The organism is Kitasatospora sp. NPDC001261, from assembly GCF_042896795.1.
GTDB lineage: Bacteria > Actinomycetota > Actinomycetes > Streptomycetales > Streptomycetaceae > Kitasatospora.
On sequence record NZ_JBIAXP010000033.1, the window covers coordinates 1 to 57,400 of the forward strand.

The 57,400-nt window shown below is 73.7% G+C and carries 46 protein-coding genes and 2 tRNA genes (1 of these 48 cut by a window edge); 10 read left to right on the forward strand and 38 right to left on the reverse strand.

Translation table 11 applies throughout. The features are described 5' to 3' along the window. Window positions 1-139: 139 nt before the first annotated feature. The 6 genes from ACFY4B_RS34735 to ACFY4B_RS34760 all read right to left on the reverse strand — a co-directional run bounded on the left by ACFY4B_RS34735 (window position 140) and on the right by ACFY4B_RS34760 (window position 8,027). Complete coding sequence (locus tag ACFY4B_RS34735) at window positions 140-1,504, reverse strand: hypothetical protein (RefSeq protein ID WP_380741124.1); 1,365 nt, start codon at window positions 1,502-1,504, stop codon at window positions 140-142. A gap of 265 nt (window positions 1,505-1,769) precedes the next feature. Beyond that, window positions 1,770-4,448 (reverse strand): SUKH-4 family immunity protein, encoded by a 2,679-nt coding sequence (locus tag ACFY4B_RS34740; RefSeq protein WP_387974609.1) that lies wholly within the window; start codon window positions 4,446-4,448, stop codon window positions 1,770-1,772. Then, on the reverse strand, window positions 4,442-4,564 hold the full coding sequence (locus tag ACFY4B_RS34745) for a hypothetical protein (RefSeq protein WP_255357480.1): 123 nt from the start codon (window positions 4,562-4,564) through the stop codon (window positions 4,442-4,444). Before ACFY4B_RS34745 ends, ACFY4B_RS34740 begins: the two co-directional genes overlap by 7 nt. A gap of 5 nt (window positions 4,565-4,569) precedes the next feature. Beyond that, window positions 4,570-5,571, reverse strand: a complete 1,002-nt coding sequence (locus tag ACFY4B_RS34750) for an SMI1/KNR4 family protein (RefSeq protein WP_387974612.1) — start codon at window positions 5,569-5,571, stop codon at window positions 4,570-4,572. Window positions 5,572-5,709: 138 nt separating this feature from the next. After that, window positions 5,710-6,870, reverse strand: coding sequence for a DegT/DnrJ/EryC1/StrS family aminotransferase (locus ACFY4B_RS34755; protein ID WP_387974615.1), 1,161 nt, complete (start codon window positions 6,868-6,870; stop codon window positions 5,710-5,712). After that, a complete protein-coding gene (locus ACFY4B_RS34760; RefSeq protein ID WP_387974618.1) occupies window positions 6,867-8,027 on the reverse strand; it encodes a Gfo/Idh/MocA family protein in 1,161 nt (386 codons plus the stop codon). The genes ACFY4B_RS34755 and ACFY4B_RS34760 overlap by 4 nt, the downstream gene beginning before the upstream one ends. A gap of 388 nt (window positions 8,028-8,415) precedes the next feature. On the opposite strand from ACFY4B_RS34760, the gene ACFY4B_RS34765 reads away from it, so the two are divergent. Together ACFY4B_RS34765 and ACFY4B_RS34770 are read left to right on the forward strand one after the other, a co-directional pair. After that, entirely contained in the window at window positions 8,416-8,877 is a 462-nt protein-coding gene (locus ACFY4B_RS34765; protein WP_387974621.1) for a YwqJ-related putative deaminase, read from the forward strand. A 76-nt stretch (window positions 8,878-8,953) separates the two neighbouring features. Further along, window positions 8,954-9,481 carry an SUKH-3 domain-containing protein gene (locus ACFY4B_RS34770; RefSeq protein WP_049653631.1) on the forward strand — a complete coding sequence of 176 codons (528 nt, stop codon included), beginning with the start codon at window positions 8,954-8,956 and terminating at the stop codon, window positions 9,479-9,481. Between the two features lie 67 nt (window positions 9,482-9,548). Here the strand turns inward: ACFY4B_RS34770 and ACFY4B_RS34775 are convergent, their stop codons facing one another. Next, window positions 9,549-10,817, reverse strand: coding sequence for a sensor histidine kinase (locus ACFY4B_RS34775; RefSeq protein WP_049653628.1), 1,269 nt, complete (start codon window positions 10,815-10,817; stop codon window positions 9,549-9,551). A gap of 259 nt (window positions 10,818-11,076) precedes the next feature. Here ACFY4B_RS34775 and ppc point away from each other — a divergent pair, with 259 nt between their 5' ends. Beyond that, window positions 11,077-13,881, forward strand: coding sequence for a phosphoenolpyruvate carboxylase (gene ppc, locus ACFY4B_RS34780; protein WP_049653627.1), 2,805 nt, complete (start codon window positions 11,077-11,079; stop codon window positions 13,879-13,881). A gap of 67 nt (window positions 13,882-13,948) precedes the next feature. On the opposite strand, the gene ACFY4B_RS34785 is transcribed toward ppc, so the two are convergent. The 6 genes from ACFY4B_RS34785 to ACFY4B_RS34810 all read right to left on the reverse strand — a co-directional run bounded on the left by ACFY4B_RS34785 (window position 13,949) and on the right by ACFY4B_RS34810 (window position 18,818). Beyond that, window positions 13,949-14,176: a hypothetical protein gene (locus ACFY4B_RS34785; RefSeq protein WP_387974624.1), complete on the reverse strand. Its 228-nt coding sequence runs from the start codon at window positions 14,174-14,176 to the stop codon at window positions 13,949-13,951. A gap of 241 nt (window positions 14,177-14,417) precedes the next feature. Further along, window positions 14,418-14,996 (reverse strand): aminoacyl-tRNA hydrolase, encoded by a 579-nt coding sequence (gene pth, locus ACFY4B_RS34790; protein WP_074001289.1) that lies wholly within the window; start codon window positions 14,994-14,996, stop codon window positions 14,418-14,420. Window positions 14,997-15,104: 108 nt separating this feature from the next. After that, the gene (locus ACFY4B_RS34795; RefSeq protein ID WP_049653621.1) at window positions 15,105-15,692 is read right to left on the reverse strand and encodes a 50S ribosomal protein L25/general stress protein Ctc; all 588 of its coding nucleotides are present in this window, start codon (window positions 15,690-15,692) and stop codon (window positions 15,105-15,107) included. Between the two features lie 278 nt (window positions 15,693-15,970). Then, the gene (locus tag ACFY4B_RS34800) at window positions 15,971-16,948 is read right to left on the reverse strand and encodes a ribose-phosphate diphosphokinase (RefSeq protein WP_049653615.1); all 978 of its coding nucleotides are present in this window, start codon (window positions 16,946-16,948) and stop codon (window positions 15,971-15,973) included. Between the two features lie 201 nt (window positions 16,949-17,149). Continuing rightward, window positions 17,150-18,604 (reverse strand): bifunctional UDP-N-acetylglucosamine diphosphorylase/glucosamine-1-phosphate N-acetyltransferase GlmU, encoded by a 1,455-nt coding sequence (gene glmU, locus ACFY4B_RS34805; protein ID WP_049653614.1) that lies wholly within the window; start codon window positions 18,602-18,604, stop codon window positions 17,150-17,152. A 143-nt stretch (window positions 18,605-18,747) separates the two neighbouring features. After that, window positions 18,748-18,818 (reverse strand) — tRNA-Gln (locus ACFY4B_RS34810). A gap of 248 nt (window positions 18,819-19,066) precedes the next feature. On the opposite strand from ACFY4B_RS34810, the gene ACFY4B_RS34815 reads away from it, so the two are divergent. Together ACFY4B_RS34815 and ACFY4B_RS34820 are read left to right on the forward strand one after the other, a co-directional pair. After that, window positions 19,067-20,146 carry a fatty acid desaturase gene (locus ACFY4B_RS34815; protein WP_079271852.1) on the forward strand — a complete coding sequence of 360 codons (1,080 nt, stop codon included), beginning with the start codon at window positions 19,067-19,069 and terminating at the stop codon, window positions 20,144-20,146. Between the two features lie 212 nt (window positions 20,147-20,358). Further along, the gene (locus ACFY4B_RS34820) at window positions 20,359-20,961 is read left to right on the forward strand and encodes a TetR/AcrR family transcriptional regulator (RefSeq protein WP_063780418.1); all 603 of its coding nucleotides are present in this window, start codon (window positions 20,359-20,361) and stop codon (window positions 20,959-20,961) included. A gap of 27 nt (window positions 20,962-20,988) precedes the next feature. Here the strand turns inward: ACFY4B_RS34820 and ACFY4B_RS34825 are convergent, their stop codons facing one another. After that, window positions 20,989-21,789, reverse strand: a complete 801-nt coding sequence (locus ACFY4B_RS34825) for a methyltransferase domain-containing protein (RefSeq protein WP_387974628.1) — start codon at window positions 21,787-21,789, stop codon at window positions 20,989-20,991. 111 nt (window positions 21,790-21,900) lie between these two features. Between ACFY4B_RS34825 and ACFY4B_RS34830 the strand changes: the two genes are divergently transcribed. After that, window positions 21,901-22,398: a MarR family winged helix-turn-helix transcriptional regulator gene (locus ACFY4B_RS34830; protein ID WP_049660288.1), complete on the forward strand. Its 498-nt coding sequence runs from the start codon at window positions 21,901-21,903 to the stop codon at window positions 22,396-22,398. 38 nt (window positions 22,399-22,436) lie between these two features. Here ACFY4B_RS34830 and ACFY4B_RS34835 read toward each other — a convergent pair whose 3' ends face one another. The 5 genes from ACFY4B_RS34835 to ACFY4B_RS34855 all read right to left on the reverse strand — a co-directional run bounded on the left by ACFY4B_RS34835 (window position 22,437) and on the right by ACFY4B_RS34855 (window position 26,374). After that, window positions 22,437-23,438 carry a LuxR C-terminal-related transcriptional regulator gene (locus tag ACFY4B_RS34835; RefSeq protein WP_387974630.1) on the reverse strand — a complete coding sequence of 334 codons (1,002 nt, stop codon included), beginning with the start codon at window positions 23,436-23,438 and terminating at the stop codon, window positions 22,437-22,439. A 268-nt stretch (window positions 23,439-23,706) separates the two neighbouring features. Then, window positions 23,707-24,669, reverse strand: coding sequence for a UDP-glucose 4-epimerase GalE (gene galE / locus ACFY4B_RS34840; RefSeq protein WP_049653698.1), 963 nt, complete (start codon window positions 24,667-24,669; stop codon window positions 23,707-23,709). Window positions 24,670-24,810: 141 nt separating this feature from the next. Beyond that, window positions 24,811-25,479, reverse strand: coding sequence for a response regulator transcription factor (locus ACFY4B_RS34845; RefSeq protein ID WP_049653699.1), 669 nt, complete (start codon window positions 25,477-25,479; stop codon window positions 24,811-24,813). A 169-nt stretch (window positions 25,480-25,648) separates the two neighbouring features. Further along, window positions 25,649-25,724: transfer RNA gene (locus tag ACFY4B_RS34850), tRNA-Thr, on the reverse strand. Between the two features lie 143 nt (window positions 25,725-25,867). After that, window positions 25,868-26,374: a winged helix-turn-helix transcriptional regulator gene (locus tag ACFY4B_RS34855; protein WP_387974632.1), complete on the reverse strand. Its 507-nt coding sequence runs from the start codon at window positions 26,372-26,374 to the stop codon at window positions 25,868-25,870. Window positions 26,375-26,551: 177 nt separating this feature from the next. Between ACFY4B_RS34855 and ACFY4B_RS34860 the strand changes: the two genes are divergently transcribed. Then, window positions 26,552-27,148 (forward strand): flavodoxin family protein, encoded by a 597-nt coding sequence (locus tag ACFY4B_RS34860; RefSeq protein ID WP_049653702.1) that lies wholly within the window; start codon window positions 26,552-26,554, stop codon window positions 27,146-27,148. A gap of 12 nt (window positions 27,149-27,160) precedes the next feature. Here the strand turns inward: ACFY4B_RS34860 and ACFY4B_RS34865 are convergent, their stop codons facing one another. The 6 genes from ACFY4B_RS34865 to ACFY4B_RS34890 form a co-directional block, all read right to left on the reverse strand. Beyond that, window positions 27,161-28,567 carry an MFS transporter gene (locus ACFY4B_RS34865; protein WP_387974635.1) on the reverse strand — a complete coding sequence of 469 codons (1,407 nt, stop codon included), beginning with the start codon at window positions 28,565-28,567 and terminating at the stop codon, window positions 27,161-27,163. 179 nt (window positions 28,568-28,746) lie between these two features. After that, a complete protein-coding gene (locus ACFY4B_RS34870; RefSeq protein WP_387974637.1) occupies window positions 28,747-30,039 on the reverse strand; it encodes a S8 family serine peptidase in 1,293 nt (430 codons plus the stop codon). Window positions 30,040-30,111: 72 nt separating this feature from the next. Beyond that, on the reverse strand, window positions 30,112-31,383 hold the full coding sequence (locus ACFY4B_RS34875; RefSeq protein ID WP_387974640.1) for a S8 family serine peptidase: 1,272 nt from the start codon (window positions 31,381-31,383) through the stop codon (window positions 30,112-30,114). Between the two features lie 57 nt (window positions 31,384-31,440). Then, window positions 31,441-32,835 (reverse strand): S8 family serine peptidase, encoded by a 1,395-nt coding sequence (locus ACFY4B_RS34880; protein WP_117489287.1) that lies wholly within the window; start codon window positions 32,833-32,835, stop codon window positions 31,441-31,443. Between the two features lie 98 nt (window positions 32,836-32,933). Next, entirely contained in the window at window positions 32,934-34,565 is a 1,632-nt protein-coding gene (locus tag ACFY4B_RS34885) for a WXG100 family type VII secretion target (RefSeq protein ID WP_387974643.1), read from the reverse strand. A gap of 70 nt (window positions 34,566-34,635) precedes the next feature. Next, a complete protein-coding gene (locus ACFY4B_RS34890) occupies window positions 34,636-35,118 on the reverse strand; it encodes a hypothetical protein (RefSeq protein ID WP_387829869.1) in 483 nt (160 codons plus the stop codon). A 542-nt stretch (window positions 35,119-35,660) separates the two neighbouring features. Between ACFY4B_RS34890 and ACFY4B_RS34895 the strand changes: the two genes are divergently transcribed. Then, window positions 35,661-37,688 carry an FUSC family protein gene (locus ACFY4B_RS34895; RefSeq protein WP_387974646.1) on the forward strand — a complete coding sequence of 676 codons (2,028 nt, stop codon included), beginning with the start codon at window positions 35,661-35,663 and terminating at the stop codon, window positions 37,686-37,688. Between the two features lies 1 nt (window position 37,689). On the opposite strand, the gene ACFY4B_RS34900 is transcribed toward ACFY4B_RS34895, so the two are convergent. From ACFY4B_RS34900 to rsmI, 7 genes are all read right to left on the reverse strand, one after another. Continuing rightward, window positions 37,690-39,528 carry an ABC-F family ATP-binding cassette domain-containing protein gene (locus ACFY4B_RS34900; protein WP_387974648.1) on the reverse strand — a complete coding sequence of 613 codons (1,839 nt, stop codon included), beginning with the start codon at window positions 39,526-39,528 and terminating at the stop codon, window positions 37,690-37,692. A 120-nt stretch (window positions 39,529-39,648) separates the two neighbouring features. Continuing rightward, on the reverse strand, window positions 39,649-40,566 hold the full coding sequence (locus tag ACFY4B_RS34905; protein ID WP_117489278.1) for a 4-(cytidine 5'-diphospho)-2-C-methyl-D-erythritol kinase: 918 nt from the start codon (window positions 40,564-40,566) through the stop codon (window positions 39,649-39,651). Continuing rightward, window positions 40,563-41,627 carry a 16S rRNA (adenine(1518)-N(6)/adenine(1519)-N(6))-dimethyltransferase RsmA gene (gene rsmA / locus ACFY4B_RS34910; RefSeq protein ID WP_380775271.1) on the reverse strand — a complete coding sequence of 355 codons (1,065 nt, stop codon included), beginning with the start codon at window positions 41,625-41,627 and terminating at the stop codon, window positions 40,563-40,565. Before rsmA ends, ACFY4B_RS34905 begins: the two co-directional genes overlap by 4 nt. A gap of 89 nt (window positions 41,628-41,716) precedes the next feature. Continuing rightward, window positions 41,717-42,595, reverse strand: a complete 879-nt coding sequence (locus tag ACFY4B_RS34915; RefSeq protein WP_387974652.1) for a TatD family hydrolase — start codon at window positions 42,593-42,595, stop codon at window positions 41,717-41,719. 1 nt (window position 42,596) lies between these two features. After that, on the reverse strand, window positions 42,597-44,219 hold the full coding sequence (metG, locus tag ACFY4B_RS34920; RefSeq protein ID WP_049655605.1) for a methionine--tRNA ligase: 1,623 nt from the start codon (window positions 44,217-44,219) through the stop codon (window positions 42,597-42,599). A gap of 85 nt (window positions 44,220-44,304) precedes the next feature. After that, window positions 44,305-44,730: a hypothetical protein gene (locus ACFY4B_RS34925; RefSeq protein ID WP_387974655.1), complete on the reverse strand. Its 426-nt coding sequence runs from the start codon at window positions 44,728-44,730 to the stop codon at window positions 44,305-44,307. 235 nt (window positions 44,731-44,965) lie between these two features. Continuing rightward, complete coding sequence (gene rsmI, locus ACFY4B_RS34930; protein ID WP_074001274.1) at window positions 44,966-45,835, reverse strand: 16S rRNA (cytidine(1402)-2'-O)-methyltransferase; 870 nt, start codon at window positions 45,833-45,835, stop codon at window positions 44,966-44,968. Between the two features lie 106 nt (window positions 45,836-45,941). Between rsmI and ACFY4B_RS34935 the strand changes: the two genes are divergently transcribed. Continuing rightward, window positions 45,942-47,723 carry a dolichyl-phosphate-mannose--protein mannosyltransferase gene (locus tag ACFY4B_RS34935; protein ID WP_082345966.1) on the forward strand — a complete coding sequence of 594 codons (1,782 nt, stop codon included), beginning with the start codon at window positions 45,942-45,944 and terminating at the stop codon, window positions 47,721-47,723. A 186-nt stretch (window positions 47,724-47,909) separates the two neighbouring features. After that, entirely contained in the window at window positions 47,910-49,679 is a 1,770-nt protein-coding gene (locus tag ACFY4B_RS34940) for a penicillin-binding transpeptidase domain-containing protein (protein WP_074001273.1), read from the forward strand. A 52-nt stretch (window positions 49,680-49,731) separates the two neighbouring features. On the opposite strand, the gene ACFY4B_RS34945 is transcribed toward ACFY4B_RS34940, so the two are convergent. From ACFY4B_RS34945 to ACFY4B_RS34970, 6 genes are all read right to left on the reverse strand, one after another. Beyond that, window positions 49,732-51,168 carry a glycosyltransferase 87 family protein gene (locus tag ACFY4B_RS34945; RefSeq protein WP_387974658.1) on the reverse strand — a complete coding sequence of 479 codons (1,437 nt, stop codon included), beginning with the start codon at window positions 51,166-51,168 and terminating at the stop codon, window positions 49,732-49,734. Between the two features lie 128 nt (window positions 51,169-51,296). Further along, complete coding sequence (locus ACFY4B_RS34950) at window positions 51,297-52,856, reverse strand: amino acid permease (RefSeq protein ID WP_375876013.1); 1,560 nt, start codon at window positions 52,854-52,856, stop codon at window positions 51,297-51,299. 178 nt (window positions 52,857-53,034) lie between these two features. After that, window positions 53,035-54,543, reverse strand: a complete 1,509-nt coding sequence (locus ACFY4B_RS34955; protein ID WP_082346127.1) for a penicillin-binding transpeptidase domain-containing protein — start codon at window positions 54,541-54,543, stop codon at window positions 53,035-53,037. Beyond that, window positions 54,543-55,874: an FtsW/RodA/SpoVE family cell cycle protein gene (locus ACFY4B_RS34960; protein ID WP_387974663.1), complete on the reverse strand. Its 1,332-nt coding sequence runs from the start codon at window positions 55,872-55,874 to the stop codon at window positions 54,543-54,545. Before ACFY4B_RS34960 ends, ACFY4B_RS34955 begins: the two co-directional genes overlap by 1 nt. A gap of 186 nt (window positions 55,875-56,060) precedes the next feature. Continuing rightward, window positions 56,061-56,747 carry an ABC transporter gene (locus tag ACFY4B_RS34965; protein ID WP_375876012.1) on the reverse strand — a complete coding sequence of 229 codons (687 nt, stop codon included), beginning with the start codon at window positions 56,745-56,747 and terminating at the stop codon, window positions 56,061-56,063. After that, window positions 56,744-57,400, reverse strand: the 3' portion of a protein-coding gene (locus tag ACFY4B_RS34970; RefSeq protein WP_387974666.1) for an ATP-binding cassette domain-containing protein. The gene runs 195 nt beyond the window's last position; 657 of the gene's 852 nt are visible here — the last part of the coding sequence; the start codon falls outside the window, past its right edge — the gene reads right to left on this strand; its stop codon occupies window positions 56,744-56,746. Before ACFY4B_RS34970 ends, ACFY4B_RS34965 begins: the two co-directional genes overlap by 4 nt.

Below are 57,400 nucleotides of genomic sequence, written 5' to 3' on the forward strand. Positions count from 1 at the left end.
ACGCTCGGCTGGGAAACCCCAGCCGAGCGCCTGCATAAACTCGTCGCGGCCTGATCAAACCGACCACATGTTGCAACGACCCCTGGAAACCGCCGGTGGGGGCGGTCGGGGCCTTCGCGGCGCGCGGTCGGGCGCCCGGTCAGCGGCGGTTGTAGCTCACCGTGTGCGGGGTCGCGTAGTCGCTGCCGTCGTCCACGATGATGATCTTCGGGACGATCCGGGTCTCGTCCTCCGACGGCTTCCCGGCGCCCTTCTCCACCGCGGCCGTCCCGTCGGCGGTCCCGTCGACCGTCTCCTCGGCGGGCGGCGCGGCCGGCTTCGGCGGCACCGGGCCGGTCGCCACGGGCCCGCCGATGGCCCTGGTGGCACTGCTGCCGACCACCGGCGTCCGCAGCACGGTCGCCGCCCCCTCCCGGGCGGCGGGGGCCTTGGCCCCGGCCGGAGCCGCGGGGGCCAGGGCCTTGCGCAGGTTCGCCACCGGGATCTCCCCGGTGTCCGCCTCCGAGTCCACCGGCGCGGCGTCGACGACGGCGTCCGCGACGGCGTCCCGCGGCGCGGGGGTCGTGGCGGCCGCGCCGGAGGCCTGGACGGCCGCGGCGGCCGCGGCCGCCACCTCGGGCTCGATCTGGCCGACCGCCGCCCCGGTGAGCGAGGCCAGCGTGGCCTTGATGTGGTCCAGGTGCTGCTGCACCGTGTCCAGCCGGGTGTCGAACTCGCGCTGCTCGCGCTCGCTCTCCGCGTTGATCTTCTCGGCCTCCCGGCGGGCCTGCTCGATCAGCTGGTCGGCCTTGGCCTGGGCGTCCGTCTCCAGCTGCTTGATCCGGTTCAGCACGGTCTCCCGCTGCTGCTCCGCCTCCTTGACCCGGCGCTCAGCGGTCGCCGAGACCTCGGTGTCCTCGGCGTCGGCCTTGGCCTGGGCGGCGGCGAAGGTCTCGTCGGCCTTGCGGCGCCGGGTGGCCAGCTCGGCCTCGGCCTGCTCGCTGGCCTCGGCGGCGGCCACCCGCACCTTGGCGGCGTAGGCGGTGGCGGCGTCCCGGGCGGAACGGCTCTCCCGGTCGGCGTCGGACCGGATGCCCTCGGCCTCGGCCCGGGTCCGCTCCTCGGTGCGGCGGGCGGCCGCGTCGGCGTCGGTACGGGTCGTGGTGCCGTACTCCTTGGCGGCGCGGTCGGCGGCCTGGCCGGCCTCGTAGACCTCGTCCCGCAGGTCCTCGGCGAAGCGCTCGGCCTTCTCCCGGACGGCGCGCGCCTCGTTCTCGGCCATCGCGGCCAGTCCGGCGGCCTGCTCGCTGAGCACCTGGTAGTCGGGCTCCGGAGCGTCCTCGGCGGTCCGGCGGATGTCGGCCAGTCGGGCCTCCATCTGCCGGATGCCTGCGCCCAGGACGCTCAGCCGCTCCCACGCCTCGTCACGCTGCGCGGTGAGGGCGGCCAGGGCTCGGTCGACCTGCTCGGGCACGTAGCCACGGCGGGCCTGGGTGAAGCCGTACTGGGGGACGGCGTCGCTCATGGGCTCTTCCCCTCGTTTCGCGGGCTGCGGAGCCCATGATCGGACGGAACGGACGGATCCGGAACCGGTTCGGAGGCCGGGGCCGGATTCCGCCGTCGTACGGACCGGAATGTGTCGAGGACCGGACGAATAGACCCATCCTCTTGACCTATTTTGCGCAGATCCGGGCGAAACCCCAACGAGGCACGGCTGCGTCGGCATGCCGAAGGGGTCGTTCCGGACACCGGAACGACCCCTCCCACCTGCGAGGATCAGCGACGACCCGCTACAGCAGGCCGTCCCAGAACTGCTCCAGCAGCACGGCCCACCACGTGTCCGCGTTCTGCAGGGCCGCCGGGTCGATCGCGGCGAGCTGGGCCTGGAAGTCGGTCGTCCATCGACCGGCCTGGTCCGGCGTCAGCCCGTACCGGAGCCGCCACATCCGGCCCAGCAGGGCCAGCGAGCGGACGAACTCCGGTACACCGCTGTTGACGAACCGGGGCGGCTGGCCGGTTCCATCGATGTCCACGGCCACCACGTGCGCGGTGCCGTACTGGACGCACAGCTGGCGGCCGTAGTCGTTGCCCAGCACCAGGTAGCCGCCGAAGTCCGGGCCCGCGGCGAGGCCGCGCTCGGCGGCCAGCTCGGCGAGCGTCGGGATCGGACGGCCCTCCTGCGCCTGCGCCCAGAAGAACGGCCCGAAGTCGCGCGGCAGCCCGGCCCACATCAGGGTCTGGGACACCGGCTCGGGCACGCCCTGGCGGGAGACGGCGCGCTGCTCGTAGCGGAACAGGTTCTGCCCGAAGGCGGCCCCGGTCTCCTGGGCGAGCTGCTGCGGCGGGAGCGGCGGCAGCGCCTGGACCGTCCCCGGCGCGGGCGGCGGCACCCGGAACGGGCGGACCCGCTGGGCGCCGGACGCCAGCTGGTGCAGCTCGTCCAGGTGGTCGAGCAGCTCGGCCATCCCGGCCTGCCGGGACGCGTGGTCGCGGCCGTACGGGGCGGTGTGGGTGAGCCGGACGTTCGGCCAGGACGCGGCGATCATGCGGTTGCAGTAGCCGCCCGGCAGGTCGCAGGACTCCAGCTCGGTGTAGAGCTCCAGCACCTGCTCCGGCGGCACGTTGAGCCGGCGCAGGTCCTGGAGGATCTTCCACTCCGGGTGCGGGGTGCCGGGCTCGCTGCGGTGCAGCAGCTTCTGCTCCGAGCCGTCCGGGCCCCGGTAGCTGAGCGCGGCGAAGTACCCCGGGCCGACCGCGGGCACGCCCGGCGGCACCGGCGCGGGCGGCGGCGAACCGGGCACCACCGCCGGCGGGACGACCCCGGCGGCGCCGGGCGCGTTCGGGTAGCCGTAGCCGGCCGCGGGCGCGGCGGGGGCCGCCGGACCGCCGGGCGGCGGCGGGACGGCGGGGCCGCCGGAGGGCGGGGTGCCCGGGTCCGCCGGGGCGCCCAGCAGCGCCGGGTCGATCGCGCCCGCCAGCTGGGTCGCCTCGTACGACGGACCGGACGCGGCCGGGCCGGCGGCCGGCGCGCCCTGCGGGGCCGCCGGGGCCTCGCCGCCCCGCAGGCCCGCCGGGGGCGGGGGCGGCGGGGCGGAGGCGGCGCCACGACCACCGGGGTGGGCGGCGGGCGTGCCGGAGCCCGGGGTGTGCTTCAGCCCGGCGGGCGGAGGCGGCGGCGGACCCGAGCCCGCACCGCGACCCAGCCCGGCGGAGGCGGCGGGGCCGGGGGAACCGGCGGGGCCACCGCGCAGCGCGGCCGGCGGGGGCGGCGGCGGACCCGAACCCGCGCCACGGCCCAGCCCGCCCTGCGGCGCGGCGGCCTCCGGGGCGCCGGGAGCCGGGACACCGGGGGCCGGAGCGCCGGGCAGGCCCGCGAGGCCGGGCAGGCCGCCGGGCGGGGCCAGCATCGTCGGCGCGTGCTCCACCTGCGGACCACCGGCGGGCGGACCACCGGCGGGCGGGGCCACCGGGGCACCCGGCAGGCCCATCAGCCCGGGCATGGCGTCCGGCGAGGCGAGCAGCGTGGGCGCCGGCTCGGCGGCCGGGGCGGGCGCCGGCACTGGCGCCGGTCCCGGGGTCGGCGGCGCGACGGGCGGCGCCGGGGGCTGCGCGGCGGGCGGCTGGGCGGCGGGCGGCGGGACCGGGGGCATGCCGTAGCCGCCACCCGTCGGCGGCATCAGCATGGTCGCGGCCTCGGCACCCGCCGATGCGGCGGGCTCGGGCAGGTCCGAGCCGGTGGTCCGCAGCCCTTCCGACATCAGGACGGTCGCGGCCTCGCCCTCGACCGGCGGCCGGCCGGGCACCACAGGCGCGACGGGCGCCGAGGACGGAACGGGCGCGACCGGAGCCGCGACCGGCGGCACCGGCGCGACGGCCGGCTCGTCGTGCCCGGCCGGCGGCGCGAGCATGGTCGGCGCGTCCCCGGCGGGCCGGTCGGAGACCGGCGGCTCGGTCAGCACGGCCGGCCCGGGCCGCGGCGCCGCGGCGGGCGGCTCCTCGACGGGCGCGACAGCCGGAGCGGGCGCGGCAGCGGCGGCAACAGCGGCCGGAGCCGTCCCGAGCCGCTCCGCCTCCGCCGCGATCGCCGCGGCCCCCGCCTCCTGGAGCCACTGCGGCGGGCTGAGCAGGAACGAGGTCGCCTCCACCGGCCCGGGCGCGGGCTTCGCCGCCCCCGCCGGGTTGGCCGCCACCGGCCGCCCGTAGACCTCCTCGTACTGCCGGACCACCTCGTTGACGGGCAGCGCGGGCCAGAGCGTGCTGGCGCCGGAGTCCCGGGCGATCACCAGCCGCGCCTCCCCCGAGCCGCCGCCCGCACCGCCCGAGCCGTCGGCCGGGCCCGTGGGCGCCACCGCCCAGCAGACGAAGCCCAGGTCGAACTCCCGGACCCGCACCTCGCGCTGCTGCGAGCGCGGCACCCCGCCGTTGATCCACTCCTCGGCGAGCTCCTGCGCCTGCGCGTACGTCACCACGCCCGGTTCACCCCTGTCCGCATCCTCTTCGTCCCCCGTTCCACCGCGACCACCTCGGCCACCGACACCACCGCGACCACCGACACCACCGCGAGCACCACGAGCACCGCGCCCACGCGCCTCAGCCGACCGGGACGGCCCGGGCGAACCCGCCGTCCACCATCAGCTCCGCGACCGTCTCCAGCTCCGGCGGGCTGCCGGCCAGCCGGAGCAGGAAGGCGTCGAAGTCCTCGCCGCAGGGCAGCAGCAGCCGGGCGCAGCGGTCCTCCGGCGCCTCCGGGCCGCCGGCGTCGCGGGCGTCGTCGTACAGGTGGAACCAGACCGAGCCGGTCCGCTCGCCGCGCACCTTGAGCGCGACCAGGCCGCCCTGCGCGTAGGCGATGCCCAGGTAGTCCTTGGTGAGGTGGTCGCGCAGGCACTTGTTGGCGTACACGACGTCGTCGGTGCCGTACTCCTCGGTGAGCGTCAGGAACGGCTGGTCGAGCAGCAGTCCGAGCTCGGTGTCCAGCGCCACGCCGACCGGGGCGCGGCCGCCGCCCAGCTTGAGGAAGGTGCGGTAGGCGTCGGGCAGCCGGTAGCCGAGGCGCTCCTCGGCGCGCTGCACCAGGTCCTCGGGGACGCCGATCGGGTCGCCGCCGTCCCCGGCCAGCGAGAAGTGCACCGGACGGCGCTCCTGCAGCGGGCGGGTGCCGCGGCGGTTGTGGTCGGCGGCGGAGGTGGCCAGGCCGCCGTGGTGCCGCAGCAGCGCCTTGACCTCGACCGGGACGAGCTCCATCCGCCGCCAGCCGGGCGCGGCCCGGCCGACCGCGTGGTGCCAGGTCCAGCCGGGCGGGGTGGCGACGGCGGTCGGGAGGTCGGCCCAGAGCGGGTGGCCCTGGGTGTAGAGCGCGGCGTTGGCCGAGACGTAGTCGGTCAGCCGCAGTTCGTCCACGCCGAAGCCCGCCGGCGGGTCGGCCACCTCGGCCGCGGCGGCGGCGTACGGACCGAAGTCCGGGAAGCCGTACTCGTCCACCCTGACCCCGGCGGGGTGCCGCTCCGCGCGGACCGGGTCCGGGAACTGCACCACCTGACCTGCGTACGCCGCGTTCGGTGCGGCGGCGACGCCGGGCCGACCTGTCGTCATCTGGGAGCCCCCACTGGCTGCTGCAAAATACGGTGCTTGCTGGGCACCAGCCTAGGGCCTGCCCTCAACCCCCGGTCAGCCAGGCGGACGACGGGCCCCTGCCCCGGAGAGCCCGGAGCGCGGGCAGTGCCCCCGCCGTCACAGCCGCCCGCCCAGCGCCCGCGCCAGCGCCTCGGCCACCCGCAGCTGCCGGGCCTCGGTGAGGTGCGGGTGCAGCGGCAGGCTGAGCAGTTCGCGGGCGGCCCGCTCGGCGACCGGGAACGTCCCCTCGCGGTGGCCGAGGTGACGGAACGCGGGTTGCAGGTGGACCGGCACCGGGTAGTGCACCCCGGCGCCGATCCCGGCGGCGTGCAGCGCGGCCAGCACCGTGTCGCGGTCCCGGCCGGGGCCGATCCGCACCGGGTACAGGTGCCGGACGTGCTCGTTGCCGGGCGCGGTACGGGGCAGGGCGAGTCCGTCCAGCCCGCCCAGCAGCGCGTCGTAGCGGGCGGCGGCGGTCCGGCGGGCGGCGTTCCAGGCGGGCAGCCGGCGCAGTTTGGCGCGCAGCACGACGGCCTGCAGCGCGTCCAGCCGGGAGTTGCAGCCGAACCGTTCGTGCCGGTACCGGTCGCGGGCGCCGTGGTCGCCGGTCAGCCGGACGGCGTCGGCCAGGGCGTCGTCGTCGGTGAGCACCGCCCCGGCGTCGCCGTAGGCACCGAGGTTCTTGCCCGGGTAGAAGCTGGTGGCCGCGATCCGCCCGTACCAGGTGCGCCCGTGCTGCCGGGCGCCCTGGGACTGCGCCGCGTCCTCCACCACCGGACGGCCGTCGGCCGCCGCCAGCAGCGGGCCCATCGGGGCGAGTTGGCCGAAGAGGTGGACGGGCAGCAGCGCGACCGCGCCGGGCAGCGCGGCGGCGGCCCGTTCCGGGTCCATCAGCAGGTACTCCGGGTCGGCGTCGACGAGCACCGGGCGCAGCCCGGCCCGCAGCACCGCCTCGGCGGTGGCGACGAAGGTGTTGGCGGGCAGCACCACCCCGCCGCCGGGCGGCAGGTCCAGGGCGCGCAGGGCCAGTTCGAGCGCGTCGGTGCCGTTGGCGGCGCCCACGCAGTGCCGGACGCCGACGAAGGCCGCGTACTCCCGCTCGAAGGCGGCCACTTCGGGGCCCTTGACGAAGGCTCCGGAGGCGAGCACCCGGTCGAAGCCGGCCCGCACCTCCTGCGCCACCTCGGCGTGCGCCGCCGCCAGATCGACCAGCGGGACGCCCTCCCCAGCAGCACCGCTCCCCGGGCCGCTCCCGGAACCGTGCACCACCCCGCTCACCGCGCCTCCGCCCCGGCCCGGACCGCCGCGCCCACCGGCACGGTGACCCCGCCGAGTCCGAGGCTGAGCGAGGCCGCCTCCAGCAGCTGCAGCACCCGCACCCCGGCCCGGCCGTCGGTGAGCGGGGCCCGGCCCTCGGTGATGGCGGCGGCGAACTCGGCCATCACGTTGCGCAGCGCCTCCTGCTCGACCAGCGCCGGCGCGACCATCTCGCCGACCCGGTAGGAGATCAGCGCCCGGTGCCGGATCTCGTCGGTGAGCTGGTCGGGCGGGGTGAGGTCGACGCCCCGGTCGTGCACCGCCAGCCGGGCCTGCGGGTTGAGGTCGTCCCAGACCAGGGTGCGCCGCGAGCCGCCGATCAGGGTGGTGCGGACCTTGGTCGGGGAGAGCCAGTTGACGTGGCAGTGCGCGAGCGCGCCGTTGCTGAGCCGGACCGTCAGGTACGCGACGCAGGCGCGGCCGGCCCCGATCGGGTCGGCGCCCTGGGCGGACACCCCGACCGGTTCGACCCCGGGCGGCAGCACGAAGTCCAGGATCGACAGGTCGTGCGGGGCGAGGTCCCACAGCACGTCGACGTCCGGCTGCACCAGGCCGAGGTTGATCCGCACCGAGTCGAAGAACTGGACGTCCCCGATCTCCCCGCCGTGGACCAGCTCGCGGATCCGCCGCACCGCCGGGGTGTAGCAGAAGGTGTGGTCGCACATCAGCACCAGCCCGCGCCGCTCGGCCAGGTCGACCAGTTCCTCGGCCTCGGCGGCGGAGGTGGTGATCGGCTTCTCCACCAGGACGTGCTTGCCGGCCTCCAGCGCCGCCCGCACCAGCGCGTAGTGGGCGCCCGCCGGTGTGGCCACCGCGACCGCGCCGACCCGTTCGTCCGCCAGCACCCGCCGGTAGCTGGCGGTCGCCCCGACGGTGCTGTACTCCCCCAGCACCGCGCGGGCCTTGGCCTCGTCCAGGTCGCACAGCCAGTGCAGCCGCAGAGCCCGGGTCTGCTGCGCGTTGCGGACCAGCTTCGGGCCCCAGTAGCCGGCCCCGACCACGGCCAGCCCGACGGGGCGCGCGGGCACCGGCCGGGGCGGCTCGTCCGGTGCGGGTACGTGGCCGCCGGGTGCCTGGTTGGCGGCCTGCCAGTGGTCGTCCTGCGGTTCCGACGTCATCGCACGGGCCCCTTCGCTCAGCGCCGGGGTGGGCGGCAGGCCCTCCCCGGTGGCCTCAACGTCCGGCGCGGGCACGGGAGTCGGGCCCGCCCGGCGGTTGCTCCGCGCGGTCGGCCGCGTCCCCCTTTCGGCTCGCTGCCGGAACGGTACCGGCCGCGTACCGGCCTCCGGGGCCGTTTCGGTAAATCGGCGGACAAGTCGTGACGGACGCGTGCGCGTTCGGCCAGCATCGGGTGACCGCCGGGCCGGTCCGTGGCGCCACCGGCCGCCGCCGCACCCCGGTTGCGCGGTTGTCAGTGCCGTTTGACAGGCTTGCCCCTGAACAGGCTTGCCCCGGACGGGCCCGGTCACTCCGGCCGACACCGGGTTACCAGGAGGAGGACGACGGATGACCACCGGTGAGCCGGCGGGCCCGCCCGTGCTGCGCCACCACCGCGACAGCCTGCTGCCCGCCGTCGCCGCCGCGCTGTCGCTCAAGGGCGGCGAGGTGCACACCCTGGCGGGCGACAAGGACCCGCGCCGCCCGGTGCTGCACCACCTGGTCGCCGATTTCCTGGACGCCCTGCCGACGGAGGTCCGCGAGCGGTTCACCGGCCGCTGCCCGGAGGCCGTCCTGCTCTCCCAGCACCTGGCCGCGGTCGACGGCCGGCGCTCCAAGCGCGCCGCCCGCAAGCCGATGACGCTGCACGAGGCCCGCAAGGCGCTCAAGGGCTCCCGGATGACGACCGTCCGCATCCGCGAGGAGGGGGATCCGGCGCACGGCAGCCACGCCCCGCCCTGCCGCTCCTGCGCTCCGATGCTGGAGCACTTCACCGTGCGCAGCGTCGCCGTCGGCCCGCCCGCGCACTGACCGCCCGCGCACCGGCCGGCCGAGCCGCCGGCACGTCCCCCGTCCCCCAGCCCTGGAGCCCGCCCTGAACCCGCCCATCCCGCCCGCACCGGCCACCCTCTCCCCCGCCGGCGCCCGGACCCGCCCGCGCTTCCCCGCCGACGTCGCCGCCGAGCTCAAGGCGGCCGGCTGGCACCCCGGCCGCTGGCAGATCCGGCAGGCCGAGGAGTGGGCCGACGCCCTGGTCGGGTACGGCGCGCCCACCGGCGTGACGCACGCGGTGTTCCCGGCGGCGGTGGAGGCCTGGGCCGAGTTCGGCGGCCTCGCCTTCGACCTGTCCGGCCCGGGCCGCCAGCTGGCCCGCACCCCGTTCCTGATCGACCCGCTGTGCGGCCTGCACCAGCCGCGCACCCTGCTCGACCTCGGCCGGGCGCTGGGCACCCGGCTGGCCCCGCTCGGCGAGGAGGCGTACGGGCAGGCGCTGCTGGCCGTCGACGAGGAGGGCCGGGTCTACAGCCTGGACCACACCGGCGAGTGGTTCCTCGGGCACGGCATCGACCAGGCGGTCTCCGCCCTGGTCCTGGGCACGGCCCCGGAGCGGCTGCGGACCCCGGACGAGTACTGACGAGTACTGACGGGCACCGAGGCGTACGGAGGAGGAGCACCGGGAGCGCCGGAGCACCGGGCCCGGCTCAGCGCAGCCGCTCGGCCCGCACCGCCAGCCGGGACGGCAGCACCGCCTCGATCCGGAACCCGCCGTCCGCCTCCGGCCCGGAGGAGAAGGTGCCGCCCAGCGCGATCACCCGTTCCCGCATCCCGACCAGCCCGTTGCCCCCGCTGGGCAGCTTCGCCGCGCCCCGCTCCCCGCCCGGGCAGGCGTTCACCACGGCCACCCGCACCCCGTTCGGCGCGTACGAGAGCAGGACGGACACCTGGGCGCCGCCCGCGTGCTTGTGCGCGTTGGTCAGGCCCTCCTGGACGACCCGGTAGGCGGTCTGCTCGGCCTCGCCGGTGAACTCCTGCCGGCTGCCGCTGACCGTCAGGGTCACCGCCATCCCGGCCACCCGGGACTGGTCCACCAGCCGCGGCAGCCCGGCCAGCGAGTCCGGCTCCGGCTGCCGCTCGTCGTCCATCCGCAGCACCCCGAGGATCTCGCGCAGTTCGTTCAGCGCCTGCCGGCCGACCTCGCCCATCAGCTTGGCGCTCTGCGCCGCCTTCTCCGGGTCCTTGCCGACGATCCGCTCCAGCGCCCCGGCGTGCACCACCATCAGCGACACCCGGTGCGCCACCACGTCGTGCATCTCCCGGGCGATCCGGGTGCGCTCCTCCAGCCGGGCCCGGCGGGCGCGCTCCTGCGCCTGCTCGGCCAGCAGGTCCAGTTCGGTCTCCAGGCCGTGCGCGCGGTCCTTGAGCGACTCGATCAGCCGCCGCCGCGCGCCGACGTACAGTCCGGTCAGCACCGGGGCGACCGTCAGCCCGACCGCCACCAGCAGCGACAGCAGGATCTGACCCCACAGCGGCGGCGGGTCCACCGGCCCGTCCCCGGGCGTCATCAGCGACACCGCCATCACGGCGGCCGCCTCGGCGAAGGCCAGCGCGGACAGCGCGACCACCCGGCGGCGCCGCGAGGGCCACTCCCAGGTCGACGCCAGCGTGTACAGCGCCACCACCAGCAGCACCACGCCCAGCATTCCCGGCATCACCAGCAGCGTCACCAGCACCGGGACGGCCGGCCAGCGCCGGCGCACCACCAGGGAGCCGCCGGCCAGCGTGCCGAGCACGGCTATCCCGACCGCTCCCGCGGTGCTGACGTGGATCCGGGCGGAGAGGAAGGCGATCGTGCTGGCCGCGCACTCGACGGCGGCGAGCAACGCCAGCCCGATGTCCAGGAAAGCGCTGCGCGGCCGCTTCCACCACAAGAACGACCGGACCGGCACGCGCTCCCCAGGCGAGTTGCTCATGCCCCACAGCGTAAGCGGCAACCCCCTCCCCTCCCCACCGGGATCTCCCGGTACACCCCCCTAGGCCGTCAAGTGGTCCAGACCACAGGTGGTTTTCGGCAGCCCTGTCCGCCATCCGGCCACGTCGCGGACAGCACCCTCCCCGACACCTATGCTGGTCGCGTCGGACAGCGCGGTCCGCACGCGTCACACCCGCCACACGCGTGTGGACCTGTGACGATGAGCCGTTGCCGAACCCCACCACCACAGGGAGCCAGCCGTGACCGCTCCGGTCCCCACCCCGGCGGACAGCCCCACGCCCGTCGTCGCCGATCCCGACAACGCCGCCCTGCGTGCGGACATCCGCCGCCTCGGCGACCTGCTCGGCGAGACGCTGGTCCGCCAGGAGGGCCCCCAGCTGCTGGGCCTGGTCGAACAGGTCCGCCTGCTGAGCCGCACCGACGGCGAGGCCACCGCCGAACTCCTCTCCGACATCGACCTGGACACCGCCGCGAAGCTGGTCCGGGCGTTCTCCACCTACTTCCACCTCGCCAACGTCACCGAGCAGGTGCACCGCGGCCGCGAGTTCGCCACCCGCCGCGCCCGCGAGGGCTCGCTGCTCGCGCAGACCGCCGACCTGCTCGCCGAGGCCGACGCCAAGCACCTCCAGGACACCCTGGCCCACCTCGCCGTGCGCCCGGTCTTCACCGCGCACCCCACCGAGGCCGCCCGCCGCAGCGTCCTCAACAAGCTGCGCCGGATCGGCGAACTCCTCGACCGCATCCACCGCGACGAGGTCACCTCCGGCCTGGCCGCCGCCGACCAGGCCCGCACCAGCAGCGCCAAGCGCTCCGCCGACCGCCGCCTGGCCGAGGTCATCGACCTGCTCTGGCAGACCGACGAGCTGCGCATCGCCCGCCCCGAGCCCACCGACGAGGCCCGCAACGCCGTCTACTACCTGGACGAGCTCTACCGCGAGGCCGTCCCCGAGGTCCTGGAGGAGCTGCACGAGGAGCTCGCCCGGGTCGGCCTGAGCCTGCCCGACGGCGTGCGCCCGCTCACCTTCGGCACCTGGATCGGCGGCGACCGCGACGGCAACCCCAACGTCACCCCGCAGGTCACCTGGGACGTCCTCAACCTCCAGCACGAGTACGGCATCAAGGACGCGCTCGCCGCGATCGACGACCTGCGCAACACGCTCTCCACCTCCGAGCGGCTGGCCGGCGCCTCGGTCGAACTGCTCGCCTCGCTCAACACCGACCTGCACCTGCTCCCCGAACTCAGCCCGCGCTACAAGCGGATGAACGCCGAGGAGCCCTACCGCCTCAAGGCCACCTGCATCCGGCTCAAGCTGGAGAACACCCGCGAGCGGCTGGCCGGCGGCACCCCGCACGTCGAGGGCCGCGACTACCTCGGCACCCGCGAGCTGATCGCCGACCTGCGGCTGATCCAGGACTCGCTGCGCTCCCACCGCGGCGAGCTCATCGCCGACGGCCGCCTCGCCCGCGCCATCCGCACCGTCGAGGCCTTCGGCCTCCAGCTCGCCACCATGGACGTGCGCGAGCACGCCGAGGCCCACCACCACGCCCTCGGCCAGCTCTTCGACCGGCTCGGCGAGGAGGCCTGGCGCTACGCCGACATGCCCCGCGAGTACCGGCAGAAGCTGCTCGCCAAGGAGCTCCGCTCACGCCGCCCGCTCGCCCCCACCCCGGCCCCGCTGGACGAGGCCGGCACCAAGACCCTCGGCGTCTTCAACACCGTCCGCCAGGGCTTCGAGCGCTTCGGCGACGAGATCGTCGAGAGCTACATCATCTCGATGTGCCAGGGCGCCGACGACGTCTTCGCCGCCACCGTGCTGGCCCGCGAGGCCGGCCTGATCGACCTGCACGCCGGCATCGCCAAGATCGGCATCGTGCCGCTGCTGGAGACCACCGACGAGCTCCAGCAGGCCGACCGCATCCTCGACGAGATGCTCTCCGACCCGTCCTACCGCCTGCTCGTCTCGCTGCGCGGCGACGTCCAGGAGGTCATGCTCGGCTACTCCGACTCCTCCAAGTTCGGCGGCATCACCACCTCCCAGTGGGAGATCCACCGCGCCCAGCGCCGGCTGCGCGACGTCGCCCACCGCTACGGCATCCGGCTGCGCCTGTTCCACGGCCGCGGCGGCACCGTCGGCCGCGGCGGCGGCCCCTCGCACGAGGCCATCCTGGCCCAGCCCTGGGGCACCCTGGAGGGCGAGATCAAGGTCACCGAGCAGGGCGAGGTCATCTCCGACAAGTACCTGCTCCCCTCGCTGGCCCGGGAGAACCTGGAGCTGACCCTCTCCGCCACGCTCTCCGCCTCCGCGCTGCACACCGCCCCGCGCCAGGCCCCCGAGTCGCTGGCCCGCTGGGACGCCGCGATGGACCAGGTCTCCGAGGCCGCCCACACCGCCTACCGCGGCCTGGTCGAGCAGGAGGACCTGCCGAAGTACTTCTTCGCCTCCACCCCGGTCGACCAGCTCGCCTCGCTGCACCTGGGCTCCCGCCCGTCCCGCCGCCCCGACTCCGGCGCCGGCCTGGACGGCCTGCGGGCCATCCCGTGGGTGTTCGGCTGGACCCAGTCCCGGCAGATCGTCCCCGGCTGGTACGGCGTCGGCTCCGGCCTCGCCGCCGCCCGCGCGGCCGGCCTCGGCGACGTGCTGGACGAGATGTACGGCGAGTGGCACTTCTTCCGCAACTTCCTGTCCAACGTCGCCATGACGCTGGCCAAGACCGACCTGCGGATCGCCCGCCACTACGTCGAGCAGCTGGTGCCCGGCGAGCTGCACCACGTCTTCGACGAGATCAAGGCCGAGCACGCGCTCACCCTGCGCGAGGTGCTCCGGCTCACCGGCGAGAGCGAACTGCTGGAGCACAACCCGGTGTTGAAGCAGACCTTCGCCGTCCGCGACGCCTACCTCGACCCGATCTCCTACCTCCAGGTCGCGCTGCTGCGCCGCCAGCGCGAGGAGCTCTCGGCCGGGCGCCAGGACGACCCGCTGCGCGCCCGCGCGCTGCTGCTGACCGTCAACGGCATCGCCGCCGGCCTGCGCAACACCGGCTGACGGCCGGCCCGAGAACGGCCGAGGGCCGGTGTCCCGTCGGGGACACCGGCCCTCGGCCATGAGGTTCCTACTCCGCGGTCTCGCCCGCGCGCTTGCGCTTCAGCCACAGCGCCGCGCCGCCGGCCGCCACCACCAGGCCGCCGCCGACCGCCAGCAGCCCCGCGTCGGGGCCCATCGAGTCGCCGAGCACCGGGCCGAACTGCGCCGCCGCCGGCTCCGGGGAGACCGCCGGGTCCGACTCGGCGACCGGCTCCGCGTGCGCCACCGCACCGCCCGACAGCAGGATGCCGGCCACCCCCAGTGCACCGGCCGTACCGACCCGCCGGCCGAGCCGCCTCAGCTCGACCCCCCGGCTCCACCGCACTCGGCGGTCCGGACGCAATTCCCGCATCGAGAACTCCCCAGGACTCGTTCGCGTACCAGGCCGACGCTATCCGATCCCGCACAGGTTTCTCACACCGATTCAGGTTTGACGGGCCAAGCGTTGTACGACCGTTGCGTACCCCGCACAGGGTCCTGACGGACGGTCAGGAGGCTCAGGAGTTGTACGTCCCCTGGGCCCGCTCCAGCCCCTCGGACAGCAGCGCCTCCACCGCGTCCGCCGAGCGGTCCACGAACCATTCCAGCTCCTTGCGCTCGGTCGCGGAGAAGTCCTTCAGCACGAAGTCCGCGACCTCCATCCGGCCCGGCGGGCGGCCGATCCCGCAGCGCACCCGGTGGTAGTCCGGGCCCAGCGACTTGGTGATCGACTTCAGCCCGTTGTGGCCGTTGTCCCCGCCGCCCAGCTTCAGCCGCAGCGTCGCGTAGTCGATGTCCAGCTCGTCGTGGACGGCGACCAGCGCCGAGGCCGGCGCCTTGTAGAAGTCGCGCAGCGCCGTCACCGGCCCGCCGGAGAGGTTCATGAAGGACATCGGCTTGGCCAGCACCACCCGCCTGCCCGCCAGCCGCCCCTCGGCCACCTGCGCCCGGCTCTTGTGCGCCTTGAACCTGGCACCCATCCGCTGCGCCAGCAGGTCCACCACCATGAAGCCGATGTTGTGCCGGTTCCGGGCGTACTGCTCCCCGGGGTTGCCCAGCCCGACCACCAGCCACGGGCCCTCGTACTCGTCCGCCATGCCGTCCTTCCTCTCCTTCGCGCTCGTCGTCATCATCCCGGACACGCCGCTGCCCCGGGCGCTCCGACGGGAGCGACCGGGGCAGCGGTCCGACTAACGGGGCGAGGCTCAGGCCTCGGTGCCCTCGGCCTCGGCGGCCTCGTCCTCGGCCGGGGCGGCCTGGGCGCCGATGACCTGCAGCACGACGGCGTCGGCGTCGACGGCCAGGGTGACGCCGGCCGGCAGGACGATGTCCTTGGCGTGGATGGCCGCGCCGGCCTCCAGGCCCTCGACCGAGACGGTGACCGACTCGGGCAGGTGGGTGGCCTCGGCCTCGATCGGGAGCGCGTTCAGGACGTGCTCCAGCAGGTTGCCGCCGGCGGCCAGCTCGCCCTCGGTGTGGACCGGGATCTCGACGGTGACCTTCTCGCCGCGCTTGACCAGCAGCAGGTCGACGTGCTCGATGGTGCGCTTGATGGCCTCGCGCTGGACGGCCTTCGGCAGGACGTACTCGTCCTTGCCCTCGATCGGGACGACCAGCAGGGCGTTCGGGGTCTTCAGGGCCATCATCAGGTCGTGGCCGGGCAGGTTCAGGTGAACCGGGGCGTGGCCGTGGCCGTAGACGACACCGGGGACGAAGCCGGCGCGGCGGGCGCGACGGGCGGCACCCTTGCCGAACTCGGAACGGGTCTCAGCGGCAATACGGATCTCGGACACGACTGCACTCCTCGTGGAAATGGCGCGGGGGTGCAGGCAATGCGAAAACCGCCGGGACCACACCCTCAGTACGTTCGGGGGTCACTCGGCGGCAACGGCCTGCCGGTGGACGGGAGTCCGGCACCGGCAGCGCGTCGATCACGGAGCGGGCACCCGGCAAGCAGGCGCACGGCATCCCTCGCCGAGCAGTTTCACGAGTCTAACCGCACGAGCGGCCTCCCGCGAAATCGGCGGCGGCCCCGGTCCGACCGGACGGGGGCCGCCTGCACGGGCCTTCGTCAGTGCACGCCCTCGAAGAGGCTGGTCACGGAGCCCTCCTCGAAGACCTCGCGGATCGCGGCGGCGATCGACGGGGCGATGGACAGCGTGGTGATCTTGTCCAGCTGGATCGAGGCCGGGGTGGGCAGCGTGTTGGTGAACACGAACTCGCTCACCCGCGAGTTCTTCAGCCGGTCCGCGGCCGGGCCGGAGAGCACACCGTGGGTGGCGGCCACCACGACGTCCGCGGCGCCGTTGTCGAACAGCGCGTCGGCCGCGGCGCAGATGGTGCCGGCGGTGTCGATCATGTCGTCGACCAGCACGCAGACCCGGCCCTTGACGTCACCGACGACGTCGGCCGACAGGATGGTGTTGGCCTGGGTGATGTCGCGGCGCTTGTGGATGATCGCCAGCGGGGCGTCCAGCCGGTCGCACCACTGGTCGGCGACCTTCACGCGGCCGGCGTCCGGGGAGACGACCGTCAGCTTGTCGCGGTCGACCTTCCCGCCGATGTAGTCGGCCAGCAGCGGCAGCGCGAACAGGTGGTCCACCGGGCCGTCGAAGAAGCCCTGGATCTGCGCGGTGTGCAGGTCCACGGCCATCAGGCGGTCGGCGCCGGCCTGGCGCAGCAGGTCGGCGACCAGGCGGGCCGAGATGGGCTCGCGGCCGAGGTGCTTCTTGTCCTGGCGGGCGTACCCGTAGAACGGCAGGATCGCGGTGATGCTCTTGGCGGAGGCCCGCTTCAGAGCATCGATCATGATCAGCTGTTCCATGATCCACTGGTTGATGGGAGCCGTGTGGCTCTGCATCACGAAGCAGTCCGCGCCGCGCGCGGAGTCCAGGAAGCGGACGTAGATCTCGCCGTTGGCGAAGTCCAGGGCCTTGGTGGGGACCAGCTCGGTCCCGAGCGCCTCGGCCACCTCCTTCGCCAGCTCCGGGTGGGCACGGCCGGAGAAGAGCTTCAGCTTCTTCTCACCCGACGTCGTGATCCCGCTCACTGCACCGTCTCCTCGCGTTGCGAACGCTGAACCCTCGACCCGGTGGCGGGCAGGCAGGGCCCGCTCGCGGTACGGGTTGGGGAATTGTCGGTACGCCTGGACACGGGCGGTAAGCCCTGTGGCGCACGTATGTCCCCAAGGTTACGCGCCCGCGCAGAAACCGTCCGCCTCGGGACCGTCCCCCGGCCCCGGCCCGCCCGCTCAGGCCTGCTCGGCCCCGTCCGCCGCCGCCTTCGCGGCCTGCGCGGACACCGTCCCGGGGCGCTTGCGCTCGACCCAGCCCTCGATGTTGCGCTGCGTGGCCCGGTTCACACCGAGCGCCCCGGCCGGGACGTCATTGGTGATCACCGAGCCGGCGCCGGTGTAGGCGCCGTCACCGACGGTGACCGGGGCGATGAACATGTTGTCCGAGCCGGTGCGGCAGTGCGCGCCGATGACCGTGCGGTGCTTGTTCACGCCGTCGTAGTTCACGGTGACGGAGGCCGCGCCGATGTTGGTGCCCTCGCCGATCGTGGCGTCGCCGATGTAGGACAGGTGCGGCACCTTGGCGCCCTCGCCCAGCTCGGAGTTCTTCACCTCGACATAGGTGCCGACCTTCGCCTTGCGGCCCAGCCGGGCGCCCGGCCGCAGGTAGGCGTACGGGCCGGCGGTGGCCAGCTCGCCGATCTCGGCGCGGTCGGCCGTGGTGTTGCTCGCCCGGGCGCCGGCGCCGACCAGGGTGTCCTTGAGGGTCGAGTTCGGGCCGACCTCGCAGCCCTCGCCCAGGTGCGTGGCGCCCTGGAGCTGGGTGTTCGGCAGCACCACGGCGTCCGGCTCGTACGTGACCTGCACGTCGAACCAGGTGGTCGCCGGGTCCACCACGGTGACGCCCTCGCGCATCGCCCGCTCCAGCAGGCGGTCGTTCAGCAGCCGGCGGGCCTGCGCCAGCTGGACCCGGTCGTTGATGCCCAGGATGTCCCGGTGGTCCTCGGCCACCACGGCGCCGACCCGGTGGCCCGCCGTGCGCAGGATCTCCAGGGTGTCGGTCAGGTACTCCTCGCCCTGCGAGTTGTCCGTGGTGAGCTCGCCCAGCGCCGCGGTGAGCAGCTTGGCGTCGAAGGCGAAGACGCCGGAGTTGATCTCGGTGATCGCGCGCTGGGTGGCGCTGGCGTCGCGCTCCTCGACGATCGCGGCGACGGTGCCGTCCTCGTCCCGCAGGATGCGGCCGTAGCCGAAGGGCTCCGGGACGACGGCGGTCAGCACGGTGACGCCGTTCTGCTGGGCGGTGTGCGCGTCGGCCAGCCGGCGCAGCGTCTCCCCGGTCAGCAGCGGCGAGTCGCCGGCGGTGACGATCACGGTGCCGTCCAGCACGGCGCCGTCGGCGGCCAGCGACTCCAGCGCGGTGCGCACCGCGTGCCCGGTGCCGTTCTGCTCCGCCTGCACCGCGGTGCGGGTGGCCGGGTAGTGCTCCGTCAGGTGCGCCACGACCAGCTCGCGCTGGTGGCCGACCACGACGACCAGCTGGCCGGGCGTCAGTTCCCGGGCCGCCGAGACCGCGTGACCCACCAACGAGCGGCCGCACACCTCGTGCAGCACCTTGGGCAGCTTGTTCGACTTCATCCGGGTCCCGCCACCGGCGGCGAGCACGACAACGGCGGCAAGCGAATTGGCACCCATGCGGGGAGGCTCCTCGGTAGGTTCACAGAGAGGGCAGAGCAGGCCCGGCCCGGACCCAGGCCGGTCGCCATTCGCACAGTCCGCCGAGCAGCACCGACAATACCGGCGCCACGGATAACGCCCGAACCCGAGGCGTGCAGAGGCTCCGCCGCTAGGATTCGAACCCAGACAAAGGCCTCCAAAGGGCCCTGTGCTGCCATTACACCACGGCGGACAGTCGTGTCAGACCCTACCCGAGAGGGCCCTGCCGTGGGTATCGACTTGACCGATCCACGGCCCGGATTCCAGCCCCGGCGGCCGAACCCGTCGGCCCCCCGGTTCATCCATCCAGTCGGGTGAATTCACTCAAGCGCCGCGCGGCGGTGTGTTCCCCTGGACACGGAGCGCAACCTACGATGCCGTAGGTTACGCCAACGTAGCTCCGCTTCGCTCCCGTTCCGGGACGCCGCACAAGGGACGCCCATGACCATCCAGGCAGGCGAGGCGCGCGCGGGGAACGCCGCGTCCCGCACTCCGTCTCCCGACCCCGAACCCGCCGAACCCACCGACCCCGCCGCACCCGTGGAGACCGACGACGCCGTGGAGACCGCCGACCAGACCGCCGGGACCGGCGACTCCGACACCGCCGCCACCCGGCTGTCCGCCACCCGCGGCGGCGAGAAGCAGGGCCCGGCCGAGCGGATCGCGCTCTCCCTGTTCATCCTCGTGCCGTTCGCCGCCCTGGTCGCCGCCGTCCCGGTGGCCTGGGGCCGGGGGCTGGGCTGGACGGACCTCGCGATCACCGTCGGCATGTACTACCTCACCTGCCACGGCATCACCATCGGCTACCACCGCTACTTCACCCACGGCGCCTTCAAGGCCGGCCGCCCGATGCGCCTGGCGCTGGCGATCGCCGGGAGCCTCGCCGTCGAGGGCCCGCTGGTGCGCTGGGTGGCCGACCACCGCAAGCACCACCGGTTCAGCGACAAGGACGGCGACCCGCACTCGCCGTGGCGCTACGGGGAGAGCGTCCCGGCGCTGATGAAGGGCCTCTGGTGGGCCCACATGGGCTGGATGTTCGACGAGGAGCAGACCCCGCAGCTCACGTACGCCCCGGACCTGGTGCGTGACCCGGCCCTGCGGCGGATCTCCCGGCTGTTCTGGCTCTGGACCACCATCTCGCTGCTGCTGCCCGCGCTGATCGGCGGCCTGGTGAGCCTGTCCTGGGAGGGCGCGCTCTCCGCCTTCTTCTGGGGTTCGCTGGTCCGGGTGGCGCTGCTGCACCACGTCACCTGGTCGATCAACTCGATCTGCCACGCCGTCGGCCGGCGCCCGTTCCGCTCCCGGGACCGCTCCGGCAACGTCTGGTGGCTGGCCGTGCTCTCCTGCGGGGAGTCCTGGCACAACCTGCACCACGCCGACCCGACCTCGGCCCGGCACGGGGTGCTCCGCGGGCAGATCGACTCCTCGGCCCGGCTGATCCGCTGGTTCGAGCTGGCCGGCTGGGTCCGGGACGTCCGCTGGCCGGACGCGCAGCGGATCGCCGCCCGCCGCGCCGCATGAGGCGGCGCTTCCAGCATGATGTAGGGGTGAACGGGAGCAGCGCAGACAGCAGGGGCGGTCACCACGGCACGCGGACGGACGCGGCGCCCGCCACGGCGCAGGCCCGTCCGCGGGCCGCCGCACCGGCGGCCGGCACCGACGACGGAGGTCCGGACCGGGGCGCCGGCGGCGGCCCGGCCCCGACGGCCCGCCGCCGGGGCGGCCGGGTCCGGATGACCGGCAAGCAGCGGCGCGAACAGCTGCTGGAGATCGGCCGGACGGTCTTCGCCGAGCGCGGCTACGACGGCACCTCGGTGGAGGAGATCGCCGAGCGCGCCGGGGTGTCGAAGCCCGTGGTGTACGAGCACTTCGGCGGCAAGGAGGGGCTGTACGCGGTGGTCGTCGACCGCGAGATGCAGCTGCTGCTGGACATGGTCACCGGGGCCCTGACCGGCGGGCACTCGCGCGAGCTGCTGGAGCAGGCCGCCTTCGCGCTGATGGACTACATCGACACCTCGACGGACGGCTTCCGGATCCTGGTCCGGGACTCCCCGGTGGCCCAGTCGACCGGCACCTTCGCCTCGCTGATCAGCGACATCGCCACGCAGGTCGAGGACATCCTGGGCCTGGAGTTCAAGTCCCGCGGCTTCGACGCCCGGCTGGCCCCGATGTACTCGCAGATGCTGGTCGGGATGGTCGCGCTGACCGGGCAGTGGTGGCTGGAGGTCCGCAAGCCGGACAAGGCGACGGTGGCGGCGCACCTGGTGAACCTCGCCTGGCACGGGCTGGAGGGCCTGGAGCGGCACCCGCGGCTGGTCGGCGAGCGCAAGGGCTGACCGGCCGGGCCGCCCCCCGCGGCCTTCTCACCCCCGCGGCCGCCTGGTGCCCACGGCGAAGATCCGCCGGAACGGGAAGACCGTCCCGTGCGGCCCGGCCGGGTAGGCCTCGCGCAGCAGCCGCCCGTACTCGGCCAGGAAGGCCGCCCGGTCGGCCGGGTCGGTGAGCCGGGTGAGGACCGGGCGCAGCGCGGTGCCCTTGACCCACTCCAGCACCGGGTCCGGCCCCGGCAGCAGGGTGCGGTAGGTGGTCTCCCAGACGTCCGGCAGGCAGTCGGCGGCGACCAGGGCGTCGAGGTAGCGCTCGGGCGGGTGGACGCCGGCCCGGACGGCCTCCTCGCCGAGCAGGCCCCGCCAGCGGGCGCTGCGGCGCAGGTCGGCGAGCAGGCTGTGGCTGGGGGCGTCGAAGTTGCCGGGCACCTGGAAGGCGAGCACCCCACCAGGTTCGAGGGCCGCCGCCCAGCGCGGCAGCAGCGCCAGGTGCCCGTCCACCCACTGGAGGGTGGCGTTGGAGACGATCAGGTCGGGCCCGGCCGGGGCCGGGTCGTACTCGCGGGCGTCGGCGAGCAGGTACTCGGCCGTGGGCTCGCCCTCGGTACGGGCGGTGGCCAGCATCGGGGCGGAGTTGTCGACGCCGGTGAGGCGGGCGGTCGGCCAGCGCTCGCGCAGCGCGGCGGTGGAGTTGCCGGGGCCGCAGCCGATGTCCAGGATCACCTCGGCACCGGGGTGCGGGAGGGCGGGGACGCGGGCGAGCAGTTCGCGCAGCGGACGGTTGCGTTCGTCGGCGAAGCGCAGGTACTGCTCCGGGTCCCAGACGGGGGTGGTCATGGTTCACCTCACAGGTATCTCGATATCAAGATATCCAGCGTTAGCCTTGCTGGCACATTTCTCGATGTCAAGAGACTTCACATCGACACATCCACCGATACACTGATCGTCATGGAGGACGAGGTCGACAGGCTGGTCGCAGCGTGGCGCCGGGAGCGCCCCGACCTCGACGTGGAGCCGCTGGAGGTGCTCAGCCGGGTCAGCCGGCTCGCCCGGCACCTGGACCGCGCCCGCCGCACCGCCTTCGCCGAGCACGGGCTGGAGCCCTGGGAGTTCGACGTCCTGACCGCCCTGCGGCGGGCCGGCTCCCCGTACCAGCTCTCCCCCGGCCAGCTGCTCACCCAGACCCTGGTCACCTCCGGCACCATGACCAACCGGATCGACCGCCTCACCGGCAAGGGCCTGGTCAAGCGCCTGCCCGACCCGGACGACCGTCGCGGCGTGCTGGTCAGGCTCACCGACGACGGCCGCGACCGCGCCGACCAGGCGCTCGCCGGACTGCTCGCGCACGAACGCGAACTGCTCGCCCAGCTCACCTCCGGCCAGCAGACCGAACTCGCCGCGCTGCTGCGCGTGCTGGTCGCCCCGTTCGACAACATCCCCGGCTGACGGCTCCGGGCTGACGGCTCCGGGCCCGGGCTTGCGGGTCAGGGCCGTTCGACGGTGCCGACCACCGGGGACGGCGGGGGCGCGGCCGGCTCGGCCGGGCTGACCCCGGCCCGGCGGGCGACCGCGACGGCCGCCAGCGTGGAGTGCACCCCGAGCTTTCCCAGCACGTTCTGCATGTGCGTCCGGACGGTGTGCGGCGACAGGTAGAGCCGCTCCGCGACGGCCTGCCGGCCGAGGCCCGCGACCATGCAGCGCAGGATCTGCTTCTCCCGCGGCGTCAGGGTGTCCACCAGCCGCTCGCTCTCGGTGCGGTCCCGCCGGGCGGTGGTGAGCTCGCGGATCACCCCGGTGAGCAGCGCGGGCGGCAGGTGCGTCTCGTCCCGCAGCACGCCCCGGACCACCGCCAGCAGCCGGGCCAGTGAACTCTCCTTGGCCACCCAGCCGGTGGCGCCCGCGTGCAGGGCGCGGGCGGCGCGGTGCGGGTCGTCGGCGGTGGCCAGGACGACGGCGCGCAGCCCGGGGTGGGCGCGGCGGAGCCGGGCGAGCAGGGTGATGCCGTCCGGTGGCGGGGCGGCGGGTCTGAACTGATCGCCCCGCAGCGGGTCCACCGCGGCCCGCACCCCGGTCGGCAGCCCGCCCGACAGCGGAACCGGCACCCCCACCGGTACGGCCGGCCGGCGCGGCTGCGGCACGGGCGGGGCACCGCGGCCGCGCCGGGCCTCGTCGCCGTACTCCGCACCGGGCCGGCGGCGGGCCGGCACTCCGCCGCCCGCCTGCGCTCCCGGCACGCCCGCCTGGCCGCCAGTCCCGATCGCCCCGGCCGCACCGACCGTCCCGACCGGCTCGACGCCCAGGTCGGCGTCGATCAACGCCACGTCGTAGGACCGGCCCTCGCCGGCCGCCCGCTCCAAGGCCCGCTCGGCGGCGGCGGCACTGCCGGCCGCCCCCACCTCCACGTCCGGCTCGGCGGCCAGCGCCGCGGCCAGTGCCTCGGCGAAGATCCGGTGGTCGTCGACCACCAGGACGCGAATCCGCCCCATCGTCCCTCCCCCTGCTCGCACCGCCCGAGCCCGGGGGCGGGGACCGGCCCGGCATCCGCGTTCCGGACCCGCCGTTCCGCCCGCCCACCGGTGGCCGGTGAGGCCGAATGGGCGCCGGCCCCCACCGGTACCGCACTCAGCGTACGGGGCGGGATACGCGCTCGTGGCGATTCGGTGAAGTTTCGTCAGAAGGTGCATGAGTGGCCGGACTTGGACCGTCCGACCCCCACTCCACCACTGCTCACCGGCCGTTGCTCACCGGCCTTTCTCACCGTCCGTTCTTCGCCAGGGTGAACGTCCAGGCATCGGCGACGATCTCGTCCAGGTTCGGGCGGCGCGGGGTCCAGCCCAGCGTCTCGTGGGCGCGGGCGGCCGAGGCCACCAGCACCGCCGGGTCGCCGGCCCGGCGGCCCGCGACCTGCACCGGGATCTCCCGGCCGGTGACGCGCTTGACCGACTCGATCACCTCGCGCACCGAGAAGCCGCTGCCGTTGCCCAGGTTGCAGATCAGGTGCTCGCCCGGCTTCGCCGCGTCCAGCGCCAGCAGGTGCGCCTCGGCCAGGTCCGCGACGTGGATGTAGTCGCGGACGCAGGTGCCGTCCGGGGTCGGGTAGTCGTCGCCGTACACCGCGATGTGCGGACGCTGCCCCAGCGCGGCCTGGAAGACCAGCGGGATCAGGTGCGACTCGGGGTCGTGCCGCTCACCGTAGGACCCGTACGCACCGGCCACGTTGAAGTAGCGCAGCGAGACGGCGGCCAGGCCGTGCGCGACGGCCTCACTGGTGATCAGGTGGTCCACCGCGAGCTTGGTGGCGCCGTAGGTGTTGGTCGGCGCGGTGCGGGCGGTCTCGGCGATCGGCACGGCCTCCGGCTCGCCGTAGGTCGCGGCGGTGGAGGAGAACACCAGCTTGCGCACGCCCGCCGCGCGCATCGCGCTGATCAGCTCCAGCGAGCCGGCCACGTTGTTGCGCCAGTACTTCTCCGGGTCCGCGACCGACTCGCCGACCTGCGAGGAGGCGGCGAAGTGCAGCACGCCGTCGAAGGAGCCGTCCAGCACCTTGTCGGCCTCCTGGATCCGGCCCTCGACGAACTCGGCACCGGCCGGGACGCCCTCGCGGAAACCGGTGGAGAGGTCGTCCAGGACGGTCACCCGGTGCCCCGCCTCCAGCAGGTGGGCGGCGACCACACTGCCGACGTAGCCGGCGCCACCCGTGACCAGGTACTTACTCATGTTGCGACCTCCAGCGAACGACGGTCCGCCCGGTCGGGCGGAAGCCGTCGACGGAATCCGTACGACTGGGGTCATTCTCCCAATCCCACCGGGGTGCTCCACGCCACCCGGACGACTGCTTCCAGCCTTCTCACCAACTCCTCAGCCGCCGGCCATCCGCTCCAGCAGACCGGTGCGCGCCGCCACCGCGGCCGCCTCCAGCCGGGTCCGCGCGCCGAGCTTCATCAGCACCCGCTGGACGTGCGTCCGGGCGGTACTGGCGGCGATCCGCATCCCGGCGGCGATCGCCGCGGTGTCCTCGCCGTCCGCGATCCGGGCCAGCACCTGCACCTCACGGCGGGTCAGCAGCCGCAGCAGCCGGACGGCCTCGTCGTCCGGTTCGGCCGCCGGGCGCAGCAGTTGGTCGAAGGCGCCGCGCAGGATGTCCACCGCGACCGCGGCCTCGCCCGCGCGCGCCCGCCCGATGGCCCGCTCGACCACCTCGATCCGCTCGTCGCTGGGCACGTACCCGGCCGCGCCGGCCGCGAACGCCCCTGCCACTCCGCGCAGTTCGCCCACCGGACCGAGCACGATCACGGCCACCTCAGGGCGCTCCCGACGGATCCGGCGCAGCCCGTCGAAGGCACCCGACTCCCCCGGCGCGGCCACCCCCAGCAGACACACCTCGGGCCGCCGCCCGACCACCAGGTCGGCGGCGACACCGGCCGGGGAGCCGACCGCCAGCACCCGGTGGCCGCGCAGCTGAAGTGCGGTGGCCAGCGCTTCGGCCAGCAGCCGGTGGTCGTCCACCACGACGAGTCGAACACCCATGACACCCTCCCGGTCGGGGTTCGGCTCGCGCCCGCACCCCTCGGGCGGGCGGCCGATGACGCACCATCACAGCGCATTCCGTACCCGACCCGCTAGGCCGTGGCGTGTCGGGCCGCGGAACCGGTCGGGAAACGCGAAAGACCCCCGCCGTGAGGCGAGGGTCTTTCAGTGGAGCCCCCATGCGGAATCGAACCGCAGACCTTCTCCTTACCATGGAGACGCTCTACCGACTGAGCTATAGGGGCTTGCCGGGCTTTTCACCGGGCCGGTCGAACAAGGAAGACATTACACGGCTCCGGGCCCGGAAGGGAAATCGGCCTCCGGCCCCCACCGCCGGTCGGCCCGGACCTCGCCGCGCCGGCCCGCCCGGCCGTCGCCACGCGCCGGATCAGTCCTCGCCGTGCACCGCGTCGAACTCCTCGCGGGCCGCCACCATCCGCCTGGCACGGTGCTCCGTCCACCGGCCGACCGGCGCGAGCAGCTCGGCCAGTTCGCGACCGAGCGGCAGCAGGTCGTAGACCACCCGCGGCGGCGTCTCCGGGAAGACCGTACGGAGCACCAGCCCGCTGCGCTCCAGGTTGCGCAGCGACTGGGTGAGCATCTTGCGGCTGACCCCGCCGACCCCGCGCTGGAGTTCGGAGAAGCGCTGCGGCCCGCAGCCGAGGAGGCTCATCAGGATCAGCATCGACCACTTGTCGGCCAGCTCGGCGAAGACCGCGCGGCTGGGACAGAGCTGGGCGAACACGTCGTACTCCGGCTCGTCCGACTCATCCGGCTCCCCCCGTGCGCCCCGCGCTTCCTTCGCGTCCCGTGCTTCCTGCGCGGTCCGCACTTCCTTCGCGTCCTGCTCCGCGGGTTGTCCGGTCCCGGCCCGGGCCGCTTGCTCCGTCGTCATGCGTCCAGGGTAGCCCTGCGGTCTCCAATCCACTCTTGGTAACCAATGGAGACTTGGTCTATATTGGAGACCAACGGAGCCGGGGCCCGCCGCCACCGCGGTGCGCCCGCCCCGCCCCGTCCCCACGCCTGCCCGCCGGCCACCGCGCCGGCCCGCACCCGTCCCCTGGAGCGCCGCATGACCGCCGTCCGTCCGACCGTCGCCCTCGCCTACCACTCCGGCTACGGCCACACCGCCGTGATCGCCGAGGCCGTCGCCCGTGGCGCCGCCGCCGCGGGTGCCGAGGTCGTCACGATCGCCGTCGACACCATCACCGAGGAGCAGTGGGCCCAGCTGGACGCCGCCGACGCGATCGTCTTCGGCTCCCCCACCTACATGGGCACCGCCTCCGGCGCCTTCCACGTCTTCGCCGAGGCCACCAGCAAGCGCTGGTTCTCCGACTCCTGGAAGGACAAGGTCGCGGCCGGCTTCACCAACTCCGCCTCCAAGAGCGGCGACAAGGCGGGCACCCTCTTCTTCTTCCAGACCCTCGCCGCCCAGCACGGCATGAGCTGGGTCAACCTCGGCCTCAAGCCCGGCTGGAACGCCACCACCGCCTCCGAGGACGACCTCAACCGGCTCGGCTTCTCCAACGGCGCCGCCGCGTCCTCCCCGGCCGACGCCGGCCCGGAGGCCGTCCACAAGTCCGACATCGCCACCGCCGAGCACCTCGGCGACCGCGTCGCCCGGCACACCGCCGTCGTGCTGGCCGGCCGCGCCGCCCTGGCCGGCTGAGCCCACCCCTCGTCAGGCCGCCGGATCCGTCCCCAACCGGGGCGCCCGGCGGCCTCCGCCGTCCACCGGGCCGTCCGCCGCACCGAGTTCGGCACCGTCCGCCGCACCGCCCGTCACCCCGCCCGCCACACCGTCCAGCGAACCGAGCTCCGCGCCGGTGTTCTCCGGCAGCATCCGCAGGCACCCCAGGGCCAGCACACCCAGCACCGCCAGGTACCAGCCCACCGGCTGCGCCGTCCCGTACGCCCCGGTCAGCCGGGTGGCCACCAGCGGCGTCGTCGCACCGCCGACCACACCGCCCAGGTTGTACGTCAGCGCCGCGCCCGTGTAGCGCACCCGGGTCGGGAACAGCTCCGGCAGGAACGCCGCCAACGGCCCGAACATGCAGCCCAGCACCACCATCGCCCCCACCAGCCCGACGAACATCAGCGGCCGGCTCACCGTCTCCAACAGCGGGAACAGCACCGGCGACCAGACCGCGGCCAGAGCCGTCGCCCACCGCAAGGTCCGCCGCCGCCCCCAACGGTCACTGCGCGAGGCGCTCAACCACACCGTCGCGGCCATGCCCACCGCCCCGACCAGCAGCATCGACAGCACCACCGTGCTCGCCACCCCGAGCCCGGTCGTCGCGTACGCCAGCGCGTACGTCGTGGTCAGGTAGAACAACGCGTACCCCACCGTGATCGCCCCGCCGCCCGCCAGCACCGGACGCCAGTGCCCCCGCAGCACCTCCAGCACCGGCAGCCGCTCCCGCCGCCCCTCCGTCCGGAACAGCGGCGACTCCTCGACCCGCAGCCGCACGAACAGCCCCACCGCGACCAGGACGAACGAGGCCAGGAACGGCACCCGCCAACCCCACGCGCGGAACGCCCCCTCGTCCAGGCCGAGTTGCAGCGCCAGGAACACCCCGTTCGCCAGCACGAACCCGATCGTCGGCCCCAGCTGCAGGAACCCCCCGTACCGCCCCCGCCGCCCGGCCGGCGCGCTCTCCGCGATCAGCAGCGCCGCCCCGCCCCACTCCCCGCCCAACCCGACGCCCTGGCACACCCGCAGCACCACCAGCACCGCCGGCGCGCACCACCCCCACGCCCCGAACCCCGGCAACAGCCCCACCGCCGCCGTCGCCAACCCCATCAGCAGCAGCGACACCACCAGCGTGGCCTTCCGCCCCACCCGGTCCCCGAAGTGCCCGAACACCACCGCCCCCACCGGCCGGGCCAGGAACGCCACCGCGTACACCGAGAACGCCGCCAACAGCGCCCCCACCGTGCCCAACCCGGGAAAGAACACCGGCCCGAACACCAACGCGGCCGCCGTCCCGTAAATGAAGAAGTCGTAGAACTCGATCGCCGTCCCGATCAGCGCCGCAGCCGCCGCCCGCCGCACCTGCCCGACCCGCCAAGCACCCTCCGCATCCATACCACCACCCTCGCCACCCCCACCCCGCCCCCACCAGCCTCCACCCGAGTGACCCCGGCGCACACCCGCCGCCCCACGCCCCCGACGTGCGCGAGGGCGCCAGGATGCACCTGACGCCCTCACACCTCTGCCGACCCGCCTGCGCGGCTGCCCGGCAACGCGGCAACCCGGCTACCCGGCTACCTCGCGTACGGGTTGTCCTCCGGCGGCACCTGCGGCCGGTACGCCGGCAGGTCCGGCGGCGGCACCAGCGACACCTGAGCCACCCGAGGCCGCACAGCCGACTTCCGCCGCCACGCCACCGCGAACACCACCCCCGCCACCAACACCAACCCGGCCACCACCCCCGCGACGACCGGCACCGCACCACTGCCCGAACCCGACGCCACCTCAGCCTTCGGCCGCGCCGACGGCACACCAGCCGGGCTCTCAACGGGAACCGGCACCGCCGAGGCAGCAACAGACCCACTCGCCGACGGCACCGGAGCCACCGACGGCACAGCCGCGTCAGCCGGAAGAGGCGACACGTCGGCGGGGCCGGGATCCCCCGGATCCGTCAACGCGATACGCGGCCGCACCGCACCCCAGCCGGCATCGTCCGTACGAACCGTCCCCCCGTTCGGCCTGCTCGCCGTATTGATGAGGACCCGCAGGACCTGGTTCGCCGTCCAGTCCTTGTGAGCCGCCCAAACCAGTGCCGCCGAGGCGGAAACCAGAGCTGCCGCGTCCGACGTCCCGTGGCTCTTGCAGTACCCGGTTTCGGACGTACAGGCCTCTACCATTTCCTCACCAGGCCCCACGAGTGCGACCTGCGGCCCCGTCTGGGACTCCGCAGTCACGGTGCCGCTTCGGTTGATGGCTCCGACGCCGACAACGTTCGGCAAAGCACCCGGATATTCCGCAAGATTTCCATCTTGCGCAGAATTTCCCACACTGGAGACCACCAGCACCCCCTTTGCCCTCGCATTCGCAAGGATCCGGTTCAGCTTGGCGACATCTGTAGAAGAAGTCTGCACCGCGGCCATGCCCTGGGAAATATTGATGACCTTGGCGCCTTGGCCCACCGCATAGTCAACCGCCTGACCGATTTGGCCGAGGAAATCCGACGAGATCGATGACCCCTCGGAGCCGTTGGCAATCTTCAGCGGCAGGATTTTAACCCCAGGCGCCAGCCCGTACGCCCCGGTTCCCCCTTGGCCTTTCCCGGTCCCCGCGATGAGACTGGCCATCTGTGTCCCATGACCTCCAACGTCGAGCCCGACGCCACCAGGGCTGCCACTGAAATCCTTACCCGGCAAGAACTGTCCCGCCAGGTCCGGATGATCAAGCTTGAAGCCTCCGTCGATCACCGCAACAGTGACCCCCTGCCCCGTGGAGACCTTCCACATCTCAGGGGCATGCATCGCATCCAGGTGCCACTGCTGCTGCCGAATCGAGCCATCGGCGACAGCCGGCGTCACCGCGGTCCCCACCACGCACAGGCTCACAGCCCCCAGAGCCACAAGCCGACGAACCCACATCCCGTACTCCCCCAACAACGTGACCTACCTCGCGTACGGGTTGCCCTCCGACTGCACCCGAACCGCCTCGGGCTGTACGGCCGGCTTCCGGCGCCGCACCACTGCGAACACCACACCGGCCACCAACACCAACCCGGCCGCCACACCCCCCACGATCGGCAACGCACTGCCCGAACCCGACGATGCCTCAGCCTTCGGCCGCGCCGACGGCGCACCGGCGGCCACGTCGGTCGGGCTTCCGGCCTGGCCCGGAACAGTAGATGCGGCAGCCGAGGCGGTTGCCGAAGGCGACGGAACCGACGATGGTGTCGCCGCATCACCCGGAACCGGCGAAACATCCGCCGGACCCGGGTCTCCCGGATCCGTCAACGCGATACGCGGCCGGACAACGCCATAACCAATGATGTTGTTGCGATCGGAACCGTCGTTCGACTTCCCCGCGGTATTGATGAGGACCCGCAGGACCTGATTCGCGGTCCACTCCTTGTGCACGGACCAGATCAATGCGGCCGAGGCCGAAGCCAGAGCAGAAGAGTCCGATGTGCCATGGCCCTTGCAGTACCCGGTATTCCCGGTGCATGCCTCGACGATGTCAACACCAGGCGCGGAGAGAATGACCTGCGCCCCCTGCTGGGACTCCGAAGTCACGGTGGCGTTGCGGTCGATCGCGCCCACCCCGACCACGTTCGGCAGGCCGCTCGGATACTCGAGAAGATTTCCTGACTGGTAGGAGTTACCCACACTGGAGAACACCAGCACACCCTTCGCCCGCGCCCAGGCCAGGGTCTTGCTCAGCTTCTCCGCGTCAGCAGGAGATGCGGTGACGGCAGAGATTCCCTGCGAGATATTGACGACCTTGGCACCCTGCTCGACCGCATACGTGACAGCCTGCCCGATCTGCCCCAGAAAATCCGCAGAAACCACGGCCCCTACGGACCCGTTATTGATTTTCAGTGGAAGAACCTTGGCAGCAGGAGCAAGGCCGTACGCCCCCGTGCCGCCACTGGCCTTTCCGGATCCTGCGACGAGGCCGGCCATCGCCGTACCGTGACCGTCAGCGTACGAGCCGACGCCGCCCGGGCTCTCACTGAAGTCCTTACCAGGGAGGAGCTGTCCCACGAGGTCCGGATGGTCCAGCTTGAACCCGCCATCGATCACCGCGACAGTGATGCCCTGGCCCCTGGAAACCTTCCACACCTCAGGTGCGTGCATCGCGTCCAGGTGCCACTGATCAGCACGAATCGAGCCATCGGCGGCAGCCGGTGTCACCGCGCTCCCCACCACGCCCAGGCTCACAACCCCCAGGGCCACAAGCCGACGACCCCACATCCCGCGTTCCCCCAACAACGTGAACTACCTCGCGTACGGGTTGTCCTCCGGCGGCACCGGCGGCTGGTACGACGGCGGAGCCGGCGGCACCGCCCCCATCGGCTGCTGCGACGGCAGCGGCGGCACCTGGGCCACGTCCGGCTGCGCGGCCGACTTCCGACGCCGCACTACCGCGAACACCACTCCCGCCACCAACACCAACCCGGCCACCACACCCGCCACGATCGGCAACGCACTGCCGGAGCCCGAGGACGCCTCAGCCTTCGGCTGCACCGACGGCGCACCGGCGGCCACATCGGTCGGAGTCTCGACCGGGATCGGCACCGCAGACCCAGCAGCAGGCGCGGTCGCCGAAGGCGACGGGGCCCCCGACGGTGCAGGCGTGCCAACCGGGAGCGGTGACACGTTCGCGGGACCAGGATCTCCCGGATCCGTCAAAGCAATACGCGGCCGCACCGCACCGAAACCGATGAGGTCATTGCGACCGGACCCGTCATTCGCCTTCCCTGCGGTATTGATGAGCACCCGCAGGACCTGGTTCCCCGTCCAGTCCGGATGCGCCGCCCACACCAATGCCGCCGAGGCCGACACCATCGCGGTCGAGTCAGAGGTCCCGTGACTCTTGCAATAGCCCGTGGGTGAGGTGCAAGCCGCGATCATATCCATGCCAGGCGCGACAAACACCACCTGGGGGCCCCGTTCGGACTCCGCCGTAACAGTGCCATTTCGATCCGAAGCTCCCACGCCGACCACCCCGGGAAGCGCTCCGGGATACTCGACCGGATTCCCCTTCTCGGCTTCATTTCCGACGCTGGCGAATACTAGGACTCCCTTGTCCCTGGCTGCCGCGATGATCCCGTTCAGTTTCGTGACGTCCGCCGGGTAGGCCGTTACCGCGTCAATCCCCTGCGAAATATTGATGACCTTGGCGCCCTGATCGACCGCATAGCTGATGGCCTGCCCGATCTGACCAAGGAAATCAGTCGAGACGATTGAGCCGACCTTGCCGGTGTTGATCTTCAACGGAAGTACCTTGACACCCGGCGCCAACCCCAGCGCACCCGTCCCCCCGTTTCCCTTGCCCGTTCCGGCGATGAGGCTGGACATACCCGTGCCATGGCCGTCCGCGGCCGAACCCACACCTCCGGGGCTTCCGCTGAAGTCCTGGCCCGGCAGGAACTGCCCCTCCAGGTCAGGATGATCCAGCTTGAACCCGCTGTCGATCACCGCGACAGTGATGCCCCGCCCCTTGGTGACCTTCCACATCTCCGGAGCGTGCATCGCCTCCAGATGCCACTGCTGCTGCCGGATCGTGTCCTCGGCAACCGCGGGTGCTGCGACCGGGCCGACCACGATTCCCGCCGCCAGAAGCGCCGCAGCAGCAGCCCGCCAACGCGCCCGCGCGTTCGTCCGCCCCATCACAACTCCTCGTCAATGTCCCCGTCAGCAAGACCAGTGCCCTGAACGTGACTGCCCGGCCACTGGGGATGCCCAGTGGCCGGGCAGTCGTTGCCGTCCTACTCAATCACGTCCGGATTGCTGTGCGGCGTACCGCTGGTCCAGGTCTCCTCGTCCTCGTGCAGGTAGTCGGCCCGCTGGCGGCGGTCGCGCTCCTTCCGGCCGCCGTGGCCCGCCGCTCCGGGGGCCATCATGCCGTTCTGCCTGGCCTGGGGGCCGCCCTCGCCGGCACCCGCCGCGCGGTTGCGCAGACCGGTACCGCCCGGCGTGAACTCCCCGCCGGCCGTCGGGCCCTTGCGGCCACCGACCGTGCCACCCGTGGTCGAGGACAGGCCCCGGCCGCGCGAGCCTCCGCCGGCGCCGACCGCACCGCCGTGGGCACCGCCCATGCTGGGGTGCATGCCGCCACCCATGCCACCGGGCCCGCCGACCCGGCCGCCGCCGCCCGGCCCCGCCTCACGGGCGCCGAAGACCGTCCCGCTGGGCAGGCCGGGGGTGCCGCTCCTCCCCTGCCCGGGGCCGCCACCGAACGGGGTCGTGCGCACCGGGATCTGGCCGCCGCCCTTGCCCGGGACGTACCCGGTGCCACCGCCCTTGGTCGGGACGGTGCCGCCGCCCGGTCCACCCGGGATGCCCGTGACCGGGCCGCCACCGGGAACGCCGGGCCCGCCGCCCGGGCCACCCGGCCCGTTCGGGTAGCCGGGAAGGGTGGTCGGTCCGTCCGTCGGCAGCTGGCCGCCGCCGGGGCCGTACGGGCCGGTCTGCGTGGGCAGGGTCGGCAGGGTGGGCAGGCTGTTGAGGTCGGTGCCCGGACGGTTGACCGGGTCCGACGGGTACGACGGCGGGGTCGAGGTCCCCGGGTCCTGCGGCGCGGGCGGCAGCTGGCCGCCGCCACCGTGCGGCGGGGGCGGGGTGTTGCCCGGGTTGGACGGGCCGGGGCCGCCCGATCCCGGGTCACGGGGCAGGACCTTTCCTCCGCCGTAGCCGCCCCCACCGGACGGGTCGGAGCCACCGCCGACGCTTCCGCCGCCCGAACGCGGATTGCGGACGGGGCCGCCAGAGCCTACCGAGCCACCGCTGCCACCCGTAACAGTTGACGCATCGTCCTTGCCGGTGCCGTCACCAGGTGTCCCGGGCAGCACCACGTCCGACGGAATCCCGTTCAGCGTCGTCGTCGCCGCGCTGTACGCCTGGGCCAGCTTCTCCATCTGGAGAACGGCCTCCTGGTGCTCCTTCTCGACCTTCGCCTTCGCCTGGACGTACTCCGTCGACGTCACCCACTTGGGGTTGACCGTCTTCATGTACTCGTCGACGGTCTGGCCGACGGCAAGCTGGGGAACATTGAGCAGGTTCGACTGGCTGTTGTGCCTGTCGACCGCCTGGATCTCCGTCTGCGGAGGCTCCGGCACAGCGACCTTGGCGGTGCTGAGTGCCTCCCCGGCCTGGTGCATCGCATCGCCCGCGGTCGTGGCGTGGTCACCGATGATCTGCGCCGACTGCTGGAGGTTGTTCACCCAGGTCTTGAAGCTCTCGGCAGCCGGGCCTTCCCAGGTGACGTTGCCGACATGCGACTTGAGCGCCGTGCTCAGTTCCTTCAGCACCCGCCCGGCCGACTGCAGCTGGGTGCCGCGACTGAGGACCGTCGTCGGGTCCGTGCTGTCCACCATCTTCCGCAGGTGGGCGTGTTCCATGCTTTCGAAGTTCGTGCTGCCTGACACTACTTGCTCCCCGTCTCCCCGTAGGACTCTCCCCAGACCGCCATCAGTACTTTCCGTCGCCCGACCCAGGTGCCGACGTGGTGACACCCGCGTTCTTCGCGACGGCGTTCTGCGCGGCCGTCGTGTGGTCCTCGTTGGTCGCGTAGATGCTGGCCGTCCGCGTAACCGCCGTCTGCATCGCCTGGATCTGCGACACGAAGTCCTTGTGCAGCTGGACGAGCTGGGCGTGCACCTTCCCGTAGGCGGTGGTCAGCGCCGTCGCCTCGGCGAAGTCCGCGCTCGCGAAGCTCTTGCCCGTCAGCTTCTGCTCCTGGAGCTTGTACGGCGCGGCCGGCGAGCCCTCCATCGCGGCGAGCAGGGCCTCGATCTTGCCCACGAACGTCGTGAGCGTGTCGAGCTCGACCTGGACGTTCTGCTTCCCGAAGGCCGCCACCAGGTCACTGGCGCTGACGTTGGTCTGCACCGTGCTGACGACGGGGGCGATGTTGATCCCGCCCAGCGGCCACGGGAGCTTCTGGTCCAGCATGAACGGTGCCGAGTCGTTCGCAGGCGCCTGGCTGCCCGGGTCGGTCCCCGACGCGCTGGGTGCCGGGTTGGCCGAAGGGCTGGGCGCGGCAGTCGTCGTAGGGCTCGGGGCCGGGCTCGGCGACGGGCTGGGCGTAGGACTCGCCGAGGGTGTCGGCGTAGGACTGGGCGACGGACTCGCTGACGGAGTCGGCGTCCCCGAACTAGTTGCACCATTGCCTGCCACGGCAGTTCACCTCTCCCCCGTACGGCCCGCCGCGCCCGGGGCGTCCCGGGCGGCCGCGTTCCGCAACACACCGTCAACTTCTGGGTCGTACCGTCCTGGTCGGTACACCGTCCGCCCTGTGGACGGTTTCCGCCTCCGTCATCGTAGCCATCGCCTCTGTCGGACCGGCAGGGACCTTGGCCCGCCCGTACGCGATCGGTACGAACTTGACATGTGGGAGCCGCCGCGGACGGCCTGGGTAGACTGACCCGGTACGCCCCATCTGCCGCGCAATGTCGCACAGCAGCGACCCCAGGCCGCAGAACGGACGTGACCGCGTGAGCTCTCCCGACGTCTCCCCTTCCCCCTGGTGGGCCCGTGCCGCGCGGCCCGCGCGGCCGCCGGTGCCGGTGGCGCTGATGGTGCGGGCGGCGGTGGGCATGGCGGTGCCGTTGGCGGTGGGGCTGCTGGTGCACCGGCTGGATCTGGGGGTGTTCGCGGGGCTCGGGGCGATGCACGCGACGATGAACGACCGGGCCGAGCCGGGCAGGTTGCGGGCCGCCCGGATCGGGACGGCGGTCCTCGCCTCGGCGCTCGGCATGCTGATCGGCACCGCGCTCCAGCACGCGGACGCGGACGGCCTCGTCCTGGGTGTCGTGCTGACGCTGACCGCTTTCGCCTCGGGTGCGCTGAGCGCGACCGGTCCGCGCGGTTCGGCGGCGGGGATGCTGCTGCTGGTGTCGGCGGCGCTGGGCAGTGGGATGCCGCTGCCGCAGCCGTGGTGGGCGGCGGCGCCGATGCTGCCGGTCGGGGCCGCGTTCGTGGTGCTGCTCGGGCTGCCGGCGGGTGCGCCGAACCGGCCTGCCGCGGATCCGCGCAACCGGGCGCTGGCCGCCGCGTACGACGCGCTCGGCCGTACTCTCGCCGACCTGGGCGGCCCGCGGGCGGCGGCCTCGCGCCAGGTGTTGACGGCCCGCCTGAACCAGCTCCAGGACCTCCTCGGCACGCATCGGAGGGACCGCCGGGAACGGCAGGACCGCCCAAGCAGGCGGGACCGCCGGGCCCGGATGTACGAGGCCGCCCTCGCCGCCACCGAGGCGGCGACCGGCCTGCTGTGGGCGCGCCGCCCGGTCCCGCCCGAGGTGGCCGAGGTGCCGAACCGGCTGGCGGCCGCCGTGCGGCGGGGCGGCGGCGAGGTCGCCGTCCCCGACTGGCGGCCCGACACCCCCTCGCGGCAGGCCCTGGACGTGGCCCTGCGCGCCGCCGCCGACACCGTGGCCGGCCGCGACACCCGGCTCGGCACCGCCCCCGCACCGCCGCCGGACCCCTGGCGGCTGCGGGTGCGGCTGCTGTCCCGGGGTTCGGTCCGGTACGGGCTGCGGGTCGCGCTGTGCATCGCGGTCGGTTCGGCGGTCACCGCCAACTACCCGCTCAGCAAGAGCTACTGGGTGCCGATGACGATCGCCTTCGTGCTGAAGCCGGACCTCGGCTCGGTGTTCCTGCGCGCGGTGAGCCGCTCGGTCGGCACGGTGCTCGGGGTGGCGGTGACCGCGGCGCTGCTCATGGCCACCACCGACGAGTGGGCGCTGACCGCGATGGCCGCGGGCTGCGTGGCCCTGCTCCCGTACGCCACGGCGGCGCACTACGGGCTGAACACCGTGGTGATGACGCCGATGGCGCTGGTCCTGCTCCAGCTCGGCGGGCAGAGCAGCGCCGCCGAGTTCTGGCCCCGGGTCCTGGACACCGTGCTGGCCAGCGCGATCGTGCTGCTCTTCGGCTACCTGCTGTGGCCGGAGCGCCCGCGCCACCGGATCGAGCCCAGGCTGGTCGACGCGACGACGGCGCTGCGGGCCTACCTGGACGCCGTCGTCCGCGGCGCCGGCCAGGACGACGGCCCGGACAGCGACCCGAACAGCGGCCAGGACGGCGGCCGGACCGGAACCGCCCAGGTGTGGCTGCGCCGTACGGCCTACCGGGCCCTGGCGGACGCCCGCCGGGAGGTGCAGCAGGGGCTGGCCGAGCCGCCGCCCACCGGCCGGCTGGCCGAGCGGTGGCTGCCGGCGACGGCGGCGCTGGAGCGGCTGGGCGGCGCGGTGGCGGCCTTCGCGGCGCAGATCCGGTACGGCGGCCGGGTGCCGGACCCGGCCGAGGTCGACCGGGTGCGGCGCGCGTTGGACGAACTGACCGCCAGCGCCCGCGCGCACCGCCCGCCGACGGCCCCAAGCGCGCCGACACCCCCGACGTCCCCGGCAGCCGCGGCGACCCCGACAGTCGCAACACCCGCCCCGCACGACCCGACGCGCAGTGCACTGGGCCGTGCGGCGGAGGAGCTCGAAGCGCTCCTCCGTACCCGACCGGACGACTAGCTCAGACCTGCTCGGCCAGCTCCAGCCAGCCCATCTCCAGCTCCTCCTTCTCGTCCCGGACCGCGCGCAGCTGCGCGTCCAGCTCCGCGACCTTGGAGAAGTCGGCGGCGTGCTCGGCGAGTTGGGCGTGCAGCTTGGACTCCTTCTCGTCCAGCTTGGCGATCTGCCGCTCCAGCTTCTGCATCTCCTTCTTCGCCGCCCGCAGGTCCCCGCCGGACAGCGCGGGGGCCGCGCCCCCGTCCTCCGCGGCGGCCGTGGCGGTCGGGGCGGCGGCGCCGGCCTGAGCGGCGGCGGTGGCCGCGGCGGCCATCCTGGCCCGGCGCTCCAGGTACTCGTCGACGCCGTTCGGCAGCATCCGCATCTTCTTGTCGCCGAGCAGCGCGTGGACGGTGTCCGTGGTGCGCTCGATGAAGAAGCGGTCGTGGCTGATGACGACCATCGAGCCGGGCCAGCCGTCGAGCAGGTCCTCCAGCTGGTTGAGCGTCTCGATGTCCAGGTCGTTGGTGGGCTCGTCCAGGAAGAGCACGTTGGGCTCGTCCATCAGCAGCCGCAGCAGCTGGAGGCGGCGCCGCTCGCCGCCGGACAGGTCGCCGACCGGCGTCCACTGCTTGTCCTTGCCGAAGCCGAACTGCTCGCACAGCTGGCCGGCGCTCATCTCCCGGCCCTTGCCGAGGTCGACCCGCGAGCGGACCTGCTCGACGGCCTGGAGCACCCGGGTCGCCGGGTCCAGTTCGGCGACCTCCTGCGACAGGTAGGCCAGCCGCACGGTCTTGCCGACCTTGATGACGCCCGACGCCGGCTGGACGTCGCCCTCGGAGGCGTACGCGTCGCGCATCGCGCGCAGCAGCGAGGTCTTGCCGGCGCCGTTGACGCCGAGCAGGCCGATCCGGTCGCCGGGGCCGAGCTGCCAGGTGAGGTTCTCCAGCAGCAGCTTCGGGCCGGCCGTGACGGTCACGCCCTCCAGCTCGAAGACCGTCTTCCCGAGCCGCGCGTTGGCGAACTTCATCAGCTCGGACGTGTCGCGCGGGTCCGGCACGTCCGCGATCAGGGCGTTGGCGGCCTCGATCCGGTAGCGCGGCTTGGAGGTGCGGGCGGGGGCGCCGCGGCGCAGCCAGGCCAGCTCCTTGCGGGCCATGTTCTGGCGCTTCTGCTCCTCGACGGCCTCGATCCGGGAGCGCTCGGCGCGGGCGAAGACGTAGTCGGAGTAGCCGCCCTCGTACTCGTGCACCTCGCCGTTCTGGACGTCCCACATCCGGGTGCAGACCTGGTCGAGGAACCAGCGGTCGTGGGTGACGCAGACGAGCGCGGAGCGGCGCTTCTGCAGGTGCTGGGCGAGCCAGTTGATGCCCTCGACGTCGAGGTGGTTGGTGGGCTCGTCCAGGATGATCAGTTCGGGCGAGCCGAGCAGCAGCTTGGCGAGGGCGATCCGGCGGCGCTCGCCGCCGGAGAGCGGGCCGATGACGGTGTCCAGGCCGTCGGCGAAGCCGGGCAGGTCGAGGCCGCCGAAGAGGCCTTCGATGATGTCGCGGATGCGGGCGTCGCCGAGCCACTCGTGGTCGGCCCGGCCGGCGATCACCTCGTGCCGGATGGTGGCCTTCGGGTCGAGCGAGTCGTGCTGGGTGAGGACGGCCGGTTCGAGGCCGCCGTTCCAGGTGATCCGGCCGCCGTCGGGCTCCTCCAGCTTGGCGAGCATCCGGATCAGGGTGGTCTTGCCGTCGCCGTTGCGGCCGACGACGCCGATCCGGTCGCCCTCGCTGACGCCCAGGCTGACCGCGTCCAGCAGGGCGCGGGTGCCGTAGACCTTCGTGACGGACTCGATGGTGGCGAGGTTGACGGCCACGTGTGCTGCGCTCCAGGGTTCGGCGGTCGCGGGGCGGCCCGCCGCTCGACGGCCGGATGCCCCTCTCGGGACACCCCGATCTCCCCAGCCTAATGGGCCCGCCGCGGCGGCCTCACCGCGTCAGCCCGCGACGGACGCCCCCGGGACCGGCCCGTGGGTGGCGTGCGCGGTCCGGCAGGTGCCGGAGGCCCGCAGCGCCCCGGCGACCGCGGCGGCGGCCTCGGCGTCCTTGACCAGGAAGGCGCAGGTCGGCCCGGAGCCGGAGACCAGTGCCCCGAGCGCGCCCGCCTCGGTGCCGGCCCGCAGGGTGGCGGCGAGTGCGGGGCGCAGCGAGAGCGCGGCGGGCTGGAGGTCGTTGGCGAGGGCGGCGGCCAGGGCGACGGGGTCGCCCTCGGCGAGGGCGGCGAGCAGCGCCGGGTCGGCGTCCGGGGTGGGGACGTCGGTGTCGCTGGAGCCGGTGCCGGCCTCCTCGCGCAGCCGGTCGCACTCGCGGAACACGGCGGGGGTGGACAGGCCGCCCTCGGCGACCGCGAAGACCCAGTGGAAGGTGCCCTCGACGGCCAGCGGCTCCAGGATCTCGCCGCGGCCGCGGCCGAGGGCGACGCCGCCGACCAGGGCGAACGGCACGTCGGAGCCGAGTTCGGCGGCCAGCTCCAGCAGCACGGGGAGCGGGGTGTCCAGCTGCCAGAGCGCGTCGCAGGCGACCAGCGCGGCCGCGCCGTCGGCGCTGCCCCCGGCCATGCCGCCGGCCACCGGGATGGCCTTGGCGATGTGCAGGTGCACGCCCGGGTCGGCGATGCCGTGGTGGGCGGCGAGCAGCCGGGCGGCGCGGGCGGCGAGGTTGCTGTCGTCCAGCGGGACGGCGGCGGCGTCCGGCCCGGAGCAGCTCAGCGTCACGCCCTCGGCCGCGGTGGCGGTGACCTCGTCCCCGAGGGCGACGGCGAAGAAGACGTTGGCCAGGTCGTGGAAGCCGTCGGCGCGCAGCCCGCCGACCCCCAGCTGGACGTTGACCTTGGCCGGTACCCGTACGGTGATCACTCGCTGTCCTCGGTCGTCTGCTCGGCGGACGCGGGCGCCTGCTCAGCGGACTCGGCGGCCCCGGGCTCAGCGGCTCCGGGCTCGGCGGCCGCGGACCGGACCGGCTTGCGCTCGGCGGCCCCGGCCCGGCCGGTCCGCTGACCGGCCCCCTCGGCCCCCTCGGCCTGGGCGGGCTTGTGCTCGGCGATCGCGGCGAACTGCTCCACCGTCAGCATCTCGCCGCGCAGCCTGTGGTCGATGCCGGCCGCCGCGAGCGCCTGCTCGGCCCCGGCGGCGGAGCCCGCCCAGCCGGCCAGCGCGGCGCGCAGGGTCTTGCGCCGCTGGGCGAACGCGGCGTCGACCACCGCGAACACCTCCTCGCGGCTGGCGCTGGTCTTCGGCGGCTCGCGGCGGATCAGCGAGACCAGCCCGGAGTCGACGTTGGGGGCGGGCCAGAACACGTTCCGCCCGATGGCGCCGGCCCGCTTCACCTCGGCGTACCAGTTGGCCTTGACCGACGGGACGCCGTACACCTTGTTACCCGGCTTGGCGGCGAGCCGGTCGGCGACCTCGCTCTGCACCATCACCAGGGTCCGCTCGATGCTGGGGAAGGTCGCCAGCATGTGCAGCAGGACGGGCACCGCGACGTTGTACGGGAGGTTGGCGACCAGCGCGGTGGGAGCCGGGCCGGGCAGCTCGGTGACCTCCATGGCGTCGCTGAACACCAGGTCGAAGGCGTCCGCCTTGCCGGGCATCCGGGCGGCGACGGTGTCCGGCAGGTGCCGCGCCAGCACCGGGTCGATCTCGACCGCGGTCACGTGCCGCGCGACCTCCAGCAGCGCCAGCGTGAGCGAGCCGAGCCCGGGCCCGACCTCCACCACCGCGTCCTGCTCCGTCACCTCGGCGGCCCGGACGATCCGCCGCACGGTGTTGCCGTCGATGACGAAGTTCTGCCCGCGCTGCTTGGTCGGCTTCACGCCGAACGCGGCCGCCAGCTCCCGGATGTCGGCACTGCCCAGCAAGGGGGTCCCCCCGGCCGGAGGCTGGGGGCGGCTGTCAGAGGTGGGGTCGGTGGTGCTCACGCGCCAAGGATACGGGCGCCGGGGCCGCCGTCCGGACGCGCCGATCCGGACGGGGCCCCGACCGCGCGCTCGGGCCCCGGGGCCCGGCGTCAGTACCCGAAGGCCCGGGCGGTGTTCGCCGCGATGGCCGTGGACAGCTCGGCCTCGGCCAGGCCCAGGGTCGCGGCCATCGAGCGCACCGTGACCGGGATCAGGTACGGGGCGTTCGGGCGGCCGCGGTACGGGTGCGGGGTGAGGAAGGGGGCGTCGGTCTCGACCAGGATCCGGTCCAGCGGGGTGGCGAGCAGGGCGTCGCGCAGCGGCTGGTTGGCCTTGAAGGTGACCGGGCCGGCGAAGGAGAGGTACCAGCCGTGCTCGGCGCAGGTCTTCGCCATCGCCGCGTCGCCGGAGTAGCAGTGGAAGACGGTCCGCTCCGGGGCGCCCTCCGCCAGCAGGACGGCGATGACGTCCTCGTGGGCGTCCCGGTCGTGGATGACCAGGGCCTTGCCGTGCCGCTTGGCCATCTCGATGTGGCGGCGGAACGACTCCTTCTGGATGTCCACGCCCTCCGGCCCGGTGCGGAAGTAGTCCAGGCCGGTCTCGCCGACCGCCACCACCTGCGGCAGCGCGGCGAGCCGGTCGATCTCGGCGAGCGCCTCGTCGAGCGCGGCGGCGCCGCCGGCCTTCCGCTGCTGGCCGGACCACCCGTCCGCGTCGCCGAGGAAGATCCGCGGCGCCTCGTTCGGGTGCAGGGCGACGGCCGCGTGCACCTGCTCGTACCGCGCCGCCAGTTCGGCGGCCCAGCGCGAGCCGGGCACGTCGCAGCCCACCTGGACCACCGTGGTGACCCCGACCGAGGCGGCCTTCGCCAGGCCCTCGGCGGGGGTGCCGGACTGCATGTCGAGGTGGGTGTGCGAGTCGGCCACCGCCACTGCCAGGGGTTCCGGCAGCGGCGGCGGGGTCGACCGGGCGTCGTCCTTGGCGGCCATGTCAGGCGGTCGGCTTCTCTTCGAGGCGCGGGAAGAGGATCTCGCCCTTGGTGACGGTGGCACCGGCGGGCAGCCGGCCCCAGTCGGCGACGGTGGCGACGGTCTGCGCGGAGAGCGCGCCCAGCCCGGCGGCCTCGGCGCCCAGCGAGACCCACAGCTTCTCGGCGGTGGTCGGCATCACCGGGTTGAGCAGCACGGCGGTGGCGCGCAGCGCCTCGGCGGCGGTGTAGAGGATGGTGGCCAGGCGGGCCCGGCCCTCGGCCGAGTCGTCCTTGGCGACCTTCCAGGGCTCCTGCTCGGTGAGGTAGCCGTTGACCTGCTTGACGAACTCGAAGATCGCCGCGAGGCCGCCGGCGAAGTCCAGCTCCTCGCCGATCTTCCGGTCGGCCGTCTCGACGGCCCTGGTCAGCCCGTCGGCGACGGCCTGCTCGGCGTCGCCCGCGGCGGTGGCGGCGGGCAGCACCCCGTCGAAGTACTTGCCGACCATCGCGGCGACCCGGGAGGCCAGGTTGCCGAAGTCGTTGGCCAGCTCGGAGGTGTACCGGGCGGTGAAGTCCTCCCAGGAGAACGAGCCGTCGGTGCCGAACGGGATCGCCCGCAGGAAGTAGTAGCGGTACGCGTCCACGCCGAAGTGCGAGGTCAGGTCGGTGGGCGCGATGCCGGTCAGGTTGGACTTGGACATCTTCTCGCCGCCGACCATCAGCCAGCCGTTGGCGACGACCCGCTTGGGCAGCGGCAGCCCGGCGGCCATCAGCATGGCGGGCCAGATGACGGCGTGGAACCGCAGGATGTCCTTGCCGACGAGGTGGACCGAGGCGGGCCACAGCTCGGCGAAGCGCTCCGGGTCGCTGCCGTAGCCGGCCGCGGTGATGTAGTTCTGCAGCGCGTCGACCCACACGTAGAGGACGTGCTTCTCGTCCCAGGGCAGCGGCACGCCCCAGTCGAAGGTGGAGCGGGAGATCGAGAGGTCCTTGAGGTCCTGCTCGACGAAGCGCAGCACCTCGTTGCGGGCCGAGGCGGGCTGGATGAAGTCCGGGTTCGCCGCGTAGAACTCCAGCAGCTGCGGGCCGTAGGCGGAGAGGCGGAAGAAGTAGTTCTCCTCCTCCAGCCACTCGACGGGCCGCTTGTGCACGGAGCAGAGCTTCTCGTCCCCGGTGGCGCCGTCGAGCAGCTCGGAGGGGAGCTTGAACTCCTCGCAGCCGACGCAGTACGGGCCGGAGTAGCCGCCCTTGTAGATCTCGCCCTTGTCGTACAGGTCCTGGACGAACTCCTGCACCCGGGCGGTGTGCCGCTCCTCGGTGGTGCGGATGAAGTCGTCGTTGGCGATCTCCAGGTGCTGCCAGAGCGGCTTCCAGGCCTCCTCGACCAGCTTGTCGCACCACTCCTGCGGGCTGACGCCGTTCGCCTCGGCGGTCCGCATGATCTTCTGACCGTGCTCGTCGGTGCCGGTCAGGTACCACACCTTCTCGCCGCGCTGGCGGTGCCAGCGGGTGAGGACGTCGCCCGCCACGGTGGTGTACGCGTGGCCGAGGTGCGGGCGATCGTTGACGTAGTAGATCGGGGTGGAAACGTAGTACGCCGGGGTGCTCGCCCCGGTGGTGCTGTGGTCTGCAGTGGCCGCCATGGTCGGAAAGCTTAGTCGGGCACGCGGACCGCCCTCGACCGAGTTGTTCCCGGCCGGGGGCGGTCCCTGTTCCGTGGCCCCGGTGTCAGCCCAGCAGCCGCGACCAGAACCGGGCCCAGCGTCCGCGCGGCCGGGTGGGCTCGGCCGCCGTGGGCGCCCCGGCCGGCTCGGCGTGCGCCGGGTAGCCGGGGGCGTGCTGCCAGGCCTGGTCGGCGGAGGCGACCCGGCCCTCGCGCATGATCCGCACGGTGTGGCCGCCGCAGCCCGGGCAGGTCGGCTTGAGCAGCGGGGACGGCACCCGGACGCCGTTGGCGTGGTACTCGAACACGACGTGCCCGTCGTTGGCCACGTGGTGTTCGATGTCGTACGCCTGCTCCCAGCCGTACCCGCAGCGCAGGCACGCGAAGGAGTAGGCCTCCCGTACGGTCTCGACGGGAGTGTGCGGCCGGCCGGCCAGACCGGCGGTGCTCAGTGCGCTGCCACTGCGGGGGGTACCGACTACATCGCTCATGGCCGTCTCCCAGCGCCCGCCGGACGCTCGTCCGGCTGGGTCTTTCCCTTCCAGGAAATGCCCGGACCGCCCCGGCCGATGCCCGGCTTGTGAAGACTTGGATGCGCGTTGGTCAGACCTATACGAAAATCCTCGCAGGGTCCGGGAAGCGCGGCCGAAACTTCAGCTCAGCTGGTGTTTACCGGGGCCTTCTCTCCACGGTACGACTCCCCGTGAGCAACGCAACCCCCGGAATTCACCCCTTTCCCAGGCCGCTTCCCAGGCCTTCCCGCTTCGCCGCCACGACCGCGTCGAAGACCTCCCGCTTGGGCAGCGAGAGCTCCACCGCGACGGCCGCGATGGCCTCCTTGCGGCGCTCCCCGGCCTCCTCGCGGACGGCCACCAGCCGGGCCAGCTCGGCCGGGGTGAGCTCCTGGGGCGCGGCCGGCGGGGCGCCGGCGACCACGACGGTGATCTCGCCCCTGACGCCCTCGGCCGCCCAGGCGGCCAGCTCGCCGATCGGCCCGCGCTTGACCTCCTCGTAGGTCTTGGTGAGCTCGCGGCAGACGGCGGCCGGCCGCTCCGGCCCGAACGCCCCGGCCATCGCGGTCAGCGCCTCGGCGATCCGGTGCGGCGCCTCGAAGAAGACCATGGTGCGCGGTTCGGCGGCGATCGAGGCGAGCTGCCGGGCCCGGTCGCCGCTCTTGCGCGGCAGGAAGCCCTCGAAGGTGAAGCGGTCCACCGGCAGGCCGGACAGCGCGAGGGCGGTGAGCACCGCCGAGGGCCCGGGCACCGCGGTGACCTTGACGTCGGCGGCCACGGCGGCGGCGACCAGCCGGTAGCCGGGGTCGGAGACCGAGGGCATGCCCGCGTCGGTGACCAGCAGCACCCGGGCGCCGCCGAGCAGCGCCTCGACCAGTTCGGGGGTGCGGCCGACCTCGTTCCCCTCGAAGTAGGAGACCACCCGGCCCGCCGGGGTCACCCCGAGTGCCTGGGTGAGCCGGCGCAGCCGCCGGGTGTCCTCGGCCGCGATCACGTCCGCCGTGGCCAGTTCGTCGACGAGCCGGGGCGGGGCGTCCGAGACGTCGCCGATGGGGGTGCCTGCGAGAACGAGTACTCCTGTCACGGTCCCCATCCTCGCAGCTGTCGGGCGCCCGGGGTTTTTGGTGACGATTCGGTCAGCTTCCGAGGGAGCGGACACGCGTGCGAAGAGCGCCCCTACGATGTGGCGGATGAACGGCGACACGGCGGCCCAGGCGCCCACTGGTACGGACCACTCCGCGTACGGCGGCGTCGGCCTGCCGTCCCCCCGCCCACCGCAGGACGGGCCGGCCGGCTGGCGCGAGCGCCTGGCCCGGTTCGGCTACACGGCCCGCCCCACCGGGACGCTCACCGAGCGCCTGGCCCCGCCGATGCCGGACGGCCCCCGGGTGACGCCCCGGGACGTGCCGCAGTCGCCGCTGCTGCTGCGGCTGGGCGTCTCGCTGCCGCAGGGCCTGTGGTTCTTCCTCTGCCGCTGGGCCGGCTGGCTGGGTCCGGTCGCGGTGGCGGTCTTCGCCGGCCTCCTGCGGTTCACGAACCTGGGGCAGCCGCACGCGATCATCTTCGACGAGACGTACTACGCCAAGGACGCCTACGCGCTCTGGCACGGCGGCTACGAGATCAACTGGCCGGAGGACGCCAACACCACGATCATGACGCCGGGCGCCGCCGTCCCGTACCGGGCGACGCCCTCGTACGTGGTGCACCCGCCGGTCGGCAAGTGGATCATCGGCCTGGGCGAGCAGCTGTTCGGCATGAACCCCTTCGGCTGGCGGTTCGCGGTGGCCCTGCTCGGCACCCTGTCGGTGCTGATGGTGGCCCGGATCGCCCGCCGGATGTTCCGCTCCACCCTGCTGGGCTGCGTGGCGGGCCTGCTGCTCGCGGTGGACGGCCTGCACCTGGTGCTCAGCCGGGCCGCGCTGCTCGACCTGGTGGTGATGTTCTGGACCCTCGCCGCCTTCGGCTTCCTGCTGCTGGACCGCGACCGCACCCGGGCCCTGCTGGCCCGGCGGCTGGGCGGGGTCGAGGACGCCCGGCTCGCCCAGCGGCTGGGCCTGGGCTGGCGCCCGTACCGGATCGCGGCCGGCGTCTGCGTCGGCCTGACCTGCGCCACCAAGTGGAGCGGTCTGTACGTCGCGGCGGCCTTCGGGCTGCTCACGGTGCTCTGGGACGTCGGCGCCCGCCGCCTGGCCGGCGCCCCGCGCCCGTTCGTGGCGGTGCTCGCCCGGGACGTGCTGCCGGCCTTCGTCTCGGTGGTCGTGGTCGCGGTCGCGGTCTACATCGCGTCCTGGTGGGGCTGGTTCGCCAGCAGCACCGCTCCCGGCCAGGGCGGCTGGGGCCGGGACTGGGCGGTCGGCCGCTCCACCGACTTCCCGTGGATACCCGAGGCCCTGCGCTCGCTGTGGCACTACCACACCACGGTCTACGAGTTCCACGTCGGCCTGAGCGACCCGCACACCTACCAGTCCAACCCGTGGTCCTGGCTGGTGCTGGGCCGGCCGGTGTCCTTCTTCTACGAGTCCCCCAAGTACGGCCAGGCCGGCTGCACCGCCGCCGACTGCGCCCGCGAGGTGCTGGGCATCGGCACCCCGCTGCTGTGGTGGACGGGCATCGCGGCGCTGGCCTACTGCCTGTGGCGCTGGGCGGCCCGGCGGGACTGGCGGGCCGGCGCGCTGCTCTGCGGCCTGGCCGCCGGCTACCTGCCCTGGTTCGCCTACCAGCAGCGGACGATCTTCCTCTTCTACGCGGTGGTCTTCGTCCCGTTCCTGGTGCTCGCGGTGACGATGCTGATCGGCGCCCTGATCGGGCCGGCCGGCGCCTCCCGGGACCGCCGGATCATCGGCTCCGCGGCGGCCGGACTGCTGGTCCTGCTGATCGTCTGGAACTTCCTCTTCTTCTATCCGCTGTTCACCGGGCAGACCATCCCGCTGGAGGACTGGCGCCGCCGGATGTGGTTCAACACCTGGATCTGACCCGCCGCCCCGGACACACCGCGTTCCCGCGAACCGTCCGTATGCGGTGCACAACACGTACCAGATCCGTCACAAGTGCCGGGCGATTCGCCGGCGCACCGATCCGCGCTGCCTAGGGTGGAGGGGTACCGCGTTTCCGGCCCCGCCGGTTGCGCCCGGCCGCGAGACCCCTGGGGGACCTGCACCATGCGCAGTGGCGCGAAGATCGGCATCATCACCGGCGTGTCCATCGCCGTCCTCGCGGGCGGCGGCTACGGCGTGTACAGCCTGGTGAGCGAGTCGGACGGCGTATCCGGTGGCAAGAAGCCGCGCACCGTGGTCGCCGAGCCGCCGACCGCCGACCAGGCGACGGCCGGACTGAAGGACTTCCTGACGGCCTGGGCGGCCGGCGACATCGCCAAGGCGGCCTCGCTGACCGACGACCCGGCCGCGGCGACCGCCGGTCTGACCGCCTTCCGGGACCAGGTCAAGCCGAGCGCGCTGACCCTCACCCCCTTCGGCCCGACCACCCAGCAGGTCTTCTCCGCCGCCACCGGCACCCCCGCCCCGGCCGCCAAGCCGACCGCCGGGGCCTCCGCGACCCCGGGCGCCACCGGTACGCCGGGCGCCGGCGACTCGCCGTCCGCCGCCGCCACGCCCGCGCCCACCGGCACGCTGATGTCCTACAAGGCGCGCGCCGAGTTCGCGGGCACCAACCGGGCCTGGGACTACCAGGGCTTCCTGGGCGTCGTGAAGATGAGCGACAACACCCCGGCCGTGCACTGGGCGCCGTCGGTGATCCACCCCCACCTGTCCGGCAACGAGACCATCGCCGTCCAGCCGGTCTTCGCCCCGCCGTCCACCGTGGTCGACCGCAACGGCAAGCCGGTCCAGGGCGCCTCGCTCACCCAGTCGCTGCTGACCACCCTCCAGGACAACGCCAACAAGCTGCTGCCGCCGGACCCGGCCAAGGACCAGGACGCGGGCAGCGCGGTGGTGATCTCCGACCCGGCCGGCAAGGGCCCCCAGGACAAGCTGTTCACGATCGTCGAGCCGAAGCCCGGCAAGCCGTTCAAGCTCACCATCGACAACACCCTCCAGGCCGCCGCCGAGAAGGCGATGACCGACCTGGCGGGCAAGCCCGGCTCCATCGTCGCGATCGAGCCGAGCACCGGTCAGGTGCTGGCCTTCGCCAACTCGCCGGCCACCGGCCAGAACCGGGCCTTCGCCGGGCTGCTCGCCCCGGGCTCGACGATGAAGATCGTCACCTCGGCGGCGCTGCTGGAGAACGGCGTCAACCCGGACACCGTGGTGGCCTGCCCGGAGAAGAGCAGCAACCCGCACGCGATCCCGAACTCGTTCCCGGGCGCCTTCCCGAACAACACGCTCCAGCAGGACTTCATGATGTCCTGCAACACCGCCTTCATCAACCAGGGCCTGACCAGCCTCAAGCCCGAGACGCTGAACGGCACGGCCAAGGACGTGTTCGGCATCGGCCTGGAGTGGAAGACCGGCCTGCCGAACACCGACGGCAAGGTTCCGGCGGCGCCGGGCAGCAAGGACGAGCAGGCCATGAACTACATCGGCCAGGGCAAGGTCCAGATGAACCCGCTGGCCATCGCCTCGGTCACCGCCACCGTGCAGAGCGGCGAGTTCAAGCAGCCGATCCTGGTCGCCGAGCTGCCGCAGCAGAAGGCCGCCCGCCCGCTCTCCCCGGACGTCGACGCCAAGCTGAAGGCGATGATGGCGGCCACCGCCACCGGCGGCACCGCCAGGGACGTGATGGCCGGCATCACCGACAACGCGGGCGCCAAGACCGGCTCCGCCGAGGTCGCCGGGGTCGACGTCACCAACAGCTGGTTCACCGCCTACCGCGGCAACGTCGCGGTGGCCGCCGAGGTGCAGGGCGGCGGCCACGGCGTGGACGCGGCCGGCCCGGCCGTCGCCTCCATCCTGAAGGCCGCCGGCGGCCGCTGAGCCCCCGCAAGCCCCCGCCCGCCCGAAGCCGGGCGGGCCGCCGACAGCCCGCTCAGCCTCGCGGCAGGGCGGGCTGCGGCCTTCCCCGCCGCACCCGGCCCGGCGGGACCGGGCGCCGGCTGCTCCAGCGCCGGGCCGCCAGCCGGGGCCAGATCACCAGCACCGCCGGCAGCGCCAGGTACCCGAACCGCCCGGCCGGGGCCAGCATGAAGGCGATCGCGAGCCCGGCGGCCAGCAGGTCGGCCGCGGCGATCGCGGAGACCGGCGGCCGGGCCAGCAGCCAGATCGCCACCGCGACCAGGGCCACGGTCATCAGCGCCAGCGAGATCGCGTGCCCGGTCGGCCCGAAGCCGGCCAGCACCTTGCCGGGCAGCGGGCTGCCCGCCGGGGTGCGGATCGCCGTCATCCCGAGCGGGAAGCGCACCACCTGTTCGCGCAGCGCGTCGGCCTGGGTCAGCGCGGAGGGCAGGATCACCAGCGCGCTCACCCCGACCCCGATCAGCGCGGTCCGGGCCGCCGGGCGCCGGCCGTACAGCCGCCAGAGCAGCAGGACAGCCACCGGCAGCGCGGGCCAGGCCGTCCACTTCAGGGTGCAGGCGAGGGCGAGCACCAGCCCGGCGGCGACCGTGCGGTCCCGCTCGGCGAGCGCCATGGCCAGGCAGCAGACGCCGATCAGCGGCAGGTCCACCCCGCCGACCACCAGGGCGAGCGCGATCAGCGGCGAGGCGGTGAGAACGGCCAGCGGCAGCAACGGAGCGCGCCCGTCGCCGCCGCCGGGGCGGGCGGGCCGCAGCAGCCGCCAGGCGGCCAGCATGCAGACGAAGAAGGTCAGCGCGAACCAGATCCGGGCGTCCCCGGCGACCCGCGCGACGGCGGTGGAGTCGCCGAACAGCTGGCGCGGCATCCCGAACAGGGACATCGCCGGCAGGTACGGGTTGTAGTCGGTGACCACCGCCGGGTGCGGCAGGTACGCGGTGCCGGTGGTGAGCAGCAGGTGGGCCGAGCGTTCGACCACCATGACCTCGGACTGGTGGCGGCCCTGCAGGGCGAGCTGCCCGAGCGGCACCAGGACGGCCCCGACCAGGGCGACCGAGGCGGCCGCCTTGGCCGCGAAGCGGCGCGGCAGGGTCAGGCAGAGCACTCCGGCCAGCACGTAGCCGGGGGCCGCGATCAGGCCCCACTGCCGCTGGTTGGGCAGGTCGGAGACGAGCGGGAAGGCGGCGGCCCAGCCGGCCGCGACGAGGCAGCCGAGCAGTTGGACGGTCCGTGTCGAGGCGAGCCCGGCCAGCCGGGCGGTGTTCAGCCGGGCGGGCGTGGGCGGAAACGTGCTCTCGCCGCGCTGGCGGGGGAAGGGCCGGACGGAGAGGCCGCGCTGCGGCCGTCGTGGCCTGGCCGGCGCCTCGGTCGTGGAGGTCTGGGCCGGCGTTCCGCCGCGGCCGGTGAAGCGGCCGCGCGGGCGGGGGTAGCCGGGCGTGCGGGTGCTCACCATGGTGGAAGGTTATGGGTGGGAGCCGGGCCCTGTCGCCATGGTGTCGGACACCGGACGGGCGTTGGCGTGAAAAGGGCCGCCGGACGCGGTGGCGGTCGGCGGCCCTTCACGCGGGGTTTGCCTCCGGGTCAGCCGGCGGCGCTGTCCGAGGGCGCGGACTGCGGCTCGGCCTGCTCCAGTCGGGAGTGCTTGATGCTGTAGCCGAAGTAGACGACCACGGCGACGACGAGGGCGATCGCCCCGGCCCGGAAGGTGTCGGCGTGCAGGCCGGTGATCAGGTAGACGCAGAAGCCGACGCTGATCAGCGGGACGACGGGGTAGCCGGGCACCTTGAAGCCGCGCGGCAGGTCGGGCTGGGTGCGGCGCAGCACGATCACGCCGATCGAGACCACCGAGAAGGCGATGAGCGTTCCGAGGCTGGTGATGTCGGCCAGGACCCGCAGCGGGATGAACGCGGCCAGCGCGCCGACGCCGAGGCCCACCACGACGGTGTTCCAGACCGGGGTGCCGCTGCGCGGGGAGAGCTTGGCGAAGCGCTTGGGCAGCATGCCGTCGCGGCCCATCGAGTACAGGATGCGGGTCTGGCCGTAGATCACCACGAGGGTGATGCTGAAGATCGAGACGATCGCGCCGATCGCGAAGACGATCGCGGGCCAGCTCTGGCCGGTGATGTCCTGGAGGATCTGGGCGAGGCCGGCCTCCTGGCCGTCGAACTTGGTCCACGGCTGGGCGCCGATGCCGGCCAGCGCGACCAGGATGTAGAGCAAGGTCACCACGACCAGCGAGATGATGATCGCCAGCGGCAGGGTGCGGCGCGGGTTCTTGACCTCCTCACCGGCGGTGGACACGGCGTCCAGGCCGATGAAGGAGAAGAAGATGCTGGACGCGGCGATCTGCACGCCGCTGATGCCGAGCGGCATGAACGGGGTCAGGTTGCCGGAGTGGAAGCCGGTGAGCGCGATGCCGATGAACATCAGCAGGATCGCGATCTTGATCGCGACCATCACCGCGTTGACCTTGACCGACTCACTGACGCCGCGGATCAGCAGGAAGCAGACCATGAAGACCAGCAGCAGCGCCGGCAGGTTGAACCAGTGGCCGCTGTCCGGCGCCCCGGAGAGCTGCTCGGGGATCGTGACCCCGAAGGTCAGGTCGAGGAACTTGTTCAGGTACTCGGCCCAGGTCACCGCGATCGCGGAGGCGGAGACGCCGTACTCCATCAGCAGGCAGATGCCGACGGCGAAGGCGACGCCCTCGCCGAGGGTGGCGTAGGCGTAGGAGTACGAGGAGCCGGAGACCGGGATCGCGGAGGCCATCTCGGCGTAGCAGAGCGCGGTGAGTCCGGCGGTGACCGCGGCGATCACGAAGGACAGGATGACGGCCGGGCCGGCCGAGGGCACCGCGGTGTTCAGCACGAAGAAGATGCCGGTGCCGATGGTCGCGCCGATGCCGATCGAGGACAGCTGCCACAGGCCGATCGAGCGGCGCAGGTGGATGCCGGAGCGCCCGCCCTCCTCGGGTGCGCCGGCCGGGAGGACGTCCTCGCCTTCGGTCTCGGCGATCAGTGTCGAGACGGGCTTGCGTCGCAGCAGACGCGCACCGATGGTGTTGCTGGCCAAAACCACGGTCCTTCTGGGCGGGGGAGGGTGTCCTTGCAGTCGGTCACCCGACGTGCCAGGGGGTGTCATCGGGGACCAACCGAACAAACATGGGACAGTACCCCGCGAAAGCACCAGTGTCGCAAACGAACAGTCCCAACCAGCGCATTGTACGAATCGGCGCATATCGATGTACAAACCGGACACTTCGTAAACGGCGCATCCTCCGCCCGGTCGCTAAAGCAGCAGCTCAGCGCACCTGCGGAGATCATCCGCCGAGCACCGCCCGCATCACCGACCGGGCGATCGGCGCCGCCAGCGCGCCACCCGTGACGTCCGTGGCCCCGCTGTCCTCGACCACCACGGCGACCGCCACCGGCGGCACCGCGTCCGAACCGGCCGGCGCCGCCCAGGCGATGAACCAGGCGTACGGCGTCCCGCTGTTGCCCACCCCGTGCTGGGCCGTCCCGGTCTTGCCGCCGACCACCGCCCCGGCGATCCGGGCGTTGCCGCCGGTGCCGTTCTCCACCACACCGGTCATCAGCCCGCGCACCTGCCCGGCCACCGCCGGGGTCATCGCCCGCCGGTACACGGCCGGCTTCATCAGCTGCACCGTGGTGCCGTCGCTCCTGGTCAGCCGGTCCACGAGCTGTGGCCGCATCACCGTCCCGTCGTTGGCCACCCCGGCCGCGACCATCGCCATCGTCAGCGGGGTGGCCGCCGTGTCGAACTGCCCGATCGAGGAGAGCGCCAGCTGCGACTCGTCCATCCGGGTGTCGAAGTTCGACCGGGCCGCCCGCACCGGGACGTCCAGCCTCGCGTCGTTGAAGCCGAGGTTCCCGGCCATCTCGGCCATCCGGTCCAGCCCGGTCCGCACCCCCAGGTAGCCGAGCACGCTGTTGCAGCTGGCGGTCATCGCGGCGGCCAGCGACAGGTCGGCCCGGTCGCAGGCCGGGGTGTCGTTGACCAGCGGCGTGGTCGTGCCGGGCAGCACGTACGGGAAGGGCGCTCCGGTCGGCGCGGCCGGGTCGGTGACCACCCCGGCCGCCAGCGCGGCCGCGGCGGTGACCACCTTGAAGGTCGAACCCGGCGGGTAGGTCTGGCGCAGCGCCCGGTTGAGCATCGGCTGGTCGGCGTCGGCCTGCAGCCGGTTCCAGGCCTCCTGGTCGTCGGCGCCGTACCCGGCGAAGGAGCCCGGGTCGTACGAGGGCGTGCTGGCCAGCGCCAGGATCCGCCCGGTGGCCGGCTCGATCGCGGCGACCGCGCCCTTCTGGTCGCCGAGCCCGCGCATCGCGGCCTGCTGGGCGGCCCGGTTCAGCGTGGTGTGGACGTCCCCGCCGGGGTTCTGCCGGCGGGAGACGGCGTCCCAGACCGACCAGCCCGCCAGCCGGCCGTCGGTGCCGGTCAGCAGCTCGTCCTCGGTCCCCTCCAGCTGGGTGGTGCCGTACGCCTGCGAGGCGAAGCCGGTGACCGCCGCGTAGGTCGGGCCGTCGGTGTAGCCGCGCTTGTACGCGTACCGGCCGCCGGTCGGCTCGGAGCCGGTCACCGGGTCCGGGCCGACCAGGATGTCGCCGCGCGGCTGGGCGTACCGCTCGACGGTGAGCCGCTGGTTGGCGCTGTTGCGGTCGAGGTCCTGCGCCTGGAACACCTGCACCCGGGTGGCCTGCACGCACAGCGCCGCGACCAGCAGCAGGCAGAAGGTGCCCGCCCGGCGCCCGGTGACCGAGATGCCGGGCAGCCCCTGCGGGCCGTTGCCCCTGGCCCGGACGCGCGCCATCAGACCTCCCCGGTCACGGGCCGGCGGGCGTCGTCGCTCATCCGCACGAGCAGCGCGACGATGATCCAGTTGGTGACCACCGAGGAGCCGCCCTGGGCGATGAACGGCATGGTCATCCCGGTCAGCGGGATCAGCGCGAGCACCCCGCCCGCCACCACGAACACCTGGAGGCCGACGATCGCGGCCAGCCCGATCGCCAGCAGCCGCCCGAACGGGTCGCGCAGCGCGATGCCGGTCCGGAAGCCCCGCGAGACCAGCGCCGCGTACAGCAGGAACACCGCGGTCAGCCCGGTCAGCCCCAGCTCCTCGCCGATCGTGGCGAGGATGAAGTCCGACTTGGCGGCGAAGCCGATCAGCACCGAGTGCCCGTTGCCGAGCCCGGTGCCCAGCTCGCCGCCCCAGGCGAAGGCGAACAGCGACTGGGCGATCTGGTTGGCGCCCCGGCCCGCCTCGATCGAGCCCAGCGGGTCCAGCCAGTCCGCGACCCGGCTGTGCACGTGCGGCGAGAGCCAGCCCACCGTCACCGCCCCGACGGCGGCCAGGCCCAGGCCGATCGCGATCCAGCCGGTGCGCGCGGTCGCCACGTAGAGCATCACCACGAACAGGCCGAAGAACAGCAGCGAGGTGCCGAGGTCGGTCTCCAGCACCAGGACGCCGACGAACGCCGCCCAGATCAGCAGCACCGGCCCGAGCACCCGCCCGCGCGGCAGCTGCCAGCGCCAGACCCGGCGGCCGGTCAGCGCCAGCGCGTCCCGGTGCACCGCCAGGTACGCGGCGAAGAAGACCGCCAGCAGGATCTTGGCGAACTCCCCGGGCTGGAAGGAGAGCGGCCCGACCACGACCCAGATCCGGGAGCCGTACACCGGCGGGAAGAAGATCGGCAGCACCAGCAGGACCAGCGCCACCAGCGCCCCGACGTACGCGTAGCGCCGCAGCCGCCGGTGGTCGCGCACCAGCAGCACCACCGCGGTGAACAGCGCCACCCCCAGCGCCGACCAGAGCAGTTGGGTGGAGGCGGCGCCGCGCCCCGGGGTGGCCCGGTCGAGCCGGTAGATCACCACCAGCCCGATCCCGTTCAGCAGCACCGCGATCGGCAGCAGCAGCGGGTCCGCGTACCGGGCCCGCCACCGGACCACGGCGTGCGCCGCCAGGGCGAGCACGCCCAGCGCGGCGCCGTACTCGGCCGCGTCGGCCGGGACGTGGCCGTCCAGGTTGACGCCGACCTCGACGTAGCCGAACACGGCGATCAGGACGGCGCCGACCACCAGGACGAGCTCGGTGGTGCGCCTGGTCGGCACCGGCCGGCTCGGCCCGGCGGCGGATCTCGGCACGGCGGAGGGTGTCGCCACGGACCGTCCTGGGGGTCGCGGTCTAGCGGGGAGGGTCCGGGCGCCGGTGCGGCGGCGCCCGTGTCCCGGTTCGTCACCCTAACGAGTGCTATCCGTATTTTTGACACTCCGCCACGGTGTGTCCGCCGATGCCCGAATCACCCGGGCCCGCCGATCAGCCCCCGGCCCTCACTCCGGCCGCCGCCCGGCCAGCGCCGCCACCCCCGCGCCGACCGCCGCCAGCAGGACGGCGGCGGCCAGCAGGCTCGGCCACGGCACCGCGACCCGGCCGGTCCGGGCCGCCGACACCAGCCCGCGCACCGCCGCGTTGGCCGGCGAGGCCGGCACCACCAGCAGCAGCGTGGCCAGCCCCAGCGCCGCCGGGATGCCGTACTGCGCGTGGACCAGCACCGGACGGTTCGCCACCGCCCCGGCCAGCACCCCCAGCAGCGCGCAGACCACGGAGGCCACCAGCCCGGCCAGCACCGCCGGCCCGGTCCCCGGTTCCTGCCGCGCCCCCTGGCCGACCACCGGCCCGCTGGTCCACCAGACCGCCGCCACCTGACCGACCGCCAGCACCAGCGACACCGTCAGCGCCGCCAGCAGCGCCCCCAGGTGGACCCGGACCGGGCCCGCCGCCGCCACCAGGCAGGCCCGCGAGGCCGGCGGCTCCGCGCTCAGCGCACTGCGCACGTACCAGGCGCTCACCGGCAGCAGCACCCCCGCGCCGAAGCCGAGGCCGCCCAGCAGCGGGTCCCCCGCCGCCACCCCGACCACCAGCAGCACCGCGTACGCCAGGAACGGCGGCAGCCAGGCGTGCGAGCGCAGCAGCAGCTCCAGGTGGTACCGGGTCAGCGCACCGATCCGCGCCGTCACCGCTCCCCCTCCTCGCGCCGACGCACCGCCAGCACCCGGACGGCCGGGCGGCCCAGCAGCAGCCGGCGCAGCAGCGCGTCCGAGTGCGCGGCCGGCACCGCCAGCCGCACCGCCGTCCCGGCCAGCGCGGTGACCTCCGGCGCGCCCGGCAGCGCCGTGGGCAGCGGGGCGCCGTCCGGGACGTCCACCTCGACCTCCATCACCGGGCCGCCCACCGCCGGCTCCGGCACCCCGTCCTCGACCGGCCGCAGCACGCCGTCCGCACCGACCCGGTACGCGGCGCTGGTCAACCCGGCCAGCCGGGCCGGGTCGTGGTCGACGAACAGCACCGTGCCGCCCGCCGCCGCCCGCTCGGCGGCGGCCTCGTCCAGCACCGCCCGGGCCTCCGGGTCCAGCCCGGTCCACGCCTCGTCCAGCAGCAGCACCCGCGCCTCGGGGAGCAGCGCCTGGGCGACCGCGACCTTCTGGCAGGTGCCCTTCGACAGCCGGCTCAACGGCGTGCCCGCCCGGTCCGCGACACCGAACCGGTCCAGCAGCTCCCCCGCCCGCCGCCGCGCCCGCTCCGCCGACAGCCCGTGCACCCGCCCCACCCGCAGCAGGTAGGAGGCGGCGTCGAAGGGCAGCGCCGGCGGGAAGCGCTCGGGCACGTACGC

Coding starts and splice junctions, on each gene's coding strand:
- ACFY4B_RS34760 (WP_387974618.1), bottom strand. CDS start 8,027: ATGACGTCGGAACCGCAGGACGACCACTGGCAGGCCGCCAACCAGGCA.
- ACFY4B_RS34915 (WP_387974652.1), bottom strand. CDS start 42,595: ATGGCCGCCAAGGACGACGCCCGGTCGACCCCGCCGCCGCTGCCGGAA.
- ACFY4B_RS34935 (WP_082345966.1), top strand. CDS start 45,942: ATGAACGGCGACACGGCGGCCCAGGCGCCCACTGGTACGGACCACTCC.
- ACFY4B_RS34860 (WP_049653702.1), top strand. CDS start 26,552: ATGACCGCCGTCCGTCCGACCGTCGCCCTCGCCTACCACTCCGGCTAC.
- metG (WP_049655605.1), bottom strand. CDS start 44,219: ATGGCGGCCACTGCAGACCACAGCACCACCGGGGCGAGCACCCCGGCG.
- ACFY4B_RS34955 (WP_082346127.1), bottom strand. CDS start 54,543: ATGGCGCGCGTCCGGGCCAGGGGCAACGGCCCGCAGGGGCTGCCCGGC.
- ACFY4B_RS34880 (WP_117489287.1), bottom strand. CDS start 32,835: ATGGGGCGGACGAACGCGCGGGCGCGTTGGCGGGCTGCTGCTGCGGCG.
- ACFY4B_RS34950 (WP_375876013.1), bottom strand. CDS start 52,856: ATGACACCCCCTGGCACGTCGGGTGACCGACTGCAAGGACACCCTCCC.
- ACFY4B_RS34855 (WP_387974632.1), bottom strand. CDS start 26,374: ATGACGACGGAGCAAGCGGCCCGGGCCGGGACCGGACAACCCGCGGAG.
- ACFY4B_RS34765 (WP_387974621.1), top strand. CDS start 8,416: ATGACCACCGGTGAGCCGGCGGGCCCGCCCGTGCTGCGCCACCACCGC.
- ACFY4B_RS34940 (WP_074001273.1), top strand. CDS start 47,910: ATGCGCAGTGGCGCGAAGATCGGCATCATCACCGGCGTGTCCATCGCC.
- ACFY4B_RS34925 (WP_387974655.1), bottom strand. CDS start 44,730: ATGAGCGATGTAGTCGGTACCCCCCGCAGTGGCAGCGCACTGAGCACC.
- ACFY4B_RS34835 (WP_387974630.1), bottom strand. CDS start 23,438: ATGGGGCGGATTCGCGTCCTGGTGGTCGACGACCACCGGATCTTCGCC.
- ACFY4B_RS34825 (WP_387974628.1), bottom strand. CDS start 21,789: ATGACCACCCCCGTCTGGGACCCGGAGCAGTACCTGCGCTTCGCCGAC.
- ACFY4B_RS34865 (WP_387974635.1), bottom strand. CDS start 28,567: ATGGATGCGGAGGGTGCTTGGCGGGTCGGGCAGGTGCGGCGGGCGGCG.
- glmU (WP_049653614.1), bottom strand. CDS start 18,604: ATGGGTGCCAATTCGCTTGCCGCCGTTGTCGTGCTCGCCGCCGGTGGC.
- ACFY4B_RS34750 (WP_387974612.1), bottom strand. CDS start 5,571: ATGACGACAGGTCGGCCCGGCGTCGCCGCCGCACCGAACGCGGCGTAC.
- ACFY4B_RS34820 (WP_063780418.1), top strand. CDS start 20,359: ATGACCGGCAAGCAGCGGCGCGAACAGCTGCTGGAGATCGGCCGGACG.
- pth (WP_074001289.1), bottom strand. CDS start 14,996: ATGGCGGACGAGTACGAGGGCCCGTGGCTGGTGGTCGGGCTGGGCAAC.
- ACFY4B_RS34815 (WP_079271852.1), top strand. CDS start 19,067: ATGACCATCCAGGCAGGCGAGGCGCGCGCGGGGAACGCCGCGTCCCGC.
- galE (WP_049653698.1), bottom strand. CDS start 24,669: ATGAGTAAGTACCTGGTCACGGGTGGCGCCGGCTACGTCGGCAGTGTG.
- ACFY4B_RS34945 (WP_387974658.1), bottom strand. CDS start 51,168: ATGGTGAGCACCCGCACGCCCGGCTACCCCCGCCCGCGCGGCCGCTTC.
- ACFY4B_RS34830 (WP_049660288.1), top strand. CDS start 21,901: ATGGAGGACGAGGTCGACAGGCTGGTCGCAGCGTGGCGCCGGGAGCGC.
- ACFY4B_RS34845 (WP_049653699.1), bottom strand. CDS start 25,479: ATGGGTGTTCGACTCGTCGTGGTGGACGACCACCGGCTGCTGGCCGAA.
- ACFY4B_RS34890 (WP_387829869.1), bottom strand. CDS start 35,118: ATGCTGGACCAGAAGCTCCCGTGGCCGCTGGGCGGGATCAACATCGCC.
- ACFY4B_RS34885 (WP_387974643.1), bottom strand. CDS start 34,565: ATGGAACACGCCCACCTGCGGAAGATGGTGGACAGCACGGACCCGACG.
- ACFY4B_RS34775 (WP_049653628.1), bottom strand. CDS start 10,817: ATGAGCAACTCGCCTGGGGAGCGCGTGCCGGTCCGGTCGTTCTTGTGG.
- ACFY4B_RS34735 (WP_380741124.1), bottom strand. CDS start 1,504: ATGAGCGACGCCGTCCCCCAGTACGGCTTCACCCAGGCCCGCCGTGGC.